At 45.4% G+C, this 43,681-nt stretch carries 45 protein-coding genes and 3 tRNA genes (1 of these 48 running past the window's edge); 15 read left to right on the top strand and 33 right to left on the bottom strand.

The window, feature by feature from the left end:
- Positions 1-698, bottom strand: partial view of an MFS transporter gene (locus tag ACFQZT_RS24535; RefSeq protein WP_379304099.1) — the 5' portion only. The gene continues 472 nt to the left of window position 1, outside the view; only the first 698 of its 1,170 coding nucleotides appear in the window; its start codon is at positions 696-698; the stop codon falls past the left edge of the window.
- Positions 699-733: 35 nt separating this feature from the next.
- Positions 734-2,071: an MFS transporter gene (locus ACFQZT_RS24540; RefSeq protein WP_379304101.1), complete on the bottom strand. Its 1,338-nt coding sequence runs from the start codon at positions 2,069-2,071 to the stop codon at positions 734-736.
- A gap of 81 nt (positions 2,072-2,152) precedes the next feature.
- On the opposite strand from ACFQZT_RS24540, the gene ACFQZT_RS24545 reads away from it, so the two are divergent.
- Positions 2,153-3,622, top strand: coding sequence for an aminotransferase class I/II-fold pyridoxal phosphate-dependent enzyme (locus tag ACFQZT_RS24545; protein ID WP_379304103.1), 1,470 nt, complete (start codon positions 2,153-2,155; stop codon positions 3,620-3,622).
- Positions 3,623-3,753: 131 nt separating this feature from the next.
- Entirely contained in the window at positions 3,754-4,173 is a 420-nt protein-coding gene (locus tag ACFQZT_RS24550) for a DUF1885 family protein (protein ID WP_379304105.1), read from the top strand.
- A 63-nt stretch (positions 4,174-4,236) separates the two neighbouring features.
- On the opposite strand, the gene ACFQZT_RS24555 is transcribed toward ACFQZT_RS24550, so the two are convergent.
- From ACFQZT_RS24555 to ACFQZT_RS24570, 4 genes are all read right to left on the bottom strand, one after another.
- Complete coding sequence (locus ACFQZT_RS24555; RefSeq protein WP_379304107.1) at positions 4,237-4,548, bottom strand: DUF1292 domain-containing protein; 312 nt, start codon at positions 4,546-4,548, stop codon at positions 4,237-4,239.
- A gap of 91 nt (positions 4,549-4,639) precedes the next feature.
- The gene (locus ACFQZT_RS24560; RefSeq protein WP_379304109.1) at positions 4,640-5,257 is read right to left on the bottom strand and encodes a stalk domain-containing protein; all 618 of its coding nucleotides are present in this window, start codon (positions 5,255-5,257) and stop codon (positions 4,640-4,642) included.
- 79 nt (positions 5,258-5,336) lie between these two features.
- Positions 5,337-6,218: an alpha/beta hydrolase gene (locus ACFQZT_RS24565; RefSeq protein WP_379304111.1), complete on the bottom strand. Its 882-nt coding sequence runs from the start codon at positions 6,216-6,218 to the stop codon at positions 5,337-5,339.
- Between the two features lie 40 nt (positions 6,219-6,258).
- Complete coding sequence (locus ACFQZT_RS24570; RefSeq protein WP_379304113.1) at positions 6,259-6,741, bottom strand: CcdC family protein; 483 nt, start codon at positions 6,739-6,741, stop codon at positions 6,259-6,261.
- 197 nt (positions 6,742-6,938) lie between these two features.
- Here ACFQZT_RS24570 and ACFQZT_RS24575 point away from each other — a divergent pair, with 197 nt between their 5' ends.
- From ACFQZT_RS24575 to ACFQZT_RS24590, 3 genes are all read left to right on the top strand, one after another.
- Positions 6,939-7,691, top strand: a complete 753-nt coding sequence (locus ACFQZT_RS24575) for an MBL fold metallo-hydrolase (protein ID WP_379304115.1) — start codon at positions 6,939-6,941, stop codon at positions 7,689-7,691.
- A 43-nt stretch (positions 7,692-7,734) separates the two neighbouring features.
- Positions 7,735-7,971 (top strand): DUF3892 domain-containing protein, encoded by a 237-nt coding sequence (locus ACFQZT_RS24580; protein WP_379304117.1) that lies wholly within the window; start codon positions 7,735-7,737, stop codon positions 7,969-7,971.
- Positions 7,972-8,138: 167 nt separating this feature from the next.
- Positions 8,139-9,761 (top strand): ATP-binding protein, encoded by a 1,623-nt coding sequence (locus ACFQZT_RS24590; protein ID WP_460872347.1) that lies wholly within the window; start codon positions 8,139-8,141, stop codon positions 9,759-9,761.
- Here the strand turns inward: ACFQZT_RS24590 and ACFQZT_RS24595 are convergent.
- Positions 9,758-10,195 (bottom strand): GNAT family N-acetyltransferase, encoded by a 438-nt coding sequence (locus ACFQZT_RS24595; protein ID WP_379304123.1) that lies wholly within the window; start codon positions 10,193-10,195, stop codon positions 9,758-9,760. The genes ACFQZT_RS24590 and ACFQZT_RS24595 overlap by 4 nt on opposite strands.
- 68 nt (positions 10,196-10,263) lie before the next feature.
- The gene (locus ACFQZT_RS24600; RefSeq protein WP_379304125.1) at positions 10,264-10,728 is read right to left on the bottom strand and encodes a divergent PAP2 family protein; all 465 of its coding nucleotides are present in this window, start codon (positions 10,726-10,728) and stop codon (positions 10,264-10,266) included.
- Between the two features lie 133 nt (positions 10,729-10,861).
- On the opposite strand from ACFQZT_RS24600, the gene ACFQZT_RS24605 reads away from it, so the two are divergent.
- Positions 10,862-11,290 carry a CBS domain-containing protein gene (locus ACFQZT_RS24605; protein WP_379304127.1) on the top strand — a complete coding sequence of 143 codons (429 nt, stop codon included), beginning with the start codon at positions 10,862-10,864 and terminating at the stop codon, positions 11,288-11,290.
- Here the strand turns inward: ACFQZT_RS24605 and ACFQZT_RS24610 are convergent.
- From ACFQZT_RS24610 to ACFQZT_RS24645, 8 genes are all read right to left on the bottom strand, one after another.
- Positions 11,259-12,470 carry an ArnT family glycosyltransferase gene (locus ACFQZT_RS24610; protein WP_379304129.1) on the bottom strand — a complete coding sequence of 404 codons (1,212 nt, stop codon included), beginning with the start codon at positions 12,468-12,470 and terminating at the stop codon, positions 11,259-11,261. The genes ACFQZT_RS24605 and ACFQZT_RS24610 overlap by 32 nt on opposite strands.
- Before the next feature lie 14 nt (positions 12,471-12,484).
- Positions 12,485-12,838, bottom strand: coding sequence for an EamA family transporter (locus ACFQZT_RS24615; RefSeq protein WP_379304131.1), 354 nt, complete (start codon positions 12,836-12,838; stop codon positions 12,485-12,487).
- On the bottom strand, positions 12,835-13,179 hold the full coding sequence (locus ACFQZT_RS24620) for a DUF2304 domain-containing protein (protein WP_379304133.1): 345 nt from the start codon (positions 13,177-13,179) through the stop codon (positions 12,835-12,837). Before ACFQZT_RS24620 ends, ACFQZT_RS24615 begins: the two co-directional genes overlap by 4 nt.
- Positions 13,180-13,184: 5 nt before the next feature.
- Positions 13,185-13,883: a glycosyltransferase family 2 protein gene (locus tag ACFQZT_RS24625; protein ID WP_379304135.1), complete on the bottom strand. Its 699-nt coding sequence runs from the start codon at positions 13,881-13,883 to the stop codon at positions 13,185-13,187.
- A 175-nt stretch (positions 13,884-14,058) separates the two neighbouring features.
- Positions 14,059-14,238 carry a hypothetical protein gene (locus ACFQZT_RS24630; RefSeq protein ID WP_379304137.1) on the bottom strand — a complete coding sequence of 60 codons (180 nt, stop codon included), beginning with the start codon at positions 14,236-14,238 and terminating at the stop codon, positions 14,059-14,061.
- A gap of 218 nt (positions 14,239-14,456) precedes the next feature.
- Positions 14,457-14,966 (bottom strand): hypothetical protein, encoded by a 510-nt coding sequence (locus ACFQZT_RS24635; protein WP_379304139.1) that lies wholly within the window; start codon positions 14,964-14,966, stop codon positions 14,457-14,459.
- Positions 14,967-14,989: 23 nt separating this feature from the next.
- A complete protein-coding gene (locus ACFQZT_RS24640; RefSeq protein ID WP_379304141.1) occupies positions 14,990-15,541 on the bottom strand; it encodes a superoxide dismutase family protein in 552 nt (183 codons plus the stop codon).
- Positions 15,542-15,717: 176 nt separating this feature from the next.
- Entirely contained in the window at positions 15,718-16,044 is a 327-nt protein-coding gene (locus ACFQZT_RS24645) for a hypothetical protein (protein WP_379304143.1), read from the bottom strand.
- A gap of 329 nt (positions 16,045-16,373) precedes the next feature.
- On the opposite strand from ACFQZT_RS24645, the gene ACFQZT_RS24650 reads away from it, so the two are divergent.
- From ACFQZT_RS24650 to ACFQZT_RS24660, 3 genes are all read left to right on the top strand, one after another.
- The gene (locus tag ACFQZT_RS24650; RefSeq protein ID WP_379304145.1) at positions 16,374-16,529 is read left to right on the top strand and encodes a hypothetical protein; all 156 of its coding nucleotides are present in this window, start codon (positions 16,374-16,376) and stop codon (positions 16,527-16,529) included.
- A 156-nt stretch (positions 16,530-16,685) separates the two neighbouring features.
- Entirely contained in the window at positions 16,686-16,895 is a 210-nt protein-coding gene (locus ACFQZT_RS24655; protein ID WP_379304147.1) for an alpha/beta-type small acid-soluble spore protein, read from the top strand.
- 193 nt (positions 16,896-17,088) lie between these two features.
- Positions 17,089-17,379: a hypothetical protein gene (locus ACFQZT_RS24660; RefSeq protein WP_379304149.1), complete on the top strand. Its 291-nt coding sequence runs from the start codon at positions 17,089-17,091 to the stop codon at positions 17,377-17,379.
- 65 nt (positions 17,380-17,444) lie between these two features.
- Here the strand turns inward: ACFQZT_RS24660 and ACFQZT_RS24665 are convergent, their stop codons facing one another.
- Positions 17,445-17,639, bottom strand: a complete 195-nt coding sequence (locus ACFQZT_RS24665; protein WP_379304151.1) for a hypothetical protein — start codon at positions 17,637-17,639, stop codon at positions 17,445-17,447.
- Between the two features lie 185 nt (positions 17,640-17,824).
- Here ACFQZT_RS24665 and ACFQZT_RS24670 point away from each other — a divergent pair, with 185 nt between their 5' ends.
- Together ACFQZT_RS24670 and ACFQZT_RS24675 are read left to right on the top strand one after the other, a co-directional pair.
- Positions 17,825-18,040, top strand: a complete 216-nt coding sequence (locus tag ACFQZT_RS24670; protein WP_379304153.1) for a hypothetical protein — start codon at positions 17,825-17,827, stop codon at positions 18,038-18,040.
- Between the two features lie 639 nt (positions 18,041-18,679).
- Complete coding sequence (locus ACFQZT_RS24675) at positions 18,680-19,162, top strand: hypothetical protein (protein ID WP_379304155.1); 483 nt, start codon at positions 18,680-18,682, stop codon at positions 19,160-19,162.
- Between the two features lie 161 nt (positions 19,163-19,323).
- Here ACFQZT_RS24675 and ACFQZT_RS24680 read toward each other — a convergent pair.
- Positions 19,324-19,396, bottom strand: a tRNA-Val gene (locus ACFQZT_RS24680).
- Between the two features lie 44 nt (positions 19,397-19,440).
- Positions 19,441-20,793 (bottom strand): Na+/H+ antiporter NhaC family protein, encoded by a 1,353-nt coding sequence (locus ACFQZT_RS24685; RefSeq protein WP_379304157.1) that lies wholly within the window; start codon positions 20,791-20,793, stop codon positions 19,441-19,443.
- Between the two features lie 232 nt (positions 20,794-21,025).
- On the opposite strand from ACFQZT_RS24685, the gene ACFQZT_RS24690 reads away from it, so the two are divergent.
- Entirely contained in the window at positions 21,026-22,165 is a 1,140-nt protein-coding gene (locus ACFQZT_RS24690; protein ID WP_379304159.1) for a hypothetical protein, read from the top strand.
- 52 nt (positions 22,166-22,217) lie between these two features.
- Here the strand turns inward: ACFQZT_RS24690 and ACFQZT_RS24695 are convergent, their stop codons facing one another.
- The 4 genes from ACFQZT_RS24695 to ACFQZT_RS24710 all read right to left on the bottom strand — a co-directional run bounded on the left by ACFQZT_RS24695 (position 22,218) and on the right by ACFQZT_RS24710 (position 23,659).
- The gene (locus ACFQZT_RS24695; RefSeq protein WP_379304161.1) at positions 22,218-22,955 is read right to left on the bottom strand and encodes a DUF1906 domain-containing protein; all 738 of its coding nucleotides are present in this window, start codon (positions 22,953-22,955) and stop codon (positions 22,218-22,220) included.
- A 284-nt stretch (positions 22,956-23,239) separates the two neighbouring features.
- Positions 23,240-23,313 (bottom strand) — tRNA-Ile (locus tag ACFQZT_RS24700).
- A 14-nt stretch (positions 23,314-23,327) separates the two neighbouring features.
- A tRNA-Met gene (locus tag ACFQZT_RS24705) sits at positions 23,328-23,404 on the bottom strand.
- Between the two features lie 90 nt (positions 23,405-23,494).
- Positions 23,495-23,659 (bottom strand): hypothetical protein, encoded by a 165-nt coding sequence (locus ACFQZT_RS24710; RefSeq protein ID WP_188173004.1) that lies wholly within the window; start codon positions 23,657-23,659, stop codon positions 23,495-23,497.
- Positions 23,660-23,807: 148 nt separating this feature from the next.
- On the opposite strand from ACFQZT_RS24710, the gene ACFQZT_RS24715 reads away from it, so the two are divergent.
- Complete coding sequence (locus ACFQZT_RS24715) at positions 23,808-24,320, top strand: 2'-5' RNA ligase family protein (protein ID WP_379304163.1); 513 nt, start codon at positions 23,808-23,810, stop codon at positions 24,318-24,320.
- Between the two features lie 51 nt (positions 24,321-24,371).
- Here ACFQZT_RS24715 and ACFQZT_RS34020 read toward each other — a convergent pair whose 3' ends face one another.
- The 10 genes from ACFQZT_RS34020 to ACFQZT_RS24770 form a co-directional block, all read right to left on the bottom strand.
- Positions 24,372-26,114 (bottom strand): hypothetical protein, encoded by a 1,743-nt coding sequence (locus tag ACFQZT_RS34020; RefSeq protein ID WP_460872355.1) that lies wholly within the window; start codon positions 26,112-26,114, stop codon positions 24,372-24,374.
- 12 nt (positions 26,115-26,126) lie between these two features.
- Complete coding sequence (locus tag ACFQZT_RS24730) at positions 26,127-27,380, bottom strand: efflux RND transporter periplasmic adaptor subunit (RefSeq protein ID WP_379304167.1); 1,254 nt, start codon at positions 27,378-27,380, stop codon at positions 26,127-26,129.
- Between the two features lie 60 nt (positions 27,381-27,440).
- Entirely contained in the window at positions 27,441-30,551 is a 3,111-nt protein-coding gene (locus tag ACFQZT_RS24735; protein ID WP_379304169.1) for an efflux RND transporter permease subunit, read from the bottom strand.
- 362 nt (positions 30,552-30,913) lie between these two features.
- Entirely contained in the window at positions 30,914-33,070 is a 2,157-nt protein-coding gene (locus ACFQZT_RS24740) for a COG1470 family protein (protein WP_379304171.1), read from the bottom strand.
- Between the two features lie 156 nt (positions 33,071-33,226).
- Positions 33,227-34,696 carry an ABC transporter substrate-binding protein gene (locus ACFQZT_RS24745; RefSeq protein WP_379304173.1) on the bottom strand — a complete coding sequence of 490 codons (1,470 nt, stop codon included), beginning with the start codon at positions 34,694-34,696 and terminating at the stop codon, positions 33,227-33,229.
- Positions 34,693-35,619, bottom strand: a complete 927-nt coding sequence (locus ACFQZT_RS24750; RefSeq protein WP_379304175.1) for an ABC transporter ATP-binding protein — start codon at positions 35,617-35,619, stop codon at positions 34,693-34,695. The genes ACFQZT_RS24745 and ACFQZT_RS24750 overlap by 4 nt, the downstream gene beginning before the upstream one ends.
- 3 nt (positions 35,620-35,622) lie before the next feature.
- A complete protein-coding gene (locus ACFQZT_RS24755; RefSeq protein WP_379304207.1) occupies positions 35,623-38,559 on the bottom strand; it encodes an ABC transporter permease in 2,937 nt (978 codons plus the stop codon).
- Positions 38,560-38,564: 5 nt separating this feature from the next.
- The gene (locus ACFQZT_RS24760; RefSeq protein WP_379304177.1) at positions 38,565-39,671 is read right to left on the bottom strand and encodes a permuted SH3 domain-containing protein; all 1,107 of its coding nucleotides are present in this window, start codon (positions 39,669-39,671) and stop codon (positions 38,565-38,567) included.
- The gene (locus ACFQZT_RS24765; RefSeq protein ID WP_379304209.1) at positions 39,634-40,359 is read right to left on the bottom strand and encodes an ABC transporter ATP-binding protein; all 726 of its coding nucleotides are present in this window, start codon (positions 40,357-40,359) and stop codon (positions 39,634-39,636) included. The genes ACFQZT_RS24760 and ACFQZT_RS24765 overlap by 38 nt, the downstream gene beginning before the upstream one ends.
- A gap of 325 nt (positions 40,360-40,684) precedes the next feature.
- Positions 40,685-41,230, bottom strand: coding sequence for a GNAT family N-acetyltransferase (locus tag ACFQZT_RS24770; protein WP_379304179.1), 546 nt, complete (start codon positions 41,228-41,230; stop codon positions 40,685-40,687).
- Between the two features lie 175 nt (positions 41,231-41,405).
- Between ACFQZT_RS24770 and ACFQZT_RS24775 the strand changes: the two genes are divergently transcribed.
- Positions 41,406-42,773, top strand: coding sequence for a dipeptidase (locus ACFQZT_RS24775; RefSeq protein ID WP_379304181.1), 1,368 nt, complete (start codon positions 41,406-41,408; stop codon positions 42,771-42,773).
- Positions 42,774-42,783: 10 nt separating this feature from the next.
- Positions 42,784-43,290 (top strand): GNAT family N-acetyltransferase, encoded by a 507-nt coding sequence (locus tag ACFQZT_RS24780; protein ID WP_379304183.1) that lies wholly within the window; start codon positions 42,784-42,786, stop codon positions 43,288-43,290.
- Positions 43,291-43,681: the final 391 nt, after the last annotated feature.

Consider the following 43,681-nt stretch of genomic DNA (forward strand, 5'->3'; position numbering starts at 1 on the left):
ATTTTGGCCATTTGAAAATATTGCAGCGTTGCTTCCAATCCAGCTAAAGTAAAAGAAACGAAAAACGAAAGCACATATAAATACTTAGAAGCACCAGAGAACGCGGACCATCTGGATGGTTTGACTTCCTTCACCGCGGTGCGTCGTTCTTCGGGCAACGATTCTTTTAAAATCGCAAAAGCGAATAAAAAAGAAGCAAGCGCTAAACCGGATGCGGCAAAGAACGGAAGCGCTGTCCAAGAGCGGCTCAAAATACCGCCGATAGCCGGGCCGAAGATAAAGCCTAAACCAATCGACATGCCGACCATCCCCATACCTTTGGTACGGTTCTCAACTGTCGTAATGTCGGCCACATAAGCGACTGCGCAAGCGGTAGCCGCGCCGGAGAACAACCCGCCAAAAATTCTGGACACATACATGATCCACAAATGATCGTTGGCAAATCCGAATATAAGGAAACTAATGCAGAATCCTATCAATCCGATTAATATAATCGGTCTGCGTCCGATGCGGTCGGATATTGCTCCCCATACCGGCGACATGAGAAATGAAGCCGCTGAGTATACCGAAAGCAAGAGTGCATTATGATATTCGGCACCTGCACCTTTGACGACTTCCGGAAGAACCGGGATGATGATCCCGAACCCAATAAATATGGTCATCAGCAGCAGCATGATGATACCTATTTGTTTATTCATGATGCTTGTCTATCCTCCAAATGAAACTTTTTCCACTATCGTACCACACCTTTTTTTCCGATGGAAATGAACATTTGAAGAACGAGCAGTATGATCAAGCAAGAACCGCTCACTAAAAAAGGTGCGTGATAGCCATATACATCCCACAGCTTGCCTGATACGATTGGTCCTACAATCATACCTAATCCTTCTATGGTTAAGAAAAAGCCCCAAACGGCCCCTCTTTTCTCCGGAGGGATCGCCGATGCAATAAGCGCATTCCATGATGGTATGATGAATGCATAGCCAACTCCTAAAGCAGCCACCATTACATAGAGCAGTCCCATGGACCGTACGAATGTGAAGAACAGCAGCGTAACCGCACTGATGGAGAAGCCTGCAATCAAGAACGGGCGTATGCCGAACCGATCTACCAGTTTGCCCATTGGGACCAGGCAAATAACCGTAATTGCACCACCTGCGATAAGAAACATGCTGAACTGAAAGGAAGTCAACTTCAATTCTTCTTTTGCGTAAAGCGTCAGGATTGGCGACAAGATTCCAAGAGCGAACGTTTGCGCGAACATAGCCGGGAACATTAGCGGGCTTACATTCATGGAACGGCGTACTTCGCCCAAATACGCGGTTATTTTCTGCAGGAGAGAGGTGTGTGCCTGAGCTGTACGCTGAACATTCTCATGCTTCGTTCCAGTGACTCCTGGCTTTCTCGGCAGTAACAAGGATACAAGCACGACAATCGTCATACATCCAATCAGCAAACGGAAAGCCATGCTGTAGTTGTTGTCTTTTATGAAAAAATTAATGACAACTGGCCCTAAGCCTGTGCCCGACAACCAAGCCATATAAACAACGCTCATGATCGTTCCTTTCGATTCCTCTCCTGCAACCTCAGTTGTGCCGGTAATCACACATGGCCATAACGGCGCCGTACCTAAACCAAGCAGCGCACTACCGGCGATTGTCCATATATATTGAGAGGTTGTCGCGATGAGAATCACAGAGACAAAAGTGAGCAGAACACCGGTAAGCATCGTAGTTCGGTAACCCATCCTGTCAATAATCCAACCCACCGGCGTACGCAGCACATTATCTCCTATGTATTGAGCAGCTAATGTCCAGCCGATGATAAAGGCGGACGCGCCAAGCATCGTTTTCATATAAACAGGTAAAATGGTCAGAAGCAGAGCTCCCTTCACAAATTCGACAACAAACATAATCACCAACAATTCCAGCACAAACGGTGAAAACAATCGTTTTTGCTGCCATTTTTGCAGTGGATTCACGGAATTACGCCTCCTTTTCCATTTTTTTATATGGTTACTGTTAGTTTTGCCGTATTTAACGCAAACTATTTTCAAAAATTTAGCTTGCATGTAATTTCTATTTTGTTATACTTTTTTTGTTTGTTGCAAAGATCGACAAGCAATCCACGATAGAAGGGAAGCGATAATCAGGTGGATCATACCCGTACCCCCCTGTTCTCCGCACTGCTGGCGCATGCCGAGAAAAATCCGATTCAGTTCCATATTCCTGGCCATAAAAAAGGAGTCGGCATGGACCCCGAGTTTCGTTCCTTTATTGGGGACAACGCCCTGTCCATCGATCTCATCAATATAGCACCTCTGGATGACCTACATCAACCAATGGGCGTGATTGAGGACGCTCAGAAGCTTGCTGCCGACGCTTACGGTGCCGATCATACATTCTTCTCCGTACAAGGAACAAGCGGTGCCATCATGACGATGATTATGACCGTCTGCTCGGAAGGCGATAAAATTATCGTGCCTCGCAACGTGCACAAATCCGTCCTTGCAGCGATTATTTTCATTGGCGCTAAGCCTGTCTTCATCCAGCCTGCCCGCGATAGAAATCTCGGGATCGACCACGGAATCCCGACTCGTTCCGTACGCAGAGCCCTTGAAAAGCACCCTGACGCTAAAGCGGTATTGGTCATTAACCCTACCTATTATGGCGTCTGTACGAATCTCAAAGAGATCGTTGATCTTGTTCACAGTTATAACATGCCTGTCCTTGTCGACGAGGCACATGGCGTACTGATTCACTTTCACGAGAAACTGCCGATGTCTGCGATGGAAGCCGGAGCAGATATGGCCGCAACAAGCGTACACAAGTTGGGCGGATCAATGACTCAGAGCTCCGTACTCAATGTGCAGGGCAATCGCGTGAATCCAAAGCGCATTCAAACGATCATCAGTATGCTGACTACCACGTCTACCTCCTATATCTTACTGGGTTCATTAGACACGGCACGCAGGCATCTCGCTCTCAATGGCCGCGCCATGGCTGAACAGACCATCGAACTCGCGCAATACGCGAGAAAACAAATTAATGAAATTACTAATCTTTACTGCTTCGGTGAAGAGATTCTTGGTGAAGAAGCCACTTACAACTATGATCCTACTAAAATCTGCGTCCATGTTCGCAAGCTTGGCATCACCGGTTTTGAAGCGGAGAATTGGCTGCGCGAGCACTACAACATTGAAGTGGAAATGAGCGATATGTACAATATCCTTTGCCTGATTACACCCGGTGATACGCAGGAGAACGTGGATACTTTGCTGGATGCTTTACGCAAGCTCTCCCATGTCAACGATGATGTTGTCGATGTTAAAGAGGTTGTCATCAAAATACCGGCGATTCCGCAACTTACGCTGACACCTCGAGATGCGTTCTACGGCGAGACCGAAACGATCCCGTTCAAGGATGCGGCTGACCGCATTATCGCCGAATTTATTTATGTGTATCCGCCAGGGATTCCTATCTTGCTGCCTGGCGAGGTTATTACACAAGAGTTGATTGACTACATCGTCGAGCATGTGGAGGTCGGTCTGCCTGTGAAAGGCCCCGAGGACCGCAGCGTGCAAAATGTGAAAGTTATCGTAGAAACGCAGGCAATCTTCTAGTCTGCTTGCTTCCTTAGACCATACTTACGATGCCAGTTTTATAACGAAATCTCTTAGGGAAAATATTGTAAAACCGTTTACATGATGCTATGATGATGGTGATGTTTAGTCATGATGAGGTGATCAAGGTTATGGCTCAAAGCGCCTATATTAAATTTGTATCAGGCTCCGCTGTCCCTGCTTTATCCTTGGAAGAGCTGAAAGAAAAGCTGCTCCATTACAGAGAACAACTGTCTCTTACCGCTAAACAATTGGGATGGGAATACGATGATGCCGGATTTCCCTATACGATTGAGACGAAGCCGGAAGGCGAAGGCAAATGGTTTTACCTGAAAGGCAAAAACCCGCTGTATAAATATATTGTCGTCGGCGTCGGCAGCGAGCGGAACCAAGAGGAAGAACGCCACTTTGTCCAAGTTGTTTTGCCGGATGATGCTACCCACGGGGACAAGAGCAAAGGCAATGAGTTTTGCAAATATCTCGGCAAACAATTGAAAGCTGAACTTCATCTATTTAATGGCAGAATCATGTATTTCAACCCTAGGAAATAAATAGCAGTCAAACAGAAACCCCCTTCCAGATTAGATCTGAAAGGGGGTTCTTATGTATAGATCCTACTCTTCGCCTTCTTGAGCTACGATTTCATTATAAATGGTCACGACGCGTTCCCATTCGGCTTCATCTTCGATATTGACCAGATAGGCCTCTTCATCCTCTTCTTCAATACGGAAAATGACACCATCTGCCTCAGGATCGTTTCGATCGAGCAAAACGGCATATGCCTGCTCTTGAGATTGGAATGTATACACCATTACCATCTCATGTTCTTCACCGTTCTCGTCGGTAACGATAAAAATATCTTCTCCATGCTCGTGATCGTGGTCACAGTCCGGGCCGTGCACATGATCGTGCTTATGATCGCTCACAGGCAGAACCTCATTTCGTTTAATAATTGGTTACCCAATTATCCTAACATTTTCATATAAAGAGGTCAAACCACATCTTGGAAAGGAAGTCCTATTCCGATTGAATTTGCTTCTCGGATACCACGGAGTAGTCGGAAGCTCCGCTTTGCTTCATGGCAAACTTCACTACGTATGTACCGGCTTCATCAAAAGATACGCCATAGAGCGGAACCTTCAGCCAGAATGATTCCTTGGATTCATTGATCGATTTGACAACCGGCGTCACGACACTCTTGCCGCTTGGAGAGATTACGGAAACTTGCACGGAATTAATGCTCGTTTTTAAGTTGTCAACTTGGGCAAAAACGATGAAATCCGCTTGCTTGCCTTGCTCGACGACACCGAAAGGCACGATTGCCGAATCTTTGCGAACTTCTGTCGTAAAGAACATATGCACATTCGGTTTGTACAACGATACGGTTTTGTTCGAGTTATCCCACTTTACTAACGCTTGCAGCGCATCGCTTACAGCACGAAGCGGCAGGACGGTCTTGCCGTCAACAATAAGCGGTGGGACATCTGAATCGCCAAATTCCGCAGTAGTGTCATTGACGACCAAGCGAGCAATATTAAACCCCTTATAATCCCCCCATATCGATGAGGCCACCACTGCAGCCGTACTTAGAACAAAAAACACCAGCATCAACGCAAATATACGCTGAACTTTCATCCTCTTAACCTCCAGCTCTCGTTAGTAATCTTGTGTCTGCATTTTTATACTCCAAAGGTTAAGAAGAGTTGCGTTGTTTTTACAATTTTGAAAAAAAAGAAAGAACCCGTTTCGTATACGCTTCAGGCTGCAGTTTGTATGAACCTACATGCGCAGCTTTTTGCGTAAGCCATATTTCGAAAACATCCGGATGCCTGCTCCACATCGCTTCACTATTGGACCAAGGTATCGCAGAATCGTCCTCGCTGTGTATGAACAGCGCAGGCCTCGGATACAATTGATCGACCGCTTTAAGCGCATCAACATCACGAGGGTGTATACCTATCAATCGAGGCAATATCGCTAGTATTAGCGGGGTAAATGGGAAGCGCGGCAGCTTGGACCAGACCGGTAAATTCGCTTGTAAGTAAGGGCTGAGCTGACTGAACGGACTGTCGGCTACTACGCCTCGCACAGCTGACTCCTCTGCAGCCGCCAGAATGGACGTGCTGCCTCCCATGGAAAAGCCGATCAATCCGATTTTACCAGGGACATGCTCCTTCACCCAATCGATCGCTCCAAGCAAATCCTCTTTCTCTAAGTAGCCTACTGTCGTCAAATGCCCTTCGGATTCTCCCGAATTACGAAAATCAAACATCAATACGTTATACCCGGCCTCCACTAGCGATTTAGCCAGAGCTAACGCCGGAAGACCTTTCTCCAGACGTGTTCCTGCGTATCCATGAGAGATAACGAGTGTCATCGAAGTCGCAGTCTGCTTCGTGGGGAGAAACCAGCCATGCAGCACCACATCCCTCATCCTGCTTGGGAACGTAATGGCTTGGGCATGCAAGCCGTATTGCTCCGGAATTTCATCAATCGGTTTGCGGACCGGGTGTGTGAGCTTCCAGCCAATATACGTGGAAACGCCTATCAAACCCAATGCAATAAGCATAATAAAACAAACTAGGACCCATAACATGATAACGAACCACACCTCTTTATGAGCATACCAATTTCGTCTAGTTCTTTCGGCTTAATGCTTGGAACTGAACATACATGGCAACCCGCCAAGGAAGCAGCATGCCATAAGCCAAAATAAAAAATAAGGCTCCTGTCTGATAAATGGAGACAAACTCTTCTACATATCCATGCAAAGCAAGTCTAATGATCAATAGAATGAGCAATATCCCTATAAATGCCTTCGATCGTTTCATATAAACTTGACCGTCTTGCACATAAAACTTCGACGTACGAATTAACGGATAAGCAAAAAGTACCGCACCCACCATAAAAGCTGCAATCCCCCATAGGACAGGGATTCGCATCATCGGCGCCACAAACATCAGAAATCCTGTTGTCATGCCAATAGGCGGCATAATAATTTTCATCGTATTGACCGGCTTCGCGGACGCACGCATTCGGACGAACATGACCATTAGCGCCGCGACTAAAGACCCGATCAGAGAAATCGCATGCAAATGGGATGTAAATGTAAAAGACATCTTTAAAGCCTCCTAACAGCTTTTGCCAAGGCAAAACTTGTTTCGTAACATAAGATTAGTATAACTAATTCTCGCTATGCTCATTATATCACTGCCCTAACCGCTTCTAAAGTGAATTCACATAATGGTTGAAATTCGGCAAGCTCCCATGCTACATTAGAAAAAGATGATTTTTGTCGAAATATGGAGGCGGCTGAATGAGTTTGCATATTCAAATGATTGGAACCGGCAGCGCTTTTGCCAAAACCTATTACAACACAAGCGCCATGGTTATGACGGAACATGCCAAGATACTCATCGATTGTGGATTTAATACGCCAAAATCGCTGCATGAAATCGGAATTGCACCCGATCAAATCGATGGAATCGTCATTTCCCATATCCACGCCGATCATGTCGGCGGATTGGAAGAAGTCGCATTTCGCTTGTTGTATCAGTACAACAAAAAGCGAATCAAGCTCTTTCTTACCGAGCCTCTGGCCGACGTTCTCTGGGAGAATACACTCAAAGGCGGCATGTTCAATCCCGAAGAAGGTTTTAACTCTCTCGATGATTATTTTGATGTGATACGAATTGAAGAGAACAAGCAGACGGAAATACTGCCAGGCCTCGCCATCGAATTCATGCCTACGCAACATATTCTCCGCAAAATCAGCTACTCTCTTTTCATTAATGGCCAAACGTTTTATAGCGCAGATATCCGTTTCGACGCAGAGTTGCTTTTACATGAAGTGGTTCAGAAAAGACAATGTCATACGATCCTTCATGATTGCCAACTAACCGGTCAAGGCGCTATTCACGCAACTCTATCCGAATTGCTTACGTTACCGGTCGATGTGCAGAAACGCATTTATCTAATGCATTATGATGATAAAATGCCCTCCTTCATCGGTCAAACGGGCAGTATGACTTTTATCGAACAGTATCAAATTCTAGCGCTGTCTGAATAATAATGTCCTTTGGCTTCCATACTAAGCTGTGGAGGTGATTGTTATGAATCCAAACAACAAAGAACAAGTCGTCGCTGTCAGAAAAAATGGCGATGGCGATATTATTCAGCTCCAGCTGTCCTCAGGAACTGTTGTCGATTACAAGCAAGCTCAACAGATGGCAAAAGCCGGGCAGATCGAACATGTCAATGTGTTTAGGGGACGCGATGGAGATGAGCATTTGCGTTCTGATGCAGACGGCGATCCGAACAATAATCTAGATCAATTACCAACTTTTTAACAGATATACCAGAGCCTGCACAGGAAATGTTCCAGCAGGTTCTTTTTTCGAGAAAATCCGTGATTATTTCCTATTATTTACGAATTTGTTGAAGGGATTTTAACGCCAATAGAGAACATATGACAAGGGTGTAAATACCGTCATGCTTGCACTCAGGAGATGATACGGTGGTAATCAACTGGATTCTTTATGCTTATGCTATCATTTTTACCGTTTATGCGAATGTTTCGCAATCTGCGATCAACCCGATTTTGCTCATTCTGTCCTGTATTCTATTTGTAGTCAGTCTGCATGCTGGCCGTTATTCTTCCGTCATGCCATGGATACGCATTCTGCTCATATGCTGCTTTCATTGGGCAAGTCAACTTAATCTCATTTTGCCCTTATACTTGCTTACCTTGTCGCGTGATATTTATTTGGAAGACAGCCCGATAAGGTCATGGAGCTTAGCCACTTTCCACGCTCTGACTTTTATAATCACCGCTTACTTTGTATGGGATCATGGATCTCAATATTTGTTCAGGTTTTACGAAGTTACAAGCGTACTCCATTTCATTGCGGCTGCACTGTTAACCAGAAAGAGTCACACGTCGATTAAGCAGACCGAAATTCTCAGGAAAGAGCGAGTTTTGCTTTCTAAACAAGATTCATTAACAGGTCTGTATAACTATGAGGAATGCCACCACCGATTGAAACAATTGATCGAGGAAAAGCAAGGTTTGGTCCTTATCCTGATCGATTGCACCGACTTGAAGTCAATGAATACGACTCGCGGCTTTCAAGCGGGGAACTTAATTTTGAAGCAAATCGCGGAACTGCTCAAAATTTTATTTTCTGACGCGTTGTTCATTTCAAGATACGGCGGCGATGAATTCGCCGTTGTGATGCCGCTAGCGAAGGATAACCAACCCTCTTCCATTTCTTACAAACTGCAGCTTGATTCTGAGCTGCCGAAATTGACCGGCATTCAAATTACATACGGAATTGCAGCCTATCCCTCGGAAGGGTTGACGAAGGATGATCTGATTTTACTTGCGGAACATAATTTATTTATGAAAAAACGCGAAACCTGGCTCAAGCGCGAGGAACATATGCTTCGTTCGGAGAAACTTCGCGTCGTCGGAGAACTTGCTTCCGGTATGGCGCACGAAATTAGAAATCCTTTGACTACCGTAAGGGGCTTTCTACAGATTTCAAAAGCAAACGGCTACAATATCGAAAATTGGTACTCGATGATTATGGATGAGATCGATCGTATGAGTGATTTAACGGCTGAATTCCTCCAATTCTCCAAACCGCACTCGACCCAATTCCGCGTCCATTCACTTCACGAATGTGTATTGAAAATAATTTCGCTAATGGAATCAGAGGCTACCCGACTCGGACATGAAATTCACTACAGCGAATCTTTTAAACCGATTTTTATGTTGATGGATCAGGATAAGATGATACAGTTGCTGCTGAATTTGGTGAAAAACGCTTGTGAAGCGATGGAAGAAAGCGGTATCATTCAAATCAAATTAAGCCGCGATCAAAAGAACGCGACCTTGATTATTGAAGATAATGGACCTGGGATTTCAACTGATCTCCTTGAAAAGATATTTCATCCCTTCTATACGACGAAAGAAAGCGGAACGGGACTGGGACTGTCCATTTGCCATAAAATCGTGCAGGATCATCAAGGTACGCTGGAAGTGGAAAGCGAGCCCGGTCGAGGCGCACGCTTCATAATCATGTTTCCGCTTGCTACAGAAGAAGATATGAATTACGAAAAAGCCGCTTCTAGTTAAAGTGGCTTTTTCATTCTTACATGAAGAATATCGGCATCATAAAAAGGCTCTTCCGAAATCACCCTATAGCCTAACTGGCTATAAAATCCTTCCGCTTGGCATTGAGCGTCCAATATCGCAAATTGGGCATCCAACTCGCGAGCTTGCTGCTCCATTTCCAAAATAAGCTGCTTACCCAGTCCTTTGCCGCGGTACTCTTTCAAGACGGCAACACGCTGAAACTTTGCTGTCTTATCCTCATAGAAGTACCAACGGGCTGTTGCAACAGGCCTTTCTTCATCTACCATGAGAACATGATGGCAGGCAGCCGGGGATTCATCTTTTTCATCCATTTCCAATTCCTCAGGGACCTGTTGCTCCTCCACAAACACTTTCATACGTACTTCAAAACATGCTTCCAGCTCTTCTATCGTTGTGACACGAATCATTTCCATATTGACTTTCATCCTTTCTGAGAACGTTTCTTGATCTTATCCCATTCTCAAAAAGTTGTCTATACGCTTTATTTGTTTCGCCACTCAAGCAAATAGCTAAAAGCACCAACAGCCATACCCAACAAAGCTCCGCCCAGCACTTCCGTTGGCAAATGACCTAGCCGCTCTTTGAGCTCTTTGCGTCTGCGCGCATGATAGAGCCCCGGATACTGGCGTGCAAGTCTCTCCACCTGCTCATCCAAATCATTCACTTCGATGGCTATTTCCCCGGCAGCCCGCCGAATGCCCATTGCGTCGTACATGACAACGGCCCCGAAAACAGAGCTCACAGCAAAATCAATAGCCGATACCCCTCGTTTTAAAGCAATATAGGTTGCCAGTGCGGATACGCCTGCAGAGTGGGAACTGGGCATGCCTCCTGTTTGTATGAGCTGGGACCAATCCCACTCTTTCGTCTTCGCATATGTGATAGGTATTTTCGCCGCCTGTGCTGCACCTATTCCGATTAACGCGGTCGTTAAAGCTCGATTCATAAAATCACCTCTCACATAGAATCCATCGCAGGTTTAGATTCTATTCGCTTTTTTTGATACAATGGAGGAGGTAACCCCCCCTGTTTTACGTAGAACGTTTTTCTTACCGAAAAACTCTAAGGAGTGTTAACGAATGAATATTGCATTTTTCCTTTTACCTAAATCCGAAGTCATAACTACGACTTTACAAACGACGCTGCGCCAAACGCTAGAGCGTATGGAATTTCATCGATATACGGCTGTACCCATACTTTCTGATGAGGGACTTTATGTCGGAACTGTGACGGAAGGCGACCTGCTGTGGTTCCTTAAAAACTCAGAAGGCGTAGGCTTTGAAAACGCTCATCGCCATCTCCTGGAAGAAGTGCCGCTGCGCATGAAAAATAAGCCCGTTCACATCCATGCCGAAATGGATGATCTAATCGAGCTTGCTAAAGTACAAAACTTCGTTCCTGTCGTTGACGATTCCGATAAGTTCATTGGCATCGTGCGCAGAAGCGACATTATCGAATACTGTGCAAAACAAATGTTTAAATCCCCTTCCGCGGCATTAGAGATGTAGTCCAGGCGTATCGCACCAGAAACCCGATCTGCGTCAAGAAGTAAGCTGTTCCCAACATAAGAAACGGAAGCATCGCATACAGATATCGATCAACGGGGATGAACACCATATGCACACCTAAAAAAACCAGAAAGCTAACTGCCAAAAAGCGGATGGAATGGTTTCTCCAGCTCAACAAGGACAGCGTTAAACTGCCAATGACGATCAGGTCATTATGCAGTTTCAATAACAAATTTGCATACCACGCCGGCACGGAAAATGGGTAAGGCCCCACCCACATCGTTTTGAAAAAGATGAGCAATTTTCCAATAGTCATCCATTTGATCCATAGAATCGGATCCTCTTTGAACCCTTGCCGAATCCGTTTGACGCCTTCAGCAAACTGATGATCTTTGTCGATATGGTTCCAATCAATCGTGCCTTGGAAGTAAGGGTCCGTTCCGCCCAGGAACGGATTGCCTGCTTCTCCTTTGGCGATGAAAATAAACTCATGAAACGTTAGCGCATTTCGAATCCACCATGGCAGCATAACGAAAGCGAACGAAGCGGCGGCAAGCATGGCGGGCTTCATATCCAATTTCTTCTCTTTGATCCAAAGGAATAAATAAGGAATGACGGCCATCGGGAGCGAATTGGGCCGAATTAGCACACAGACCCCCAGCAACAAACCCATCCAAAGATGGTCCCTCCATTTATTCTCCTGAATGATCCGCACTTGCATATAGAGCATACCCGTAAAAGCAGTCAAAAATGGTACTTCCGTTAGGATAAGTGAAGCCGACCATACATAGGAAGGATAGATCGCAGCAAAACCTGCTGCCAGTAGCCCCGTTAGAGGATGAAACAAGCGGCAGCCCAGCAAATAAATGAATGTAATTGCCCCCAGCGCTATGAAGCAGTTCAGCACTCGAACGACCATTAAAGCGGACTCAAGCCGATCATAACCAGTTAAGCTAAATATCGCCGCTAAAAGAATCGGCCATCCAGGTGTGACGAGCGAATTCGGTATCGTATCGCGGTATGCATATATGCCTTTATCCAGAAGTTGAATCGTTGTTTTCGTATACTCCAGTTGATCCCATTCCAAAGGTGCATACTCAGCTTCGAGAACATAATGAAGTCTTAGATACAAGGCGACCCCCAATAGAAGCATAAGCCCAATCAAAGTTCCTTTTTTCATGAATCCCTCACTCCCTATCTAGCTAGCATCCAAGCGCCGCCAACAAGCAGTACTAACCCCATCCATTGTGAGGTTGAAAACGTTTCTTTGAACACGAGCAGACCGCAAAGCGCCCCAATGACATATGCAATAGATTGCAACGGATATACGCGGCTGAGATCAAAGCGGCTAAGCGCTACAAACCATAATAGGGTTGCAACTCCATAAAGCAAGCAGCCAAGCAATAAGTAAGGTTGCAACAGAACCATACCTAGGTTGTCCAACCCGGTTAGCGGCGTTCGGCTTAATGCCAGCTTCCACAATATTTGTCCGCCAACAAGCAAAAACACATTCATCAAGACGATAGCAAGCGGCGTTACTTGAATCATTCCGATCCCTCTCTTCCTACCTGCTCCCGGAGCAAGGCCACTTCTTGGACAAGTCTCGTCAGTTTACGGTGAAGTTTGGAAATGACAATGGTTAAATGCATGATAAATACGAGGGAAAACAGCAAGCCTACCAGGAATAGCAAAGAAGGCGCATAGTAGATGCGCATCAAACGCGAGATTTGACTGAGCATATTCGGAAACATGCTGAATAGTGCCATAATGAATCCTAGGATTAACCATAGGATCGCATACTGCTCTTGAAGCTTTTGACGTCGAATTAACTCTATCGTTATAAATAAAAACATCAAACAAAAAGTTATGGCCAGGATATATATATTCATTTTCATCAACTCACATTGCGGATTCTTGTTACACATACGGCTATGGAAACTTTGATCATATAGTACAGCGACTTCAAAGGCGTAATCGATGAACGGCCCGCTTGCCGCGAATGCATCACAACCGATACTTCCTGCACGCGGAATTTCTGCCGCTCAAGCAATACTATCGCTTCAACTTCCGGATAATCTTCAGGGTAATAGGCAGCAAATAATTGAATGATCCCTCGATTCACAGCGCGGAAACCAGAGGTTGGATCCGTATAGGTTTTGCCAATCATCCACTGAATCATCCATGTAAAAAACCAGATCCCGATTCTTCGGCCTAAGCCGGAACGGTAGTCGGTCTTTTGCAAAAATCGGGAGCCGATGCAGCAATCCGCTTGATGGTTCAAGATGGGCTCAATGAGTTTACAAAGTTCGCAAGGATCATGCTGTCCGTCAGCATCGATTTGTATGGCCAGTTCATAACCATTCCTCTCGGCAAATAAATAGCCGGTTTGCATGGCGCCGCCGATCCCTAAATTTACGGGTAAATCCATCACGATTGCCTGTTCCGTCGCGCGAGCAATACTTGAAGTTCGATCCGTGGAACCATCGTTGATGACCAAGATATCTACCTCCGGCACCGCGCTTTTTACCGAAATAATTACATTTGCTATACTCTTTTCCTCGTTGTAGGCAGGGATTAGGACGATTGTCTTCAACTTGATGATTACACCTCCGATAAGTCCTCTTCAGTTCCAAGCATTCCCGCTTCACCTTGGAAATAAACTACACAAAAAGAAAGAATGGGGTTCAGTCCCCATTCTGCTAATTGTTGAAATATAAATGAATCGTTATACCATCCATATACGAAGAGTGGAAAACGCGGCGTACAAACTAAAAGGCAAGTTCCATGGAAGATCCATCTGACAGATCGGCGAGCTTTTCAACTGGGGTCTCGATGATGCAAGTCTCCTCAACATCGGCACGATTCTCCTCATCGGATTGCCATTTCATAAAATCAACAGTAGAAAGTCCGAGCTGGCTCAATAAGCGGTTAATATCGATTTCTCTCATGACTCCACACCTCTTCAATAGTTTGTCTATGTATAAACATTTACTATTCTATACTTTATCGGTCATTCCAGCTTCTGTAAATAAGTGCATATTGTCGAATCGCCTAAAAAATCGATCAAATCCATCTTAATAAAATTTGATGAAATTGATCGGAATTCGACAAAAAGAACAAAAGAGCCGCGTCGAGCGGCTCTTTTGTCATTGAGAAGACATTTGTCTTACTGTACTTGTCCGTTGGAGGAGGCTTTTGACGAAACAAATTCGCTTGCCCAATCCACCATACCATTCATCAGAGTAAGTACCAGATTAACTGCATCTTTTTCGGTTAAAGAACCATTGGTCTGACTGCTTACGTATTGCGACGTTTTCTGCTCCAGCTTCTCAACTAGATCCTTTATTTTCAACAATTCGTACGCTAGATCCGATACTTGTTGTCCATTAGAACTTTGTTGATTGGCATTCTGATTTTGTCCCTGGATTTGACTTTGTCCTTGATTCTGAGCTTGATTTTGGCCTTGGCTTTGTTGGTTCGAGTTTGAGAATTGTTCATTTTGACCGGAATTCTGGTCATCGTTTTGAGCCTGATTTTGGCCTTGTCCGTAACCTGAGCTTTGCGAACTCCCCGTGTTCATCAACATTTTCTTAACATGTTCCAGCTCTATGAGCACCATGTCATTTTGTTTGGTCAACTCGTCAATTTGTAATTTCAGGTCCTGTGTCTTAATCATGTTGTTTCTGACCGTCCCTTCAATTATTTCACCGCTCCGCAAGCAATGCGTTTACCGGAGTTGCCAGATGGGTCTGTTTTATAATCATCCACTTGTTCATGAATGACGATGCTGGTGCCCCCCGGTTTCAGCAATGAATTGGGCTTGTCCGGAAGAAGAACAACACTTTTCGAAATTGCGTCGAATCTCCCGTTGCCCTGCTCATCAACGAGCATATTTGGCAAATCTCCCGCGTGATACCCTTTGGGATTGTTGAACCCATGCTGCTTATGAGTAGGATTCAGGTGGGCTCCTGCGGATTCAAAAGTCGGCGCCTCGCAGACAGCCTTCTCATGAACGTGCAGACCATGTAAACCTGGCTTCAATCCGCTGGCTTGAACCTCAATCCGTACTCCCTCTTGGACTGCTGTAAGTTTAGCGGTTCCTATCGTTTGTCCCGTAGTGCCAATCAATGGTACGTTAATTTCTTGTGGCGGAGCTTCCGCATTTGCCGTCGCTACGTTTTGAGCAGATTGACAGCCGCTAAGCATAAGCACGGCCAAACTGGCGGACATTAGGATATTCATTGACTTCATGGGAAAGTTCCTCCTAGTTGCTAGACGTTATACAAAAACTACCCTTAGGATGCGCAACTGGTTTCACCTGTAAACGTCGGAAGGAACAAAATTTAAGTTATCTTCCATTAAAATTAAGAAAAGCCTGCAATACCACGATTGCAGACTCTTTCCAGATATGCAGGAGCCCCAAATGATTACAATATAGTCATCAACTTTGCGATCGTTTGTAGATTCTCCAGCTTCCGTTTGTAAAAATGGAACTCAACTTTCGTGTGCTCAACAGTTGCTTCCATACGTAGAACTTGCTGCTGCAATTCTTTGGTGTACAGCCACAGCTCAGCTTGACGTTGCAGCTCGTTCTTCCCCGTTACCAATCCTTCCCCGATGATCTCGCATTCTTTGGCCAACAATTGATGCTTGGCCAAAGCCAGATCATTAACCGCATCCACATAAATAGCTTCGGCTTGCTTTAACAATTCAGGCACGAGCTGAAGTTCCAAAATAACATCGGACCGATTCATTTGGATTCCTCCTACTGAGTTTTGCTTTGCCTCATATATATTCAAATGAGGACAAAACATGCTATGTAAGCTTTCTCGGAACGGCTACCCTTGCACCATTCAAACTTAATACGTTATGTATCACACGATATCATCGTATGGATCCTTACTTTTCTCGCTGTGCATTCAACTTTATAGATCATCTTCCGACAGCATCTGACGGGGATATTCGCGTAATGTGACAATCACATTAAGTTTCTGTTAAATCGTATTTTTGAGCCTTCCCCCTACTTGTCCAATTATTAAGAAAGCGTTATCATGATACTATACGTATCGGAGGAGGTGACTAAATGAGCCAAGAGGAAGAAGTAGTATCCGTGAACGAAGAAGAAATCGTCGAAGAATCCGCTGAAGACGTAGTCAGCGAAGAAACAATCGAGGAAGAAACTGATGCTGTCCAGGAAGCTGCAGCAGCTGAGGAAAGTTCGGAATCCGAAGAAGAATAATTCTTAATATACAAGTGTCCCCCTCTTCATTAGAGGGGGTTTATTTATGTTGAAATGTAGGAAAAAGCACAATTGTAATTTTTTTAAAATGAAGCGTATAAATAATCTGAACATTCAAATAATACTAGTGTACCAAAAAAAAGGAGATGATTTTGAATGGCTAACAACAACACTTTAGTCGTGCAACAAGCAAAGGCAGCATTGGATCAACTAAAGTTAGAAGTCGCTCAGGAAATTGGTGTTCCTCTCTCCCCAAATGGCTACAACGGTAACTTAGCTACTCGTGATGCTGGTGCCATTGGCGGCAACATCACCAAGCGATTGGTGCAAATCGCTGAACAACAACTGTCCAGCTTCAAACGCTAATCCTTTGATGTAGGAGCAAGCACAAAAAGACTGTATCACTCCATCCTCCTTAGAGTGAATAACAGTCTTTTCCTTTTTCTTCGAAATCATCTTGAAATCCTTCAATATTCTCACTAGTTTGCTCCAAGCCATTTTCATCGTAAGTTGCTTCTAGTATGATAGCCTTACGACGTAACTTAAAGGAGAGCTTAGCGTGACCGAACAATATGAAATTTTCCGTGACCCCTACCGGATGCTTATTCTCTTGGCCACATTGGTTAGTGAGAAAGTTGGCGAAGCCGAGCTTCAATTCGACAACGTGCCCTATTTTGAAAACGAGACCTTTCTCATTCAACACGAAAAGTTCGTGTACAAAAAAGAAGCAACCGAAATCACCTGGTTTCAATTTCTAGGAAGAGACATCGCTTGCAACAAGGATTACACCCGTGAGGAATACAATCGAATGTTCGTGGATTGTCTTGCCTCCCTATACAATATTACCTAACCCCTAAAATAAGAAAAGCGCCACCTAACGGATTCTACCGTCTAGGCTGGCGCTTCATCCAATCATCACTTCTTTTTCACTTCTTCAACAAATACATCGCCTGCATCCTTTGAGCTGCCAAGCTCCAGAATCGTGTACTTCTTATCGCCGATCATGATCACATCTTCCACTTCCGGGAGAGGATCTCCCAAATAAACGGTCCCCAAATAAACGTTACTGCTTTTTAATCGCAAATTCCATCTATGTTGCTGCTTAGCCATTTCCTTCGTTCCTCCCATGCTCTAATGATTAACAAGTTACCATAAATCGTTGGAAGATGAAAGTCTAATAAAAAATCTTCAACGAAACTGTCACGAATAGACATATTCTCTCAATTTACACCTCTTCCATTAATTCTCATTTGGTGTTAATTTAATATATACATCAAAGTGAAGGAGATGGAATAATGAGAACAATCTACGATAATTACAGAGGATTCAAAATAAGCAAACTAGAAAATAAATATAATGCCGTTCAGAATGATATCATGTTTAGTCAATGGCGATTAAGCGAAGTATTAGACACCATTGATCATTACATAGAAATTAACTTTCAAAATGAACTTGCTTTCATGTCGCCTTTAATTCAAGAAATATGCCATCCCGAGCGTCAAACGCATTGACTCAGGGAAAAAGTGGACAAGAAACAAGCACGTAGAGAAACTCCGCAGCTTTTTTAGGCTACGGGGTTTTGTTTATTAGTATTGATCATAAACTCTTTTGTTTCATCTTCTGCTCTTTATTTTCGTGCACTCTTCTTTCACGCAATTATTATTTATTTTTAAGGTTGGGTTAATCTGCATTAGCTATTCTAATAACGAACCTTTTTTTCTCCTTCTTTTCATATAGAAAATTAGACTTACAACCTCACACCGTTGTAGGTCTAAATTTCATTTCTAGGGAAACTCCTTTTTAATTCATCACCAACCCCGCCTTTTTTAGCACATTATAAATCTACTGCGCATTTTATATATAGAATTTAAAAAGAATCGAGGTGAGAGGAATGGCTCGTGTCAAAGCTGTTCAGCAGCCTGATTTAATATTGATCAGTTGGACAAGAAACCCTCTGATTCCTGGATCTGCTCGCAGGTTATTGCTGCTCGTGTTATCGGCAGTGCTCAACCTTGTAGGTTTACCTTGGTACCCTGTCAGGGAACAGTGAAAAGCACTGTTCCTTTATTATTTTACAAATAGGATGAGGTTTATAACCGGGGTACTCTGGGGATTCTATAACAAATAAAACTTTGGAAGGACCTATACAAATGATCCAAGAAGAAACAACTCATAAAAATAAATTTATTGCATTAATTTGGTCTATTGCTATGCCGGGTTTAGGCCATCTTTATCTAGGCAACAAAATCATTGGGTTAGCTTTTATGGTTTATAGTGTATTATTCTTGATTCGTGCTAAACTGAATAGTATCATTTTTTACGTCTTTTCAGGGAATTTTAAAAAGGCCAATTTGTTATTTATGGAAAATCCAACATTATTTTTCCCTGCTGCTTACAGCTTCGCAATGTGGCACGCATTTAATTACAGTGTAATCGCACGTAAAGGTAATCCATTAGAGTACAAACTTACTGGATTCTTTTTCGGACTTATAATTGGGGGTGTTCCTGGGTCTAGCCAAAAATTTTTAGGAACATACATCATTACAGGATTAGTAACAGGTATCGTTACCGGAGTTCTATTTCATTTTATAGAAAAGCTAATTATGTTCATCGTAAAAAGGCGACTTCGTTAAAACTTCCTCTATCGTCTCTCTTTTTCTCCCTCCCCTTACTTCATTTCTTGGGATCAAACCTGCAACACTTGAAAGATTCGGATCTACTCCTAAACCTTCAAATCAAACGGACAAAAAGAAAAAGCCCTGATTTACAAGGCTTTTCGCTCTGATAAGATGTATGACCTGTAGTGGGCTCGAACCACTGACCCCCACCCTGTCAAGATGGTGCTCTCCCAGCTGAGCTAACAAGTCGTTTTTGAGGACAATTAGTAATATACCAAGGATCAAGATGAATGTCAACATTTTTTCAACATTTCTTTTTGACTTTGTTTTTGTCCTATCCAAAACGACCATAATAACGTACAAACTGGCAATGCCCAAAGAAAAGGTGCACATATTACATACTGCTCGACCGGTACGCCAACTATGGTTCCACAAACAATAGCTAGCATATTCCAAGGGACCATTGCAGCAAAGATCAAGCTGGAATCCGCGACGACACGAGCGAGATGACTTCGAAGATAACGTTTCTCCCAGAACGGCAACAAGCTTCGTCCCGTCATCATAATGGGCAGCGTTTGCGTACAGGCAACCAGCCCCAGACCAAGCCCAAGTAGCGACGTCCGCACAGTAGCCCCGAAAAGCGTGCTTGACTTATCGCCTAGCAATTTTTGCATATAAGGCTGAAGAACGCGACTCTCTTCAAGTATACCGTTATATGCGCCTGCCAGACCAATCAGAACAATCAATTCTATCATGCTGGATAGTCCCTTAGTATGCAGCGATGCGATTGTAGTGGATTGGTAGCCCAGCCATATGTAATGAAGCCAATCACGAAAGCCTATATGCTGTAGGAGGGTACCTAGGACAATCGCAAATGCTATCGAAAGCAGGAAGCCATATTTTGACTTCAAACGTAGCAATATGGAGCTAAGCAAAATAAGTACGGGCAGCACAAGCCAAGGCGTATAATGATATCCCCGGTCGAATTGCGGCTTAAGAGAAGCGATTTCACTGTAGTGCCAGCTTCCGCTTAAATCTTTGGACAAGAAAAAAACGATCGAGAGAACCAGAGCGCCAACGGTTGTTGGCAGTAGGGATTGGAATTGCGTTTTTACGGATACACCTGCGGAGGCTGCAACTAGTTGATTAGCGCTTGAGAACGGAGATGTTCGATCACCAACAAAGGCTCCGGACACCAATGCACCTGCTGCCAGAGGGAGAGGAATCTGCAGCAGAAGACCAATCCCGACCAAAGGAATGCCAACTGAACTAAGGGTGCCCGTAGAAGTCCCCAACAACATCGAAATTATAGCCGAGAGCAGAAATGAAAAAGTAAGAAAATAACTAGGATTAATGAATGATATTCCCTTATCAATCATGTAAGGAATTGTTCCGCTGGCTGTCCAAGTAGGGATGACCAGGCCTACAAGTGCAAGTATCCAGATTACTTCTTTGGTATGTTTTATCCCAATCCACATATTTCTCGCAATAACCGACCATGCTGTCCCGCTCCGCAAACTAAATGCAATTAATGTAAAAAGACCCAATACAAAGCCGAAAACTAAAGGAACATGCAACAAATATGCGATAGCAAGTCCAATAATTGTAATAGTAACCGTTAAACTTAGCTGGTTTTTCGTTAACATGTCGTTTCCTGACCTCACTTACATGTTTGCTTGATTATTTGACAACATACTTCAGCTATTTTAGCACAAATCTAATTTGATGGGCATGTACCATTTTTCTTTTATTTGCCGTTTCGATATGTCTTTTTTCGGTTCATAATTTAGTCATTTTAAGTAAAAACTTGACTGTGGAGCCTGAATGCAAGGCCTCCATCCATTGCTTCGTAGATACCTTACAGGAGGACGCCTAATTATGTATCGATTCCGAGCACACAGCTTGCTCAGAAAGCTGTTCTTCGTATTTATGCTGCTCCCCCTGCTGACAACCGGTTTGCAAACGGGCAGCGTTGCTGCGAATAGCTCCTTACAATTGAAAGAAGATCCCGCAAGTGCCGTCCCTTTGCGACTTATCGTTAAAGCGACGAACCGGTCCACCTATCAGACTGAAGCCAAGTTTACCGACAAAAAAATGATAAAGGAACTCGAAGCAGGCGTACCCGGAGCTCCGTTCGATGAGCCATTGCTCCCCGATACCACCCTTTCTTTTGAAAAGAATGGGCATACCTGGAACTTTGGGGTTACCGCCAAAGGCGAGGTCGTTGATCTTTCCCGAAAAATCATTCTGCAGGTTCCTCCTCGTATGCAGGAACGGTTGTCCATTCAGGTACAAACGCTAAGATCTAAGCACTATGGGGAATTGCTCCCTTGGGAGCAGGCCAGCAAGGTGCTGCCTAAATACAGCAAATTTACGATCACTGACATCGAGAGCGGTCTTAGCTTTGAGGGTCAGCGCCGCGCGGGCTCCAGTCATGCGGATGTGCAGCCGCTCACGAAGACCGACTCCGCAACGCTCAAAACCATTTATGGCGGCGCCTGGAGCTGGGACCGCAGAGCGGTCCTCGTGAAGTTGAATGGCCGTACGCTGGCCGGTTCTATGCATGGCATGCCGCACGGAGGAGATGGCATTCCCGGAAATGACTTCAACGGTCATTTCTGCATCCATTTCCTCGGGAGCGTCACCCATCGCTCCCGTTCCAGTGATCCGGCGCACCAGGTCATGGTGCACCGGGCCGCCGGCTTGCTGGACGAATACGTCAGCAAGCTCTCGCCTTGGGCGCTGATCGACGTATGGATCACCGCGGCGAATCAAGGTGACCTGCAACTGCTGCAAGTCACCACCGGGCAAGAACAAGCTGTGCATATGCGAACTATGCGCAGATTGTCCAAATTCCCGGAGCTGGATACATCCCAGCTCCTGAAGCTAGACGCCGCGGTAGACGTTTCGGCTACGCCGGAAGACTCGAACGCGACGCGAAAAAGGCGAGTCCTCTTTCACCTTGAAAGAGTCTCGCCAGAGGCGCGCTGGTACATACGCAGCGCAGAAATTCAATGATGAAAGCCTGCTCTCTGGCCAGCGTGTGCATACAACTAGCGAGCAGGCTTTTTTATTCCTCCGGCTGGCCGGACGCTTTACGCAGCTCATTTGCCATACGATGGAATTCGTCACGAGCGGCTGAAGAATTGGTTGCATTATATCCGGCTGCAAGAAATGGAATAAGAATATTGGCGTCTTGAACGGATAGCGGGTAGGTTACCGGTTTCGCTTGCAATTGCCACCAACCTTCATTTCCGTAAGATTCATCAAAGTCCACGCCGATGCCATGAGCCGTCACATCGTTCTCGAATTGGTACAGATTCAAGAAGGTCGACTTGCTGCCTCTGCTCCAGGCATATGTCTGCCAAAATCGAGAACAAGCGCCTGCCGCGCGTACCGCCTCGACAACGTCATAAGAACCGTATACACCGGTAAAATAACCTGGAGTCGCTTCACTCGCAGCTCGGATGTAAGCAAGGACTGCCGGCATTTGCCCTACGGTGGCGTCAAAGTCAACCGCGAAGTAAATGCAACTGCCTGCTGGTTGACCAACCGCATTAGCTACCTGTAAGGCTGTAGCCCCGTCCTCTAGTCCGGCAGTGCGTCCGCCGAGCGCTCGGCTCGCCGTCGTTTCAAAAACGGAGACAATTTGCAAACCCGCCTCCGAAATGGTCTGCGCTTCCGCTTTCGTTAATGCTTTAAATCCGCTCGGAACGAGATATCTGGCAACGAACCTGTAACCATCCTTGAAGAAAGCCGCTGCCGTTTGCGCCGTTAGTGGCGTCGAGCAATCGAATCCTTTGGTCATTTCAAACACCCTTCCCTTCTACTAGTTTCATATAAAATATGCTGGCATAGGGAACAATGCAACTGACGCCTACCTTAATTATGTAAAACTAGGTCGCCCGTTTCAACAAATAACCAAAAAACTCTCAACAAAAATGAGAAAACCTCTATCGAGGCCACTCAATGATGAGCGACCGCGCTTAGAGGTTGGTTTTATCGCCAATAAGAAAGCGGTTTTCGGGAACCGAAAACTTATACTTTCTTATGTGATAAAAAAACTCTTGCATTTGCAAGAGTTTCATCATATGGGCCCAGAGGGACTCGAACCCCCGACCAATCGGTTATGAGCCGACCGCTCTAACCAACTGAGCTATAGGCCCAAATACAAGTGATTTGGTTGCGGGGGCAGGATTTGAACCTGCGGCCTTCGGGTTATGAGCCCGACGAGCTACCGAGCTGCTCCACCCCGCGTCATTGGTTGCCGATTACAGCGACAAAAATAAATATACACCAACCGCGTGTGGAAAGTCAAGCATAATTTTATTGGCACTATTGGAAAAATCAGGTGCTGAAGCGGACGCCAAAGCGACCTTTTTTGGATTTATATACTTCGACTTCTTGCGGGCATTCGTAACCGTAAATCCACCAATCCTCTTCCATTCGCTTTGCCAAACAACCGGCTTGGAATTTGGAATCGTAAAGTTTGGCCCAATAAATCCAATGCATATGTGTTCACTCCGTTTATTTATGATCGATATCCCTATCATAACCAAAAAGGGTTCTGCTTATGAGGCGTTATTTCAATTCCTGCAGTTTTAGAAAAAGCAGGAAAGCGGTATAATAAGAGAACACTCAATCTAAAGGAGGAATCAATATGAACTGCGGAATCGCCATTTTTCCATCCAAGCAAGTTCAAGACGCTGCCAACAGCTACAGAAAACGGTATGATCCTCACTATAATTTCATTCAACCGCATCTGACAATCCGGGAAAAAGAAGAATGGGACGAAATGCAGCTTGCATCCGCAGTGGATCGATTGGAACAAGTAACAAGATCCATTGCTCCTTTCGAGATTGAATTCAATCGGTTCTCTTCCTTCTACCCTGTCAACAATGTCATTTATTTAGCACTCGCGGACACGACAAATATGATAAACCTGCACCAGGCCATTTGCACGGAGGAACTGGTGGAAACGAATAGGACTTTCACATTCAATCCTCATCTCACGATCGGTCAACAGTTAGGTGACGACGAACTGCACGACGTATTATCCAGTCTTAAAACAACCACGGTTGATTACCGATCCCGTGTTGATCGCGTGCATCTACTGTACCAAACTGAAAATGGAGCATGGACCGTTTATCAGACGTTCCTGCTCCGTGGATGAAAAAAAGCCGCAAGAAAAGCTCGATTTTGAGCATTTCTTGCGGCTTTTATCTCATTGCTTAAATGTTGTCAACAGACGTTTTACGGTTTCACCGTTTTCACCGGCAAAAGTCTCGAATACTTTGACGGTCAATGGGAAATCAAGCTGTCCGGAATTAACGTTTAACGTTATCGTATTGGTGCCATTAAACAAGCGACCTTCACCCGATAAAGCCTGTGTTGAACTGCCTACAGGGTCTCCGGTATTGTTGTACAATTCGAACAAGAGCTTAGAATTAAATGAATCGGCAGTTACTTGTTTATCCGATACGATATCCAGATCAAGTTTCAATTTATAGTTATAAGTCATGTTTCCTTGGAATATAGCCGAGATGGACCAATCTTTGATCTTCACATCATAAGGGTACACCTTAAGCACATCGTCTGTTACATCATTTGTCTGAACTGGCACTTTCGCAGTCGCAAGCAGTGACTTATAGGAAGTTTCCCCACTGGCTTGATTGCTGTACAAGTTCATTTTCAGCCCTTCTCCTGTCTCAGATGAAGGTAAAGCATAAGCATAGCTCACAACGTAGGAAGCTTTAGGAACAACACTAATTGCAGTTTTTGCCTGTCTGCTTCCAGCATAAGCAAAACCATCTTTACTAACCAATTCCGTTTGGATCGCAGGGATCGGGATCGGTCTATCGCTGTTGTTAGTCAGCTTGAATTTTGCAACAGCCGTATTGAAGCCGTCATCTTCATTTTTTGTTATATGAAGCTCTTCAAGTGTAACATCTACATTCGACGGCACAAATTTATTCGTAGAATCCAATTTTACCGGAGTTCCCAGCTTGTAGTCCGGAGCAGGAATAACACCTTGAGTTACAGCGCCGGTAGGTAACAGAATATTCACACGACCTACCCTGTACGTATCGTCACCACCCGTGGAGGCGAATTTCTCCGGCGTTACAACATTCAAGCTTGAGAATTCAGTGTCCAGATCACTTGGAATGACAATATGCACATATTTCTTTTCACCAGGTTCCAATGTTACGGCTGCTTCCGCACGATCGCCCGAGTATACTTTGTTCTCTGTCTTGCCGTCGATGCCAAAGCTAGGAACGGTTTGGCGCTCGTTCGTAGGATTCACGGCTTGAATTTGAACAACTGTGGATACTCCTTTTGCCGTAATTTCCTTATGAATATCAATCGGTGCAAAAAGGACCTGTGAATGCAGGGATGGAAGCGTGAAGGCTTCGCCCCATTTCAAAATAGCCGATTGTTTTGTGATGGCGCTGTCGCTACCGTTCCACACCATTCCGGCATCGGCAGCAACTGTCAATAATGTCGTTTCTTTCTTCGGATATACTTCCAAATCCACATCGACAAAGCTGATATCCGTCAGGGCGACATCGTCACTCCGGTCAACCGTAGACATATAGCTCAGCTCTTGTTGGCTTTTGGGCTGAACGGATTTTGGATTTTTCGAACTTGGTTGGAGCGTATATTCCACGCCATCAGCCATGCGGACTCGCAGTTCATAGTCAGGAACCCGGGTAACTTTGTTACCTGTATTTTTTATACGGACGACAGCACCGAGTTTCGTTGTATCAGAATTATGCTCATTTAGGATACTTTTGATTTCAACATCGATTTGATCCTTTAGATTATAGCTGACAATGTTGTTCTGCGCCGCAATTGCTGCGTTCACGGCACTAGATGGCTCAGCTGCCCAGGCCGGGAAAGCTGCTGTTGTAAGAAGCGCGGCGGAAAGTGCGATGGTGGCCAGGGATTTTTTCATAGTCTTGTTCAATTGTTTCTCCTCCTAATTCGATACTTTCACTTTGTCTTGATCTTTAAGTTGATGCTGACCGGAAATGACGAGTGTCTCGCCCTCTTTAACCCCGGAAATAATTTCTTGATTCGTCTCATTAAGGCGGCCCAATTCAACTTTACGCTTTTGAACCGTGTCTCCATTTAAAATGAACACAAATGAATCTCCGCCTTCTCGAACGATACTAAGGCTCGGTACCACTGGAACCACTTGCTCGTCTTCTTTTGTCAATTCGACTTGTGCCTTGGAGCCAGGCTTCAATTTGCCGTCCGGATTCGGAACTTCCATTTCCAGATCGTAAGCATTGGATTGACCATTAATGACATCAGATAAGAATGTGACTTTCGCGTTCGTTTTGTCAATTACCCCTGGTATGTAAAAAGTAAGTTCCGTTTTCCCTCTAACGAGATTAGCTGCTGCATCTGTCAATTGCGATTTAATTTTAACCGGATTGGTTTGTTGGACCTCGCCAACGCGGCCGCCAATTGTAATCGTCTGACCTACTTCAACGGTCAGGTCTGTTAAGACACCGGATGCCGGAGCTTTCACTTCTAAATTACTGAGCGTTCTTTCAATGCTTCGGCTATTTACTTGAGCTGTTTCATATGCGGTCTCGGCTTGAGATAGAGAATTCGTCTCTTGCAATGCTTTAAGTTTTCTACGCGCGCTGTCCAGATCCTTTTTTGTATTATTCAATGACGTTTCGGCTTGATCCAGTTGAGTTTTCGTAACTAGCCCTTGGTCATAATCATTATGTGCCTTATTATAAGCTTTCTCTAAGTCACTCACCGCTGTTTCCAATTTGGATACGCCATCCTTCGCATCTGCGATTCCATTATTAGAGTTTTGCTTTGCGGAGGACAGACCTTCTTGAGCGCCTTTCATATTCACTGCATTCAGATCTTTCTGAATCAGCGTATCCGTTGGATCTAAACGAAAAATGACATCGCCCTTCTCCACTTTCTCTCCACGTTTTTTCAGGATTTCAATGACTTCACCGTTTGCCTTCGATACCACGTCAAGACGGACTGATGATACAACATCTCCAACTTGTTCGATGGGATCTCCGATTTTTTGCTTCTCGATTTTAGCTGTTTTCACGATTTTATCTTGCTGCTGAGCAGCCGGTGTGTTGGTCGGGCTCGCAGCCGGAGCTGCTGAGCAACCAACGGCTATCGCCGCGCTAAGCGCGACGATACCGAATAATTTGACACTGCGTTTGATGGTAAACAACTGACGTTTCATTTTCGATTTCCCCTTTTCCCCTGTTCAACTTAGCGTTTTTGCAGACACATGAACTTACTCTCATTGAGCCGTAGTCACTGATTGCTCCACTTGGTTTACATCCGATTTGCCTTTTCTTTTGAACCAACGGCCTTTTCTTTTCCTAAATAAAATCTCATAAATGATAGGCACAATGACGAGCGTCAACAATGTCGATGTCGTAAGACCGCCAATAACAACTACGGCCAGCCCTTTGGAGATAATCGTTCCCTCGGATAAGCCAAGTGCGAGCGGCATGAGCGCGATAATTGTAGCTCCCGCTGTCATGATGATAGGTCTAAGACGCGTTATTCCAGCTTCAATGAGTGCGTCACGGATCGCATAACCTTGTTCTCTAAGCTGTTGTACCCGGTCTACAAGTACGATTGCATTCGTTACAACGATACCGATCAACATCAGGAACCCGATCAATGAGGTTACATTTACCGATTCGCGGCTTACGATCAGTCCGATTAGTCCTCCAATTGCAGCTAATGGCAGTGAGAATAGAATCGCGAGTGGTGCTCTTGCATTGCCAAATGCGATAACCATGACCATGTAAACGATGAAGATCGAAGCTATGATCGCCATGAACATTTCCATAAAGCTCTTCTGAATATCATCGGATACGCCTTTTACTTCACGAGTCACGCCTGAAGGCAGTTCCAGTTTCGCAAGCTCTTCGGAAAGTTTTTTGCTGACGCCTCCTTTATCCACACTATTAATTTTTGCAGTAACGCTGATGATTTGATCTTGATTTTCACGACTAATGCTATTTGGAGCCTCAATTTGTTTAACTTTAGCTACTTCATTCAATTGTATGGTTTGCCCGGTAGGCGTCTTTATCAGCAATACGGCTAATTTATCCACTGAATTTTTATATTCCGGATTCAGCATCACTTTGGTCGAATAAGTCACGTTATTAAATTTCAGGTCGCCTAGTTTATCTTCGGAAATCCAACTATTGACGGTTTGCAAAATTTGCGCTGCGGATAGACCGTAAAGTCTCGCTTTATTTTGATCAACCGTGATTTCGACCTCGGTTTTGGAATCGCTCAAGGTGTCTTTAATGTCATTAAGCTCAGGGAACCCCTTCAGTTTATCTTTGACCATTTGTGCAGCTACTTTGAGATATAGCAGATCGTCTCCCTTAAGCGAATAGGAAAAATCTCCTCCGGTAGACGTTGGCGGACCTCCTGTAAACAATTGAACATTAACTTCAGACCCGACGGGCAAAAGTTTCAGCATTTCTTCTTTATACAATTTAGCGGCTGCGTCAGCCTCTGTGCCTTGACTAAACTCAAAGAACATCATCGTTCTATAGGCGAATCTGTCACTGCTTTGGTTGTAACCAACAAGAGATTCGATGTACTTGAATGAAGGCTGGCCGGTTTTATCTTTAAACGATTTCAGATGCGCTTCAATTTCTTTCGACTTCTCATTCATCATGTCGAGCGATGTTTCCCTCGGCATTTTGATTTGAATAGCCCCTTGCTTAACGGATTCGCTGGCAGGCATGAAGGAAACCGCTAAATTAGGGACGGTTGTAATAATCGACAAAATGAGGACTAAACCAGCAATCAGCAATGTTTTGATGCGGTTATTTAGGGACCAAATGAGCACCTTTTTGTACCGCAATCCCATTGGGCCTACATGATTCTCATCGTGGTGCGTAACCTTCTTGTTGCTAAGCACCATAAGCTTTGCCAGCATTGGAATAACTGTTAGAGCGACGATTAAGGAAGACATCAAAGCAACGACGAGCGTAATTGCAAAGGGACGGAACACTTCACCGACGACCCCGCTGACAAAGCCTATCGGACCGAACACGCCAACCGTCGTTATGGTCGAAGAAGTGATCGCATTAGAAACCTGCTGAGTCGCTAACTTAATCACAGATTCATTGCGTTCTTGCGCCTTCTGCAATTGACTATAGATATTCTCAATGACGACGATACTATCGTCCACGACCCGTCCGATTGCAATGGCCATGCCCCCGAGCGTCATAATGTTCAAGGAAATACCCAATGGTCCCATGACTAATAACGTTACGAGGATGGATAATGGAATAGAAACAAGTACGATGACCGTCATACGAATATTACGTAAGAAGAGTAAGATCATTAAAGATGCCAACACGGCACCCAATCCGCCTTCTTGCACCATACCATGAATCGATTTCTTAATGTCATTGGCTGAATTGTAAATCGTATGGAATTTTACGCCAGGTAGTGTTTTCTCCCAATCAGTAATGAGCTTATTGGCGCTGTCTGCAAACTCAACGGCATTGGCTGCTTTGGTTTTATAAAGCAGGACACCGATTGCCGGTTTATCGTCCAATCTTGCGATAAACGTGGACTCGCTGATCGCTTCAACTTTGGCAAGCTGCTTAAGTAAGAGCGTATCGCCGGTTTTCGTCGTTATTTTCAAGTTATCCAAATTGTAAATCGTATCGAATTCGCCTTTAACCCGAACCATCTGTGAGTTGCCATTGAAGTCGACCGTACCGGCAGGACTTGAAACAAGCGATGCTTTAATTAGACTCGCAACGTCCGCAGGCGTTAAACCGTAATTGTTAATGGCCGGCGCATCCAGCTTGATGGTAAGTACGGCATCCTGATTGCCGACGGAATCAACGTGGTCAATCCCTTTTAATCCATTAAAGCCAGGAAGAATCGTATCCTTGTAGTTCTTATCCAACTCGGTTTGATTGATTCCTTTTTCACCATACACAGCCAAGTAATACACAGGTTCAGAAGCAAAACCTGCCGTTAAAACTTTTGGCTTTTCCGCACTCTGTGGAAGCTTGACGTTGGAGATTAAACTTTCAACGTCTTTTTTGACATCCTCAGGCTTCTTGCTCTGTTCCAATTCCAGAACGATCTGGGAGTAATTATCCTGCGAACTGGATGTTAAATTTTTTAGACCATCCAACCCGGCTACTGCTTTTTCCAGCGGCTTTGTAATTTCATCTAGCACGTCCTTCGGAGGTGCTACATATGTAGTGCTTACGATAACAACCGGAAACGTAATATCCGGCATGCTTTCTACCTTAAGTGTTGTCGTAGAAAAGGTTCCTCCTACTACCAACAGCAGCATGATAATGAAAACTGCTGCAATATTTTTCATTGAAAAATTTGTTAACTTGTTCATTCCCACTTCTCCCCCATCACCAGCTTTGTTTCCAAGTATTACCGGTCTGTACTCATTCATCATAAATGACATTTCTTAACAAAACATAAACAGGTGTTGAAATTTTTATGTATTTTTTCTTTTTTCCAGTAGTCTCTCTTGCCTATCCCACACTCCTCCAAACAGTTTCCAAAACATGCATTATGGATTTATTATATATGCGACAATTCGTAAATGCAGGTGAATTAAGTCATATCCTAAGTCATATAATCAGTCATGCCATTTCCCCTATGATTATGACTTCATGTGACTATACAATTCCCCCGTTATAAATAACAAGAAGCGAAGGCATGCGGCCTCCGCTTAGGTAGAAAAAGTATGAATTAGTCCGTTGTAACAAACCAGTCCGCTTTTTGCGAAGCGAGCAGCTTTCTTTGACCTTGAAACTCGTCGTAGATACTAAGCGTGTATTGTTTAAGGAATTGCGTCCTGAAAATGAGTCCTGCATCAGAGATCGAAATTTTGAAGTTTTCCCTCTTCCCTAGACGAATCTTCGTGTCTTCATCCGCGGTCGAATCTCCGTTAATCACATCGAAATCTTTGAAATCAAATTTTTTCTCAAAACTCTTCTCACCGCCACCGTCTTCAAAAACGAGCAGCAAGTTATGACCTTCCGTATTAATTTCGGTCAACTTTTCCTTTGTTAATTCATAATTGAATTTCAGCGTGAAATTGCTGCCGTCGATCGAAGTACCGATCTTATTAATATTGATCGTATAAGGGAACAACTCGACATTAGCCAACGTCTTCTTCACATCTTTATTCTCTTCCGGCAACCAGTAAGAAACAGGATTTACATAGGAATCCGCCACTGCTTTGTCGCCTTCGGAAAGCTTGCCGTCAGTAACTGCGTCGCCGAGCAATAAGCTCATATTCGCTGTTGAATAGCCTTTTGGAAGCGAAGCCCAGACATTTAACAGCGCTTTGCCGGTAGGACTCACTTTATTTTTCACTTCGGCGACGTTCGCCGGAAATACCGTTCCATCCGATGAACGGAAATTGGCAACCAACTTGCTCACATTCGTGAAACGCTTCTCCAGATTCGTTGCCTCAACCATTGCCGAGTACATGACATTCGTTTTATCCGCATAGGTAGATACGCTTCGAACGACATATTTCGTTTTGCGCCCTACATCGTTCAAGGTATAAGCTTGACCCATGCCAATATATGGAATCGCTTGAAGTTCAGCTTGCGTGGAGAATTCAAGCACATCCGTTACAGTTCCGCCATCAGTACCGGTTCCAGTACTTGTCGTAGATGTCGTGCCCTCTTTTTCCTGAAGGACAAGCTTAATGTGAGAGAAGTCATATGTATATGGCACTTTCCCAGCAAGCTGCAGATTCACATTAGCTCCAGCACCCAAACCGATCACTTTAGATGTCTGGATGACTTTTGCTTCAATTTTTACCGCATCGTCAAGGAGGAAATATCCCGTTAAATTCGGAATCGGCAGTGATTGGTCGCCTTTGTTGCTCAAGGTCAAATCGGCCGTCAAAATATCCTGATCCTCCCAAGGCAACCTATGCAGCGCATTCAACTGTGTCGTATAAACACCCGATTTATTGGTAAACGTATACTCTTTTCCGACCGAACCGCCATCTCCTTGGGTGACTTGAGGTAATTGGAATGCGGCAACGGATACGTTCAACTTCAAATCAGCAATCGGTTCCGCTATTGTCAGCTGCCAATTATCCGGTGCTACCGCGACTGGAATCGACCCGGAAAGCTGAATCTCCTTATTTTCCTTAGGGTTGATCTTCAAGTCTTTAATCCCTTTAGCCTCCAGAGGATACAACAGTCCTTCCGAAGTACGGATGGAGAATAGGTAGGAAGGAATTGTTACCGTGTTGCTCCCCGCATTCTCGAGTGTCAAATACACCGTTGGCACGTAATATTTTTCATTTTTGTTGCTAATAAACTTCTTAATGGATGCTTTTACGTCAGTTCCACCTATGGAAACGATGGCAGCTCCATCCGCCGGCGTTACGTCCGTATAGGTATCCGGAACAGCGACTTCACCCAGCACACGCTCAAAATTCGATTGACTGAAATCCCATTTAATAAATTGGACAACGAGATCCTGTAGATTCGTATTGGCATTGACAGTCGCATAAAAAGTCAGATCAGTGCTAGAACCTGGAGCCACACGATTCTTGTCTTTGTAAGCAGGTAGCAATCGTGCTGAGAATTGGTTACCCGTCTTACTTTTCAACCTTACCCAATAGTCTATAAACTGAAGCTCACTGCTGCCTTCATTATGTATGGTTATGGTAAATGTCGCCAATTTACCGTTTTGGTCTGGCAGCACATGAATTTGCTTTAGTTCAAAATAGCTGCTTGCCGTAATAGAAACCTTGCCCACGGAAGATATAATTGAAGCCTCAGTACCGTCCGCCCATACGGGGACAACCGCACCTAGCACTAATGTTGCAGACAAGGCAATTGTAGCTAGACTCTTATAACGAAACTTGTTGTTCATATCTTTGATGACCTCCTTAGAGTTTTGCTTTAGCAAAACTTACATCGTAAGCATAAGCTGAGTTTTTCGTGAGAAAAACTGACTTCGTAAGCATAGTCTGAGTTTTGCTTTAGCAGAGCTTGCTTCCATAATAGGAAGCAAGCTTCTCATATAACGTTAACCTGCCACGCCCATCGGTACTGCCTGTTGAACCGGTTGAGTCGGATTATCTTTCATCTGCTTCAGCATCGCGTCTCCTTGCGTTTGCCACTCTTTAAGCGCTTCGCGAGCTGTCTTCTTGCCCTTCAAGACGCTATCAAACTGTTGACGCCCGATATCTTGAACTTGGTAAATATTCGGCTTTTGCTGATATATTTTCGTGTTGTTCTCCATTGGAGCCGGCGTCACGTTATAAAAAGCTTCCATATGAAATTCTTGACCGTCTTTCGGCTTCAAATATTTGGAGCGCGCTACCAGATTATAAGAGCTGTGTGATTTCAGTTTGGCCCATTCATCACCATTAATAAATTGAATGAATTTCCAGGCATCCGGCGAATTTTGTGCTTTTGCGTTAATGCCCATAATGCCGTTCATGTAGATCGAACCGCCGACCCCTTTCGCTTCCGGATGAGAAGGCATCGTGACAACATCCCATTCAATCGGCGTAAAGCCTTTGAAGCTTGCCGCATTTTTGTTTGCGTTCGTAAGCTGTTGAATTTGACCATAATGGATAATGCTCATGGCCAGACGCCCTGACATGAAATCGTCGTACGCAAACGGATTTTGCTGATCAAATTGCCGATTCATCGGCTTCTGAGGATCGAAAAGCTCAGGGAATACATTTTCCTTTTGCATTTGCGCCATTTTCGTCCAAACTTTTTCCCATTGATCCGTATCTACGGTCATTTTCTCGCCTGCGTCATCGAACATTTTCAACTGCAGCGGTGCTGTATACATTTGCATTCCGTAAAAGAGATCCCCTTGAGCCTGCGTAGAGAATGAGAATCCGCTCACTTTGTTCTCGCCTTCTCCTTTCGCTACGCGTTTGGCTAGATCAAAAACTTCATCCCAAGTCATACCGTCTTTTGGAAAATCAGCACCGGCATCCTGGAACATTTTCTTATTATAAATGAGTGCGGATGAGCTGAAAGAAGGTGCCAATGCATAAAGTTTGCCGCCTCCGGCATTTTTGATGCCGTCAATGACTGCGGGTACGATTCCGGCTGTATCGAATTTATCCTTAGTAATGAGAGGATCAAGCTGAGTCAGCAGATTGCTTTCGACCATCTCGGGCAGCTGCTCATAGCCGATCATGACCAAATCCGGCGGATTGTCGCTTTGCATCACTTCTTTGAGTTTCTCTAAAGGATCGGGCATCTTCTCGCCTGGTTGCATGCCGCCGTAGCGATATTTCTCATCCATTGTCGGTATGATTTCAATTTTGATATTTGGATTGGCAAACTCGAATATTTCCGTAAATTGTTGTCTGAAGTATTCATCATCACCACCGTAACCTGTGGTTGCGATTTTAAGTACACGCTCTTTTTTATCGTCCGCCTTATCGCCTTTACTGCACGCTACAGCAAGAGGAGCAACCATGGCCAGCGTTAAGGAAACTGCAACAATTTTGCGATTCAAAGTTTTCATTTCATTTTCCCTCCAACAATTTGTGTATTTGGTTCCATATCTTCCTTTTTATCCAGCTGATTCGGAGCTTTGATCATAATCTTCTCGCCATCGAACTCCATTGTCGCTTTCCCGTTAATTTTCAGGGCGGCCAAGTATTCCTTGGGCACCTGCAAACGTCCGGCACGGTCCAGAACCACATATTCTTCATGGGCCTGCGCAGTGAGTCCGGGCAGGGAAGTGCCGTCCTGAGCATGTATTGACGGATTACGGGCAATGAATTCAGAACTCGTCATTCCATCACGGATGGCAACCACCCGACCCACTTTACCCGCCATGGACAAATCGTGCGTAACAATGACAATCGTAACGCCAAGCTCCTTGTTCAACCTCTGGAAAATGGATAGAATCATATCCGCCGTCTTCGTATCGACGGATCCGGTCGGCTCATCCGCCAGCAGCAAGCGAGGGCGATTGGCCAGCGAGATGGCGATCGCAACACGCTGTTGCTCACCCCCCGACAACTCTTGCAACTTGTTATTCAACCGGTGACCGAGCCCGACCCACTCGAGCAGCTGTCTGGCATACGCGCGATCATACTTGCCGCTTAACATCATCGGCATCTCCACATTTTCCAGCGCGGTCAGGTAGGAAACCAGATTCCGCGCATTATTTTGCCAAATGAAGCCCACGGTATTGCGCTTATATTCAACAAGCTGCTTATCGGTGATTTTGAGCAAATCCCAATCGCCGACCTTCACTTGACCTGCAGACGGGCGATCCAATCCTCCCAAAATATTGAGCAGCGTGGACTTGCCGCTTCCGCTGTTGCCGATAATCGCCATAAGCTCGCCAGGCTCGATATGAATGTTAAGCCCCTGCAGAGCGACAACCTCGATGTCGTCGGTTTTATAAATTTTGACCAAACCTTCACAAGTAATCATCAATTATTTCTCCTCTCCGAGCTTCACCGCTTGATGAACGCGCAGCCTGCGTATATGCAAGAATAACAGCGTGGCGCCTGTCAGCATCATGAAAGCAACGACGAAGTAGAGCTGATACGTGTCCTTGGAATCGAAGACAACGCGAAACGGCGGTACCTGCGTCTTCACATTTTCAGAAGTTTGCAGGAACGGAAGGAAGAAATAGCTCGTAAGTTTACCGATGCCGATGCCCAGCGCAATCGATAACCCTGCTGTGAAGCCCTGCTCGAGAAGCAGCATGCCCGTCAACTGTCTGCGGGATAGCCCCATCGCACGTAGAACACCGAACTGCACAACCCGGCTGGAAAGATTAAAGAACCAATACAACATATATCCGATTAATGATACGATCACGGATACCAGAAAACCTAAACTGAGAATACCGAACACGCCGCCACGAGCCGGATGTTTCTTCTGTGTAATAAGTTCATTGCGCACGTCTTTGACAGAAGCGATTTCGATGCCTTTGGCTTGCAGCGCAGTCACCAATGGTGTAACTTTGGCGTCCGGCTTCATCTTCAGCCAAACTTCATAGGGTGCAATTGGTGCTTGATCATATAAATATTCCAGATTCGTTATAAAAAATGGCGTTTGATCCGGGTATTGACTCGGCCAGTAAGGCAGTATGCCGACAATGACGAATTCAACAGGCTGCTGCTGAATCGAAATGGAAAGCAAATCGCCCTCTTTCAGCGCATATTTGCTTGCATAATTAGAAGGAATAATAACGGCTTGCTCGTAGGTGCCAAGCAAGTTCAAATACTGGTTCGGATGCGCCGGGAACAGGTCCGATCGGAACCAGGCGACTTTGGCGAAGTCGACATTATCGATGCCCATGACCATGCCTTGGCCGGTCGACTTGCCGGAGACGACGACATTCCCTTTCGTCTGCAGCACTCTAGCTGCAGCCTCTACGCCTTCGAGCTCGCGAAACATTTGGAAAGGAGGCTCCACGTAGCGAATTTTGGACGGTGTCTCTTCGCCTGGCTTCGGACCGCCACCTCCAGCGCCAGCCCCTTGACCGCCACCGGCGCCACCGTTACCGCCATTACCGGCACCATTGCCTTGGCCGCCTTGGCCTGTACCTTTACCTCCGCCTCCATTACCTTGACCCGCATTCGGGTCCTTGGGCAGATCGTCGGAGAAACCTTCCCAAACCGTCTGCAGCACAACGTCGGTACCGTATTGATACAAGGTCCGCTCCGTTGAGTTCAGATCGATCGTACGAGCGGCCGAGGAGTTATAAACGCCGAGGCCGAGCGTGAGTACGAGCAGGAGCATGAGCGGATAGTACGCTTTGGCGGATCGGGAAAGCTGCGCAAGCGTCAAATATAGCGGAACGGGCAGGAATCTCCTCCCGAGCCATCCGAACAGACGCAGCAGCCATGGGAAGATCCGCAGGAAAAACAAGCCCAGCGCGAAAATCGAGAGCGCCGGAACGAAGAACAATAACGGGTGCACCTGTAATTGATCCGTCGTCAGCCCGGTTTGTACAGACAGTACTTGCCGCTGATCGAACAAGTAATAGCCATATCCGACAATACCTAGCAGGACAATGTCGATGAACCACCGCTGCCACAAGGGAGAACGGTCGGAACGAGCAAGCTGCTGTTTATAATTCACGATCGAGGATCTCGCAAAGATGACCGCAGGGATCACGCTGGCCATAATCGCAATGACGATTGCCAGACCTCCGTACAGCATCGCTTCAGTCGTGAAGCCGACAGGAATGGATTTACGATCCACGAAGGTAAGAAAGCCGCTGGAGGAACCGATGCTTTTGGCCATAAACCATCCGATGAACGGACCGACGAGCAGCGCGATAATGCCGAGCGCCAAACCTTCTAGAAAGTAGATGCCGATAATCTGCTTCGTACTTCCTCCCCGGCTGCGTAGAACTGCAATTACACTGCGCTGACGGTCCAGCGATTGTCTGGCGTTCATCACAATATAATAGAAGACCATCGCAATCATTGGCGCTGCCAGCGTAAACAGCAAAATCTGCATCTGCACGCTTTGCGCTTTGAATTCATTCAAAATCGGTTGGAAGGATACGTCCACCTTCGTATTTTTCAACTTTTGAAATAAGTTAATATCCAATCGTTCCAAACGATTCCCGAGTGGAGACAACTGACTCGTCTGTATGTTCCGCAGATCGAAAGCATAATACCAGTTTGCGAGTTGAAGCGGTATTTTTTTATCGGTTAACAACGATTTCAAGAACACATCGTCGCTGACAATTAGCGAATTGACCAGCCCCTCCAGACCTTGAAACCAATACGGATCGTTTTCATTCTTCGGTTTGAACGAACCGGCGATCTTCACCTTAAGCAGTTGACTCCCGCTGGCTCCGGATACCGAATAATTAAATATATCTCCCACATGCAGATCGTTCCGGTACATGGCTTCTTCCAGCACTACGGCTTCGATGACACCATTATCGGTCTTGTCGGAAGCCATCTGCCCCATCGACCATTCGACTTGATCTTTTAAGCCGCTTAGAGAAGTCAACGTCATCTGCCGGCGCTTGCTTGGATCCACTTTCGTAGTTTCTGTCGGAGTTAACTGCGCTCCTTTGATCGTATAACTTCTGGCATAAGCTTCTGTAGGAAAGCCGATGTCCTTCGGAATCTGATCCTGGATATAGACATTGACGTCCTTCAGCTCATCTAACCCTGCGCGATCGGAACCAACGGCCTGATAACGAATAAGTAGTGAGCCCGCCGGCAATCCGCTGCTTTTCTCCTCCAGCGATTTGGCGACGACCCGCTTCAGCGAACCGTTTGCATACATCGGGATGCTGGTTGTAAAAGCGACCGCCATCACGAGTCCAAGCAGCGTACTGAGGGTCAGCCAGCGGGTATTCCACATTTTGCGAAACAAAAATCGCAGCATTGGCATGGACATTATCGACCCACTACTTTCTGTCCCGCTGTAAGACCTTTGACAATCTCCACATCCGTCGAAGTCTGCTGGCCGATTTCCACGTCCACTTCCTTCTTGTTGCCTTGATTATCAATGACCTGCACATAGTTGCGCCCTGAATAGGAACGTAGGGCAGCAAGCGGAATGATGGTCGCATTTTCTTTTCTCTGGGTAATAATGGTGACACTAAGCGGAGTTCCACGGTTCAAACCTTGCGGAAATTCATCCAGCTGGACGACAAGGTAGTTATCAATAGAGTCTTGCTGACCACTCTGCCCGTCTCCGGGATAAAATCCGCCCCCTCCATTGTTGTTGTTGTTCGCCTGCGGATTGGGCAACTGCTTAACCTTTCCTTTGTGCTGGCCGGCGGAATTAATATCCACCACAACTTCCATGCCGATCGCTACTTTCTTCGCATCGTCTGCCGTAATGCTGGCAGCCACGGTCAATTGCGTTAAATCGGCGATTGTCGCTACAGACTCATTGGATTTCACCGTATCGCCTTTTTTTGCCGTTACGGTAACAATCGTTCCGCTAAACGGAGCGAGCAGTTTCGCTTTGCTCACCTGAGAATCCAACTTGCTCAGATCTTCCCGCTTCAGCTCAAAATCAATTTTCGCCTGCTCGATTTGCTCCGGCGTCATCTCATCGGCTTTGCGCAGCGTTTCAATCATCGTCAGTTCATCTTTTCGAGTTTGCAGTCGTTTACGCTTCAGGTCGCTCTCCATATCGGAGACGTCAAGCTCGGCAATCGGCTGACCTTTCTCCACCGAATCGCCATTTTTCACAAGCACCGCACTAATCCGCTTGCTGGTCATATCTTCGGAGAAAAACAGCTTTTCCTCCTGCAGGGCCATTAAACGCCCGCTCCCTCTAACTTTCGTCTCAAGGGTATCGGTTTTCACCACGTACTCTGGCTTTTTAGAAAGCTTAGGCGGGTTGATGGTCGGAAGTGCTTCCTCTTCCTGCTCTTTAGGCAGCAGTGAACATCCGGAAGCGAAAATAAGACTAGAACATATTAAAAGTGCAGCTAATGGCTTCATCGTCCGATTACGAGACGAATCTTCCGTCCACCATTTCGTAAACATGATCGGCAACCTCCAAAATCGTAGGGTCATGAGTGGTCATACAAATCGTGACTTGCTCGCTCGCGATGATATTGCGGAACACAGACATAATCTGCGCGCCCATCTGCGAATCCAGTTCGGCAGTCGGCTCATCCGCCAAAATCAGCGAAGGTCTGTGTGCGATCGCCTTGGCTATCGCAACCCGCTGCTGCTCGCCGCCGGATAGTTCGAAAGGGCGATGATGCATCCTTTTGCCGAGCCCGACAAGTTCCAGACAATGGGTCACTCTCGATTTCCACTGGGAACGAGGCGTGCCAGCCATCCGCAAAGCTAATTCAACATTTTCCCATGCGGACAGAAGCGGCATTAACGCGAAAGATTGAAATATAAATCCAATTTCTTTGCGCCGAATTTGCGTTCGTTCATCATCGCTGCAGCGATGGAAGGGATGCCCCTGAAACAGGATCTCCCCCTCATTGGGTTGATCCAAGCCGCCTATCAGATTCAGCAGCGTAGTTTTCCCCGAACCCGAGCGGCCTTTCAGCATAACTAGCTGCATTGGACGAAGCTCCATTTCAATACCTTTGAGCACATCCAGCTTCTGACTGCCGACTTGAAACGATCGCTGTACGCCCGTGACGGTTAAGAGCGGACCAGCCGCTCCGAAATCCCGTGAGGGAGGAAAATCAAATTGCGGTTCATCCTTTATTGCTATCGCCACTGTCGTGCTTCTATTTTTTTTACGAAGCCAACCTGCCAAGCCTATTCCTCCCTTTCATTTCCAGTCTGTATGATAAAGTAGACGGAGCAAGTTTCGAAAAAGTTCCAGAAAGCTGAAAATTTCCTGAAAACAACCTGAAAATAAGCTGAAATTATATATATTTTGGTCCACGCACATTCATTTATACCATTATATGGTTTTTCTATCAATCCCTCTCACTTCCTAATTTTGTCATCCTATACATCGATAGAAATATCATTAGGCACAAAAAAAAAGCCTTGATGGAATCAAGACCTTACTGAATCGATTTCGATTATTCCAAAGCTGCGTTACGTAAGACCATATGATAATGGTCCTCCCAGATACCATGAATCTTTAAATACTTGATGGCCAGGCCTTCCTCATAAAATCCTAATTTTTGCACCACTTTCAGCGATGCCTTGTTGCGGGGCATAATATTCGCTTCGATACGATGCAGCTTCAATTCATGAAAAGCATGCTCGATCACCGCTCTAATCGCCTCTGTCATCAGACCTTGATTCAACTCCCGCGCATCCGATTTATACCCCAAGTGACACGAATGAAATGCTCCTCTAACGATATTGCTTAGCGAGACCGAGCCCACGATGCGATCTTGAAATAAAAGCCAAACTTTAAATAACTGGCCTTCTTCTATCTTTTTCTGTTCTTGCTCCAAGGTCCGGGCTTGGTAATCCAATGTATAATACTCCTCATTACGTTCGGGCTCCCATGGTTCCAAAAAAATACGATTTCGTAGGATATAGTCCAATACCAAATCCGCAGACGAGCTGCTTAAAACGACCAGCTCCATTCGTTCTGTTTGGCAAATTCGCTTCATATATGTAGGCTCCTTCAACTTAAGTTTGATGAACATAATACCTAATTTTATCCAAATGGTACAAGTATGTCATCACGGAAGCAGTAAATAATTAACCATTGGCAGGATTTTTTCTTCCCATAGGGAACTTTAAAAGTTAGAACCATTAATTGCTATCCAGAAGGAGACTTTGCACATGATCGAAACTTTAAAATCATACTATGAGCAGCATCGGGACAAACACATAGAGGAATTGATGCAATTTTTACGAATTCCAAGTATTAGCGCAGTTGCGGAACACCAACCGGATATTATCCGCTGCGCCGAATGGACGGCAGCTTCATTAAAGCAAGCCGGTCTGGAAAATATTGAAATTATGCCGACAGACGGACACCCAGTCGTATATGCAGATTGGCTTCATGCGCCGGGTCAACCTACAGTTCTTGTTTACGGTCATTACGATGTTCAACCGGCAGAGCCGCTGGAGCTTTGGTCGACGCCTCCGTTCGAGCCCATTATTCGCGATGGCAAATTGTTTGGGCGGGGCAGTACGGACGACAAAGGTCAATTGCTGCTTTACGTCAAAGCCGTAGAAGCTTTCTTGCGTACGACCGGGAGTCTGCCGGTGAATATCAAATTTTGTATTGAGGGCGAGGAAGAGATCGCCAGTAAGAACCTGCCGCCATTCGTCGACAAACACAAGGAAAAATTGAAGGCGGATGTCATTACGCTCTCGGATACGCAAATGCAAGGTCCCGGTAAACCTTCGCTCATGTACGGACTACGCGGCCTCGCAGGGTTCGAGATCATTGTAGAAGGAGCGAATAGCGACCTCCACTCAGGCCTTTTTGGCGGCGCTGTGCAGAACCCGATTCATGCGCTCTCCAAGCTGCTCAGCTCGTTTCATGACGACAATGGCCGAGTGGCGGTCAAAGGTTTTTATGACAGAGTCATCGAGCTTACCGAAAAAGAACGCGAATCATTTAAACAAGTAGAACCGGATGCGAATAAGGTCCGCACGGATCTCCAAGTGGACACCTTGTACGGGGAAAAAGGATTCTCGTTCTACGAGCAAACGACATCCCGACCAACCTTAGAGATTACATCCGTTAGCGGCGGATTCCAGGGAGAAGGCATCAAGCCGATTATCCCGAATCGCGCTATTGCTAAGATAGCATGCCGTCTCGTCGCCGCCCAAGTACCGGATGAAATCATGGATGCCATCGAAGCGCATATACGGGCTCATACACCACCGGGCGTGAAAATCAGTCTAGATCGACAGCTGCGCGGCAATCCGTTCCTTACCCCGATCGACGAGCCCGTTATGGTCGCTGCCTCCGAAGCTTATGAAGATACTTATGGCTCCTGGCCGGTGTATACGCGAAGCGGCGGTTCCATCCCGATCGTCGAGGTTCTGGGACGTCTTGTGAACGCGCCGGTTGTCCTGCTGGGCTTCGGTCTGCCGGGAGAAAACTTGCATGCGCCTAATGAGCATTTTCACTTGGAAAATTGGGATAAAGGGTTGGAGACCATCAGCCGGTTTTGGTTGAAATTAGCTCTTTAAGGAGAATCGCATGAGCACAAACGATTTAACGATTCGTGAAGCACGATTAGAAGATTTACCCGAGATCGTGCGCATTTATAATTCAACCGTCGCCGGACGTATGGTAACCGCTGATACGGAACCTGTTGAAGTCCAAAGTCGTGAAAAATGGTTCTATGAACATTCCCCTGACTTTCGCCCATTATGGGTACTCGAAAGCGGAAACAATATTTGCGGCTGGCTCAGCTTTCAGTCCTTTTACGGAAGGCCAGCGTATAATGCCACCGCTGAAGTTAGTATCTACATGGATGAAGCATTCAGGGGCCGCGGCATCGGTCGTTACCTGCTGCAGCAAGCGATTGACGCTTGTCCAAGGCTGCAGATAAAAACGCTGCTCGGTTTTATATTTGGTCACAACGAGCCAAGCTTGAAGCTATTTCGCAGTTTCGGTTTCGAAAATTGGGCTCATTTGCCCGGCATTGCCGAGCTAGATGGGATCGAACGCGATCTAATCATTTTAGGCAAACGTGTAGTATAGACATAGAGCTGCAAACTTTTGCAAGTTCACACTACTCTCGAGCCAGCATTCTGTCGAAGCACGCAAAAGGACCGTCAGAGTCTTCCCTGACGGTCCTTTTGTGTGTAAATCCATCCATTTGTGAATTAGGAGAAAATTAGGTATCGCATCTAACCACTTCAAATCAGTAGCGATGAAAAATATCATTATGGGATCGATTCCATTTTCTCTAACGTCTGTAACGATGAGAAACATCGCTATTCCTTCGTTCTGGGATCATGATACTGCCTTTTTCTACTCTGGAACGATGGATAACATCGCTATTCACTCGTTTCCAATTACTTTTACTTCTGTAACGCTGAATAACACACTAAGCATGCACGAAAGCTGACATGAAAGAGATTTAAAGAGG

This window comes from Paenibacillus sp. GCM10027628 (assembly GCF_042676385.1).
Taxonomy (GTDB): domain Bacteria; phylum Bacillota; class Bacilli; order Paenibacillales; family NBRC-103111; genus Paenibacillus_E.

Excerpts from the sequence above, each read along its gene's own strand:
- ACFQZT_RS24675 (WP_379304155.1), top strand. The coding sequence starts at position 18,680 with ATGATCCAAGAAGAAACAACTCATAAAAATAAATTTATTGCATTAATT.
- ACFQZT_RS24780 (WP_379304183.1), top strand. The coding sequence starts at position 42,784 with ATGAGCACAAACGATTTAACGATTCGTGAAGCACGATTAGAAGATTTA.
- ACFQZT_RS24715 (WP_379304163.1), top strand. The coding sequence starts at position 23,808 with ATGAACTGCGGAATCGCCATTTTTCCATCCAAGCAAGTTCAAGACGCT.
- ACFQZT_RS24750 (WP_379304175.1), bottom strand. The coding sequence starts at position 35,619 with ATGATTACTTGTGAAGGTTTGGTCAAAATTTATAAAACCGACGACATC.
- ACFQZT_RS24770 (WP_379304179.1), bottom strand. The coding sequence starts at position 41,230 with ATGAAGCGAATTTGCCAAACAGAACGAATGGAGCTGGTCGTTTTAAGC.
- ACFQZT_RS24710 (WP_188173004.1), bottom strand. The coding sequence starts at position 23,659 with ATGCATTGGATTTATTGGGCCAAACTTTACGATTCCAAATTCCAAGCC.
- ACFQZT_RS24755 (WP_379304207.1), bottom strand. The coding sequence starts at position 38,559 with ATGCCAATGCTGCGATTTTTGTTTCGCAAAATGTGGAATACCCGCTGG.
- ACFQZT_RS24655 (WP_379304147.1), top strand. The coding sequence starts at position 16,686 with ATGGCTAACAACAACACTTTAGTCGTGCAACAAGCAAAGGCAGCATTG.
- ACFQZT_RS24615 (WP_379304131.1), bottom strand. The coding sequence starts at position 12,838 with ATGATTCAAGTAACGCCGCTTGCTATCGTCTTGATGAATGTGTTTTTG.
- ACFQZT_RS24735 (WP_379304169.1), bottom strand. The coding sequence starts at position 30,551 with ATGAACAAGTTAACAAATTTTTCAATGAAAAATATTGCAGCAGTTTTC.
- ACFQZT_RS24600 (WP_379304125.1), bottom strand. The coding sequence starts at position 10,728 with ATGAATCGAGCTTTAACGACCGCGTTAATCGGAATAGGTGCAGCACAG.
- ACFQZT_RS24540 (WP_379304101.1), bottom strand. The coding sequence starts at position 2,071 with ATGCAAGCTAAATTTTTGAAAATAGTTTGCGTTAAATACGGCAAAACT.
- ACFQZT_RS24560 (WP_379304109.1), bottom strand. The coding sequence starts at position 5,257 with ATGAAAGTTCAGCGTATATTTGCGTTGATGCTGGTGTTTTTTGTTCTA.
- ACFQZT_RS24745 (WP_379304173.1), bottom strand. The coding sequence starts at position 34,696 with ATGAAAACTTTGAATCGCAAAATTGTTGCAGTTTCCTTAACGCTGGCC.
- ACFQZT_RS24690 (WP_379304159.1), top strand. The coding sequence starts at position 21,026 with ATGTATCGATTCCGAGCACACAGCTTGCTCAGAAAGCTGTTCTTCGTA.
- ACFQZT_RS24550 (WP_379304105.1), top strand. The coding sequence starts at position 3,754 with ATGGCTCAAAGCGCCTATATTAAATTTGTATCAGGCTCCGCTGTCCCT.
- ACFQZT_RS24730 (WP_379304167.1), bottom strand. The coding sequence starts at position 27,380 with ATGAAACGTCAGTTGTTTACCATCAAACGCAGTGTCAAATTATTCGGT.
- ACFQZT_RS24580 (WP_379304117.1), top strand. The coding sequence starts at position 7,735 with ATGAATCCAAACAACAAAGAACAAGTCGTCGCTGTCAGAAAAAATGGC.
- ACFQZT_RS24575 (WP_379304115.1), top strand. The coding sequence starts at position 6,939 with ATGAGTTTGCATATTCAAATGATTGGAACCGGCAGCGCTTTTGCCAAA.
- ACFQZT_RS24640 (WP_379304141.1), bottom strand. The coding sequence starts at position 15,541 with ATGAAGTCAATGAATATCCTAATGTCCGCCAGTTTGGCCGTGCTTATG.
- ACFQZT_RS24610 (WP_379304129.1), bottom strand. The coding sequence starts at position 12,470 with ATGAAAAAAGGAACTTTGATTGGGCTTATGCTTCTATTGGGGGTCGCC.
- ACFQZT_RS24760 (WP_379304177.1), bottom strand. The coding sequence starts at position 39,671 with ATGTTTACGAAATGGTGGACGGAAGATTCGTCTCGTAATCGGACGATG.
- ACFQZT_RS24775 (WP_379304181.1), top strand. The coding sequence starts at position 41,406 with ATGATCGAAACTTTAAAATCATACTATGAGCAGCATCGGGACAAACAC.
- ACFQZT_RS24650 (WP_379304145.1), top strand. The coding sequence starts at position 16,374 with ATGAGCCAAGAGGAAGAAGTAGTATCCGTGAACGAAGAAGAAATCGTC.
- ACFQZT_RS24605 (WP_379304127.1), top strand. The coding sequence starts at position 10,862 with ATGAATATTGCATTTTTCCTTTTACCTAAATCCGAAGTCATAACTACG.
- ACFQZT_RS24685 (WP_379304157.1), bottom strand. The coding sequence starts at position 20,793 with ATGTTAACGAAAAACCAGCTAAGTTTAACGGTTACTATTACAATTATT.
- ACFQZT_RS24695 (WP_379304161.1), bottom strand. The coding sequence starts at position 22,955 with ATGACCAAAGGATTCGATTGCTCGACGCCACTAACGGCGCAAACGGCA.
- ACFQZT_RS24565 (WP_379304111.1), bottom strand. The coding sequence starts at position 6,218 with ATGTTATGGGTCCTAGTTTGTTTTATTATGCTTATTGCATTGGGTTTG.
- ACFQZT_RS24665 (WP_379304151.1), bottom strand. The coding sequence starts at position 17,639 with ATGGCTAAGCAGCAACATAGATGGAATTTGCGATTAAAAAGCAGTAAC.
- ACFQZT_RS24630 (WP_379304137.1), bottom strand. The coding sequence starts at position 14,238 with ATGAGAGAAATCGATATTAACCGCTTATTGAGCCAGCTCGGACTTTCT.
- ACFQZT_RS24670 (WP_379304153.1), top strand. The coding sequence starts at position 17,825 with ATGAGAACAATCTACGATAATTACAGAGGATTCAAAATAAGCAAACTA.
- ACFQZT_RS24570 (WP_379304113.1), bottom strand. The coding sequence starts at position 6,741 with ATGTCTTTTACATTTACATCCCATTTGCATGCGATTTCTCTGATCGGG.
- ACFQZT_RS24595 (WP_379304123.1), bottom strand. The coding sequence starts at position 10,195 with ATGGAAATGATTCGTGTCACAACGATAGAAGAGCTGGAAGCATGTTTT.
- ACFQZT_RS24740 (WP_379304171.1), bottom strand. The coding sequence starts at position 33,070 with ATGAACAACAAGTTTCGTTATAAGAGTCTAGCTACAATTGCCTTGTCT.
- ACFQZT_RS24635 (WP_379304139.1), bottom strand. The coding sequence starts at position 14,966 with ATGATTAAGACACAGGACCTGAAATTACAAATTGACGAGTTGACCAAA.
- ACFQZT_RS24620 (WP_379304133.1), bottom strand. The coding sequence starts at position 13,179 with ATGAATATATATATCCTGGCCATAACTTTTTGTTTGATGTTTTTATTT.
- ACFQZT_RS24645 (WP_379304143.1), bottom strand. The coding sequence starts at position 16,044 with ATGAATCGGTCCGATGTTATTTTGGAACTTCAGCTCGTGCCTGAATTG.